58 protein-coding genes, 1 tRNA gene and 1 riboswitch (2 of these 60 running past the window's edge) are annotated in these 57671 nt (G+C 59.4%); of the genes, 40 read left to right on the plus strand and 19 right to left on the minus strand.

All coding sequences use genetic code 11. The features are described from left to right. Positions 1-163 carry the start of a DEAD/DEAH box helicase gene (locus tag ACS1BR_RS00295; protein WP_463559401.1) on the minus strand. 3467 nt of this gene lie to the left of the window's left edge, so only the first 163 of its 3630 coding nucleotides appear in the window; the start codon lies at positions 161-163; the stop codon falls past the left edge of the window. 219 nt (positions 164-382) lie between these two features. Next, a riboswitch (SAM riboswitch) is annotated at positions 383-525 on the plus strand. A gap of 30 nt (positions 526-555) precedes the next feature. Here ACS1BR_RS00295 and ACS1BR_RS00300 point away from each other — a divergent pair. Next, positions 556-768 (plus strand): nuclease PIN, encoded by a 213-nt coding sequence (locus tag ACS1BR_RS00300; RefSeq protein WP_463559403.1) that lies wholly within the window; start codon positions 556-558, stop codon positions 766-768. Continuing rightward, positions 765-1199 (plus strand): PIN domain-containing protein, encoded by a 435-nt coding sequence (locus ACS1BR_RS00305; RefSeq protein WP_463559404.1) that lies wholly within the window; start codon positions 765-767, stop codon positions 1197-1199. The genes ACS1BR_RS00300 and ACS1BR_RS00305 overlap by 4 nt, the downstream gene beginning before the upstream one ends. A gap of 2 nt (positions 1200-1201) precedes the next feature. On the opposite strand, the gene ACS1BR_RS00310 is transcribed toward ACS1BR_RS00305, so the two are convergent. Beyond that, positions 1202-1978 carry an SDR family NAD(P)-dependent oxidoreductase gene (locus tag ACS1BR_RS00310; RefSeq protein WP_463559405.1) on the minus strand — a complete coding sequence of 259 codons (777 nt, stop codon included), beginning with the start codon at positions 1976-1978 and terminating at the stop codon, positions 1202-1204. A gap of 112 nt (positions 1979-2090) precedes the next feature. On the opposite strand from ACS1BR_RS00310, the gene ACS1BR_RS00315 reads away from it, so the two are divergent. After that, the gene (locus tag ACS1BR_RS00315; protein ID WP_463559406.1) at positions 2091-3662 is read left to right on the plus strand and encodes a cell division protein PerM; all 1572 of its coding nucleotides are present in this window, start codon (positions 2091-2093) and stop codon (positions 3660-3662) included. Here ACS1BR_RS00315 and ACS1BR_RS00320 read toward each other — a convergent pair whose 3' ends face one another. Beyond that, positions 3663-4085 (minus strand): hypothetical protein, encoded by a 423-nt coding sequence (locus ACS1BR_RS00320; RefSeq protein ID WP_463559407.1) that lies wholly within the window; start codon positions 4083-4085, stop codon positions 3663-3665. 97 nt (positions 4086-4182) lie between these two features. Between ACS1BR_RS00320 and purN the strand changes: the two genes are divergently transcribed. Together purN and purH are read left to right on the plus strand one after the other, a co-directional pair. Next, positions 4183-4779, plus strand: coding sequence for a phosphoribosylglycinamide formyltransferase (purN, locus tag ACS1BR_RS00325; protein ID WP_463559408.1), 597 nt, complete (start codon positions 4183-4185; stop codon positions 4777-4779). 80 nt (positions 4780-4859) lie between these two features. Beyond that, entirely contained in the window at positions 4860-6467 is a 1608-nt protein-coding gene (gene purH / locus ACS1BR_RS00330) for a bifunctional phosphoribosylaminoimidazolecarboxamide formyltransferase/IMP cyclohydrolase (protein ID WP_463559409.1), read from the plus strand. Here purH and ACS1BR_RS00335 read toward each other — a convergent pair. Then, positions 6464-7519 carry a substrate-binding domain-containing protein gene (locus tag ACS1BR_RS00335; protein ID WP_463559410.1) on the minus strand — a complete coding sequence of 352 codons (1056 nt, stop codon included), beginning with the start codon at positions 7517-7519 and terminating at the stop codon, positions 6464-6466. The two genes, purH and ACS1BR_RS00335, sit on opposite strands and share 4 nt — an antisense overlap. Positions 7520-8009: 490 nt before the next feature. Here ACS1BR_RS00335 and glyA point away from each other — a divergent pair, with 490 nt between their 5' ends. Together glyA and ACS1BR_RS00345 are read left to right on the plus strand one after the other, a co-directional pair. Then, on the plus strand, positions 8010-9290 hold the full coding sequence (glyA, locus tag ACS1BR_RS00340; RefSeq protein WP_463559411.1) for a serine hydroxymethyltransferase: 1281 nt from the start codon (positions 8010-8012) through the stop codon (positions 9288-9290). Positions 9291-9292: 2 nt separating this feature from the next. After that, the gene (locus tag ACS1BR_RS00345; protein ID WP_463559412.1) at positions 9293-10186 is read left to right on the plus strand and encodes a bifunctional methylenetetrahydrofolate dehydrogenase/methenyltetrahydrofolate cyclohydrolase; all 894 of its coding nucleotides are present in this window, start codon (positions 9293-9295) and stop codon (positions 10184-10186) included. 95 nt (positions 10187-10281) lie between these two features. On the opposite strand, the gene ACS1BR_RS00350 is transcribed toward ACS1BR_RS00345, so the two are convergent. Next, the gene (locus ACS1BR_RS00350) at positions 10282-10863 is read right to left on the minus strand and encodes a hypothetical protein (RefSeq protein ID WP_463559414.1); all 582 of its coding nucleotides are present in this window, start codon (positions 10861-10863) and stop codon (positions 10282-10284) included. A gap of 106 nt (positions 10864-10969) precedes the next feature. Continuing rightward, the gene (locus tag ACS1BR_RS00355) at positions 10970-11713 is read right to left on the minus strand and encodes a GntR family transcriptional regulator (protein ID WP_463559415.1); all 744 of its coding nucleotides are present in this window, start codon (positions 11711-11713) and stop codon (positions 10970-10972) included. A gap of 124 nt (positions 11714-11837) precedes the next feature. Here ACS1BR_RS00355 and ACS1BR_RS00360 point away from each other — a divergent pair, with 124 nt between their 5' ends. The 3 genes from ACS1BR_RS00360 to ACS1BR_RS00370 are packed head-to-tail and all read left to right on the plus strand — an operon-like array spanning position 11838 to position 13933. Further along, complete coding sequence (locus ACS1BR_RS00360; protein ID WP_463559416.1) at positions 11838-12287, plus strand: hypothetical protein; 450 nt, start codon at positions 11838-11840, stop codon at positions 12285-12287. Between the two features lie 9 nt (positions 12288-12296). Further along, positions 12297-13355 (plus strand): tryptophan--tRNA ligase, encoded by a 1059-nt coding sequence (gene trpS, locus ACS1BR_RS00365; RefSeq protein ID WP_463559418.1) that lies wholly within the window; start codon positions 12297-12299, stop codon positions 13353-13355. A gap of 17 nt (positions 13356-13372) precedes the next feature. Continuing rightward, on the plus strand, positions 13373-13933 hold the full coding sequence (locus tag ACS1BR_RS00370) for a 2'-5' RNA ligase family protein (protein WP_463559419.1): 561 nt from the start codon (positions 13373-13375) through the stop codon (positions 13931-13933). A gap of 31 nt (positions 13934-13964) precedes the next feature. Here the strand turns inward: ACS1BR_RS00370 and ACS1BR_RS00375 are convergent, their stop codons facing one another. After that, positions 13965-15296, minus strand: coding sequence for a hypothetical protein (locus ACS1BR_RS00375; protein ID WP_463559420.1), 1332 nt, complete (start codon positions 15294-15296; stop codon positions 13965-13967). Between the two features lie 82 nt (positions 15297-15378). After that, positions 15379-16488, minus strand: coding sequence for a mannose-1-phosphate guanylyltransferase (locus ACS1BR_RS00380; RefSeq protein ID WP_463559733.1), 1110 nt, complete (start codon positions 16486-16488; stop codon positions 15379-15381). A 310-nt stretch (positions 16489-16798) separates the two neighbouring features. Between ACS1BR_RS00380 and sdhC the strand changes: the two genes are divergently transcribed. The 16 genes from sdhC (at position 16799) to ACS1BR_RS00460 (ending at position 34129) form a co-directional block, all read left to right on the plus strand. Next, complete coding sequence (gene sdhC, locus ACS1BR_RS00385; protein ID WP_463559421.1) at positions 16799-17176, plus strand: succinate dehydrogenase, cytochrome b556 subunit; 378 nt, start codon at positions 16799-16801, stop codon at positions 17174-17176. A gap of 4 nt (positions 17177-17180) precedes the next feature. Next, entirely contained in the window at positions 17181-17666 is a 486-nt protein-coding gene (locus ACS1BR_RS00390; protein WP_463559422.1) for a succinate dehydrogenase hydrophobic membrane anchor subunit, read from the plus strand. A 36-nt stretch (positions 17667-17702) separates the two neighbouring features. Further along, entirely contained in the window at positions 17703-19466 is a 1764-nt protein-coding gene (gene sdhA / locus ACS1BR_RS00395; protein ID WP_463559423.1) for a succinate dehydrogenase flavoprotein subunit, read from the plus strand. A gap of 1 nt (position 19467) precedes the next feature. Then, positions 19468-20253, plus strand: coding sequence for a succinate dehydrogenase iron-sulfur subunit (locus ACS1BR_RS00400; RefSeq protein WP_463559424.1), 786 nt, complete (start codon positions 19468-19470; stop codon positions 20251-20253). A gap of 724 nt (positions 20254-20977) precedes the next feature. Then, positions 20978-22234, plus strand: coding sequence for an amidohydrolase (locus tag ACS1BR_RS00405; RefSeq protein WP_463559425.1), 1257 nt, complete (start codon positions 20978-20980; stop codon positions 22232-22234). Positions 22235-23010: 776 nt separating this feature from the next. Continuing rightward, complete coding sequence (locus ACS1BR_RS00410; RefSeq protein WP_463559426.1) at positions 23011-24558, plus strand: hypothetical protein; 1548 nt, start codon at positions 23011-23013, stop codon at positions 24556-24558. Between the two features lie 3 nt (positions 24559-24561). After that, positions 24562-25779, plus strand: a complete 1218-nt coding sequence (locus ACS1BR_RS00415; protein ID WP_463559428.1) for an adenosine deaminase — start codon at positions 24562-24564, stop codon at positions 25777-25779. Between the two features lie 9 nt (positions 25780-25788). After that, complete coding sequence (locus ACS1BR_RS00420; protein WP_463559430.1) at positions 25789-26448, plus strand: MazG family protein; 660 nt, start codon at positions 25789-25791, stop codon at positions 26446-26448. A gap of 227 nt (positions 26449-26675) precedes the next feature. Then, positions 26676-27956 (plus strand): phosphopyruvate hydratase, encoded by a 1281-nt coding sequence (gene eno / locus ACS1BR_RS00425; RefSeq protein WP_463559431.1) that lies wholly within the window; start codon positions 26676-26678, stop codon positions 27954-27956. A 164-nt stretch (positions 27957-28120) separates the two neighbouring features. After that, positions 28121-28825, plus strand: coding sequence for an FtsB family cell division protein (locus ACS1BR_RS00430; protein ID WP_463559432.1), 705 nt, complete (start codon positions 28121-28123; stop codon positions 28823-28825). Between the two features lie 67 nt (positions 28826-28892). Beyond that, on the plus strand, positions 28893-29498 hold the full coding sequence (locus ACS1BR_RS00435) for a DUF501 domain-containing protein (protein WP_463559433.1): 606 nt from the start codon (positions 28893-28895) through the stop codon (positions 29496-29498). Between the two features lie 8 nt (positions 29499-29506). Further along, positions 29507-30448, plus strand: coding sequence for a Ppx/GppA phosphatase family protein (locus ACS1BR_RS00440; protein ID WP_463559434.1), 942 nt, complete (start codon positions 29507-29509; stop codon positions 30446-30448). Positions 30449-30483: 35 nt separating this feature from the next. Continuing rightward, positions 30484-31863 carry a S8 family peptidase gene (locus ACS1BR_RS00445; protein ID WP_463559436.1) on the plus strand — a complete coding sequence of 460 codons (1380 nt, stop codon included), beginning with the start codon at positions 30484-30486 and terminating at the stop codon, positions 31861-31863. Between the two features lie 233 nt (positions 31864-32096). Further along, the gene (locus tag ACS1BR_RS00450) at positions 32097-33482 is read left to right on the plus strand and encodes an NAD(P)/FAD-dependent oxidoreductase (RefSeq protein WP_463559438.1); all 1386 of its coding nucleotides are present in this window, start codon (positions 32097-32099) and stop codon (positions 33480-33482) included. Between the two features lie 77 nt (positions 33483-33559). Continuing rightward, a tRNA-Leu gene (locus ACS1BR_RS00455) sits at positions 33560-33633 on the plus strand. 49 nt (positions 33634-33682) lie between these two features. Then, on the plus strand, positions 33683-34129 hold the full coding sequence (locus ACS1BR_RS00460) for a nuclear transport factor 2 family protein (RefSeq protein WP_463559440.1): 447 nt from the start codon (positions 33683-33685) through the stop codon (positions 34127-34129). A 73-nt stretch (positions 34130-34202) separates the two neighbouring features. On the opposite strand, the gene ACS1BR_RS00465 is transcribed toward ACS1BR_RS00460, so the two are convergent. After that, positions 34203-34685, minus strand: a complete 483-nt coding sequence (locus ACS1BR_RS00465; RefSeq protein ID WP_463559734.1) for an SDR family NAD(P)-dependent oxidoreductase — start codon at positions 34683-34685, stop codon at positions 34203-34205. On the opposite strand from ACS1BR_RS00465, the gene ACS1BR_RS00470 reads away from it, so the two are divergent. From ACS1BR_RS00470 to ilvA, 5 genes are all read left to right on the plus strand, one after another. Continuing rightward, the gene (locus ACS1BR_RS00470; protein ID WP_463559441.1) at positions 34620-35144 is read left to right on the plus strand and encodes a GCN5 family acetyltransferase; all 525 of its coding nucleotides are present in this window, start codon (positions 34620-34622) and stop codon (positions 35142-35144) included. The genes ACS1BR_RS00465 and ACS1BR_RS00470 overlap by 66 nt on opposite strands. A 392-nt stretch (positions 35145-35536) precedes the next feature. Continuing rightward, a complete protein-coding gene (locus tag ACS1BR_RS00475) occupies positions 35537-36433 on the plus strand; it encodes a Cof-type HAD-IIB family hydrolase (RefSeq protein ID WP_463559442.1) in 897 nt (298 codons plus the stop codon). 95 nt (positions 36434-36528) lie between these two features. Continuing rightward, the gene (locus ACS1BR_RS00480) at positions 36529-37392 is read left to right on the plus strand and encodes a Bax inhibitor-1/YccA family protein (RefSeq protein ID WP_463559443.1); all 864 of its coding nucleotides are present in this window, start codon (positions 36529-36531) and stop codon (positions 37390-37392) included. Between the two features lie 135 nt (positions 37393-37527). Beyond that, on the plus strand, positions 37528-38781 hold the full coding sequence (locus ACS1BR_RS00485) for an AI-2E family transporter (protein WP_463559444.1): 1254 nt from the start codon (positions 37528-37530) through the stop codon (positions 38779-38781). Positions 38782-38808: 27 nt separating this feature from the next. Continuing rightward, positions 38809-40062: a threonine ammonia-lyase gene (ilvA, locus tag ACS1BR_RS00490; RefSeq protein WP_463559445.1), complete on the plus strand. Its 1254-nt coding sequence runs from the start codon at positions 38809-38811 to the stop codon at positions 40060-40062. Between the two features lie 153 nt (positions 40063-40215). Here the strand turns inward: ilvA and greA are convergent, their stop codons facing one another. Beyond that, complete coding sequence (gene greA / locus ACS1BR_RS00495; protein ID WP_463559447.1) at positions 40216-40716, minus strand: transcription elongation factor GreA; 501 nt, start codon at positions 40714-40716, stop codon at positions 40216-40218. Between the two features lie 152 nt (positions 40717-40868). Continuing rightward, positions 40869-41285 (minus strand): DUF4307 domain-containing protein, encoded by a 417-nt coding sequence (locus ACS1BR_RS00500; protein ID WP_463559448.1) that lies wholly within the window; start codon positions 41283-41285, stop codon positions 40869-40871. A gap of 140 nt (positions 41286-41425) precedes the next feature. On the opposite strand from ACS1BR_RS00500, the gene mca reads away from it, so the two are divergent. Then, on the plus strand, positions 41426-42403 hold the full coding sequence (gene mca / locus ACS1BR_RS00505) for a mycothiol conjugate amidase Mca (RefSeq protein ID WP_463559449.1): 978 nt from the start codon (positions 41426-41428) through the stop codon (positions 42401-42403). Positions 42404-42518: 115 nt separating this feature from the next. Then, the gene (locus tag ACS1BR_RS00510; RefSeq protein WP_463559450.1) at positions 42519-42821 is read left to right on the plus strand and encodes a hypothetical protein; all 303 of its coding nucleotides are present in this window, start codon (positions 42519-42521) and stop codon (positions 42819-42821) included. Between the two features lie 7 nt (positions 42822-42828). Here ACS1BR_RS00510 and trhA read toward each other — a convergent pair whose 3' ends face one another. Beyond that, positions 42829-43566 carry a PAQR family membrane homeostasis protein TrhA gene (trhA, locus tag ACS1BR_RS00515; protein ID WP_463559451.1) on the minus strand — a complete coding sequence of 246 codons (738 nt, stop codon included), beginning with the start codon at positions 43564-43566 and terminating at the stop codon, positions 42829-42831. Positions 43567-43809: 243 nt separating this feature from the next. On the opposite strand from trhA, the gene ACS1BR_RS00520 reads away from it, so the two are divergent. From ACS1BR_RS00520 to ACS1BR_RS00535, 4 genes are all read left to right on the plus strand, one after another. Then, the gene (locus tag ACS1BR_RS00520) at positions 43810-44571 is read left to right on the plus strand and encodes an isoprenyl transferase (protein ID WP_463559452.1); all 762 of its coding nucleotides are present in this window, start codon (positions 43810-43812) and stop codon (positions 44569-44571) included. A gap of 2 nt (positions 44572-44573) precedes the next feature. Continuing rightward, positions 44574-45101, plus strand: a complete 528-nt coding sequence (locus ACS1BR_RS00525) for a prepilin peptidase (RefSeq protein ID WP_463559453.1) — start codon at positions 44574-44576, stop codon at positions 45099-45101. A gap of 30 nt (positions 45102-45131) precedes the next feature. Further along, positions 45132-45617, plus strand: a complete 486-nt coding sequence (locus tag ACS1BR_RS00530; RefSeq protein ID WP_463559454.1) for an NUDIX hydrolase — start codon at positions 45132-45134, stop codon at positions 45615-45617. A 122-nt stretch (positions 45618-45739) separates the two neighbouring features. Continuing rightward, positions 45740-47491 (plus strand): pyruvate dehydrogenase, encoded by a 1752-nt coding sequence (locus tag ACS1BR_RS00535; RefSeq protein ID WP_463559455.1) that lies wholly within the window; start codon positions 45740-45742, stop codon positions 47489-47491. Between the two features lie 101 nt (positions 47492-47592). Here the strand turns inward: ACS1BR_RS00535 and ACS1BR_RS00540 are convergent, their stop codons facing one another. From ACS1BR_RS00540 to ACS1BR_RS00550, 3 genes are all read right to left on the minus strand, one after another. Next, positions 47593-49002 carry a class II fumarate hydratase gene (locus ACS1BR_RS00540; protein ID WP_463559456.1) on the minus strand — a complete coding sequence of 470 codons (1410 nt, stop codon included), beginning with the start codon at positions 49000-49002 and terminating at the stop codon, positions 47593-47595. Positions 49003-49072: 70 nt separating this feature from the next. Beyond that, positions 49073-49684 (minus strand): carbonic anhydrase, encoded by a 612-nt coding sequence (locus ACS1BR_RS00545; RefSeq protein ID WP_463559457.1) that lies wholly within the window; start codon positions 49682-49684, stop codon positions 49073-49075. A 60-nt stretch (positions 49685-49744) separates the two neighbouring features. After that, positions 49745-50437: a DUF4245 domain-containing protein gene (locus ACS1BR_RS00550; RefSeq protein WP_463559458.1), complete on the minus strand. Its 693-nt coding sequence runs from the start codon at positions 50435-50437 to the stop codon at positions 49745-49747. 209 nt (positions 50438-50646) lie between these two features. Between ACS1BR_RS00550 and glpX the strand changes: the two genes are divergently transcribed. After that, a complete protein-coding gene (gene glpX, locus ACS1BR_RS00555) occupies positions 50647-51675 on the plus strand; it encodes a class II fructose-bisphosphatase (RefSeq protein WP_463559459.1) in 1029 nt (342 codons plus the stop codon). A 73-nt stretch (positions 51676-51748) separates the two neighbouring features. Here glpX and ACS1BR_RS00560 read toward each other — a convergent pair whose 3' ends face one another. The 4 genes from ACS1BR_RS00560 to ACS1BR_RS00575 form a co-directional block, all read right to left on the minus strand. Further along, positions 51749-52765 (minus strand): lipid II:glycine glycyltransferase FemX, encoded by a 1017-nt coding sequence (locus ACS1BR_RS00560; RefSeq protein WP_463559460.1) that lies wholly within the window; start codon positions 52763-52765, stop codon positions 51749-51751. A gap of 86 nt (positions 52766-52851) precedes the next feature. Continuing rightward, on the minus strand, positions 52852-54399 hold the full coding sequence (locus tag ACS1BR_RS00565) for an LCP family protein (protein WP_463559461.1): 1548 nt from the start codon (positions 54397-54399) through the stop codon (positions 52852-52854). Between the two features lie 148 nt (positions 54400-54547). Then, entirely contained in the window at positions 54548-55171 is a 624-nt protein-coding gene (gene purE / locus ACS1BR_RS00570; RefSeq protein WP_463559462.1) for a 5-(carboxyamino)imidazole ribonucleotide mutase, read from the minus strand. Positions 55172-55246: 75 nt separating this feature from the next. After that, a complete protein-coding gene (locus tag ACS1BR_RS00575) occupies positions 55247-56425 on the minus strand; it encodes a 5-(carboxyamino)imidazole ribonucleotide synthase (protein WP_463559463.1) in 1179 nt (392 codons plus the stop codon). Between the two features lie 133 nt (positions 56426-56558). On the opposite strand from ACS1BR_RS00575, the gene ACS1BR_RS00580 reads away from it, so the two are divergent. Together ACS1BR_RS00580 and ACS1BR_RS00585 are read left to right on the plus strand one after the other, a co-directional pair. Further along, the gene (locus ACS1BR_RS00580; RefSeq protein WP_463559464.1) at positions 56559-57314 is read left to right on the plus strand and encodes a TIGR03089 family protein; all 756 of its coding nucleotides are present in this window, start codon (positions 56559-56561) and stop codon (positions 57312-57314) included. Positions 57315-57650: 336 nt separating this feature from the next. Further along, positions 57651-57671, plus strand: partial view of a WhiB family transcriptional regulator gene (locus ACS1BR_RS00585; RefSeq protein WP_463559465.1) — the 5' end (the start) only. 495 nt of this gene lie beyond the right edge of the window; only the first 21 of its 516 coding nucleotides appear in the window; it begins with the start codon at positions 57651-57653; its stop codon lies beyond the right edge, outside the window.

A 57671-nucleotide genomic window follows, 5' to 3' on the forward strand; every position in this document is an offset into this window, starting at 1 on the left:
TCACCGTGCCCTCGAGGGTGAGGGTCTCGCGGGTGAAGCTGTAGCGGGCTACCCGGCCGGCGCGCATGTACTGTTGGCCGCGAGAATAGGCCCCGTGCCCGACCTGCCGGATAATTTCGGAGGCGGTGACGGGAATGACCGGGAAGGCTGAAGATTCTGCCACAATAACCCTTACTGTGCGGGCACCAGAAGACCAACCCCACCAGCCTAGCAGGGGGAGGGGCACAGAGCCCGCGGCGATTCGCTGGAAGCCAACGGGGCCTGAGCCGGTGGACCCGCCGCCACGGTGGGGCCCGTCGTCGCTCACGCTGGAGTCCACTATATGAAGAAATGTGAAAAAACTGTTTGTAAATCTGGCCGGGTGCGTTATTGTTGTTATCAGCTTCAAGAGTTTCAACTGACAAGCTCCGACTTTGGTTGAACGCCAACCCCATGTTCACGGGTGGCTCGGATGACGAAGCGGTCTGTATTCGCGTTGATAGCGCGTTTGTTACCAACGCAGGCTGGTACAGGCAAGAGCACATCGAAAGGAATGCGCGAAAGCGCGGTGTGGATATGACAACCACTGCTCGCCCCAACGAAACCATCCAAAAAAGCCTGCAAGCGGCAGCTGTTCCTGCCCGCGGGGGGTATTCGGCTATCAGCATCCAGGACTACACCCGTATATCCAACCAGCGTTCTGAATTCCTGAACTTTCTTCTCATGCCCAACCCCACCGGGATACCGGCGGTAGAAACGGCCACCGTGGGTCTATTGAAAGCCGCATGAATCCCAGCAAGGGCCTGCTGCTCGACTCCGATATTCTCGCCGAAATCCGCCGAGCAGACCCGGACCCGCGGGTACTTGCCTTTTTGCGCCGCCGATCTTTCCGCACCTTCTATATCTCGGTGCTCAGCCTCGGCGAACTTAAAAACCTCTACCCCTACCCCGAAACCGACCGTTGGCTCACAGAACTGTTGGACCGCTTTGGCAACCATGTGCTTGAGATAGACAGCAGCGTAACGCTTGAATGGGCGGGAAGGCAGGCCGGTAGCGGTGCTCGTGCACCGGGGGCCGGGAGTAGGGCGCTACCCACCGCCGCGCTTGAGGGGCTGATGGGTGCAACGGCCGCCGTGCACAAACTTGAAATCATCTCGTCTAAAGCAGAAATCTACCGGCAGTGGGGGGTGCAGGCCAGCAACCCCTTCGTCGATGACTGATCCTAGTAGTCGCGGGTACGCGAAATAATCCTGCCCACCAGCCTGCTCGGCAGCAGACGGGAGGCAGCCACCAAAACCTTATAGGGAAGCGACGGCACCACCAGGGCCTTTCCCGCACCATTGGCCGCGATGGCCTCCCGCACTACCCGGCGGGGTTCAAGAAACAAAAATCCCGGTAGGCGGGGCTCCTCCACCCCCATATTTTGGTGAAAATCAGAGCGGGTAAGGCCGGGGCAGAGGGCCGTTACCGCTATGCCTCTGGCACCGTATTGAAAATTGGCGGACTCACTGATCGACACCACAAACCGCTTTACCGCCGAGTACGTGCCACCGGGCGTGAACGCGGCAACCGAAGCCACATTCACGATCTTTCCCCCGCCGCGGGCTAGCATGGCAACGATAGCTGTGTGCATGAGAGCAAGCGGGGCCCTGGCAAGCACATCCACCTGGGCCAGGTGCCGCTCAAGAGGCGCCCGATCAAAAGACTGCCCCAACCCAAACCCGGCATTGTTGACCAGTATCTCCACCGGCAGTTCACTCTGTTTGAGCCTCTCCTGTACCGTGGACAGGTCATCCGGGTCGAGAAGGTCAGCCACTAGCACCTCAGCCTCCACACCGAACCTGTGTCTGAGCTGTCCGGCCAAGGCTTCCAGCTTCTGCCGGTTGCGGGCAGAAAGAACCACGGAGTAACCGGCCGCAGCATACTGGCGGGCAAACTCCGCACCGATACCGGACGAGGCTCCGGTAACAAGCACAAAAGAAGAAGCGAAAGAAACCATGCTCACAAGTTTAGGCGCACATACCGGGGCCGAGACAATATCACCCATATTTTTGCGAGTATAGGGCCCCGGTCGGTTTAGTGAGCGCCCCGTTCATGACAAGATAAAGACGATGAAAACCAGCACCAATCCCTCAGACCCCCGCACCGTTCGTCGCCCGGCGCCCATGCCGCTCTGGTTACAGGGCGCACTCGAACTGTTCCTGACAGCCACCTACGCTTTCCTCGCCGTATTTGTGCTGCTCATGGCTGTCTGGTTTGCCGGCGGGTTCGATGACCAAAACCCGGCCAGTCTGGTGAGCCTTTCTGCACAGATCTGGCAGCTGATCCACGGGGTACCCCTGGCCCTGCGTATCCCGGCGTCCGGGGGGTTCGCCGCGGTCTCGGGCACTATCAGTTTGACCCCGCTGGGGCTCACCCTCATTCCGCTGGCCCTGTGTTTCAGGTCGGGCCGCCGCCTGGCGCGGGCATCGTACGAAGGAGAGTTTTGGGTACCCACGGTGGCCGGCACCCTCACCTATGCGCTGGTTTCGGCGGCGCTCAGTCTGGCCACCTCAACAGCAACCGTCTCAACCAGCCCACTCCTGGCAGCCCTCATACCCTGCGGTATCGTGTGTGCCGGTCTGATAGCGGGAGGCTGGTACGAGTCGCGGTCTCTGCCGCGTATGATCGGTGTCAACGCCGCCCAGTGGGTCTCGCAGTTTAGCCAGTATTCGCGATGGGCCGGATCCTACCTCTGGGCCCTGGTGAGATCATCACTTGTTGCATTTCTCTGCCTGGTAGCCGGGGGCGCCCTACTTTTTACCGCAACCGTGTTCTATAACTGGAACGATATTCTTGCCCTCTACCAGAGCCTGCACGCCGGCGGTATCGGCGATACGGCAATCACCCTGCTCCAGCTGGGCTTTGTGCCCAACCTGGTGGTGTGGGCAATGGCGTGGAGCACCGGAGCCGGGTTCTCCTTTGGCCGGGGTACCGTAGCCAACCTCCACATCAGTGACCTGGGCGCCTTACCCAACCTCCCCGTTCTGGGTGCCATGCCCTACCCGGTGCAGCCCTTCTCCTACCTGGCTCTGTTGGTTCCCATCTGCTCCGGTGCGCTCGCCGGCTGGTGGTTTTTCCGTGCCGGAGAAAACCACCTCGACGAGTGGGTTTCGCTCAAGATTCGGCTGCGCTGGATCTCCTGGCCGATATCTACCCTCTGCCTGGCAGTGTCAATCGGGGCGCTCAGCGGGGCGTGGTGTGCCATGCTGGGCTGGTTTTCCCGCGGCTCGCTGGGGGTGGGCAGATTTACCGAGATAGGGGCAGACCCGCTCATCTTTGCCCTCTTCTCTGCCCTGTGGGTGGCCCTGGGAGTGGTTGCGGGGTCGGCGGTGGCTCCGCTGATTGAGCGGGACACCGGGGAAGAACCGGACCGGTTTACAGACCGCGACACCGCACGGGTACACAAGAACGAGAAAGAACCCAAGACCAAACAGCCCGAGACCGCACCGAAACGCGAGACCCCCGTTATCGCTCTTGCCGAGTCCGGCACGGACTCCGAACCGCGACGGGAAAACGGCGAAGCCCTACAGCAGACCGGTGAAGAGGAACAGGACCCGAGCAAGCCCAAGCTCAGCCGGGGCCGGGTGATCAGGCGTCCCCGGTCGAAAAAAGGACCGGGGCGAAACACCGCGGCACGGTAGCTACTGGCCGGGGAGGAAACCGCCCAGAAAATCGTCTTGGAACTGCTGGCGGCACTGCTGCTGACGGCTCACCGTGAGGGCACTGTTCAGACAGTCAGAGTAGGCGTTGACCTGGTTGATAAAGATAAGCTGCACCCCGGCGTTGAGAGACATCAGCAGCACAGCCAGAAGCAGGCAACTTATGAGCACATAGTCGAAGGGGCCGCTGCCGGCACGGGGCATAGTGGCAAGAGCAGCGATCCCGCAGCCAAGACCCAGCAGCAGAAAAAGCAGGGAAAAAGCAATAAACCAGCCGGGGTACATGAGCAGTACAAACCCAATCACCGACGCGCCGATCAGCAGCCGGGTCAAGATACGGACTTTTTCCTGCGCGTGAAGCGCTGACCGGTCGGTGCCCTGGGCTTCGGTGAGTTGAGAAGACATAGACATTAGGATACCCGTTTTATCAGGTTTGTCCCGCCCAGCGCACGGTACGGTGGGGTGATGGGCGGAAAGAGAACGAAACGGTAGACTTCTCTCTATGCGCATACTTGTGATGGTCTCTGGGTCTGGAACAAACCTGCAAGCGATCCTTGACGCGGCCGATGCCGGTGCGCTGGAGGCTGAGGTGGTGGCGGTGGGAGCGGATAAGCCCTGCACCGGTATCGAGCGGGCGCAGGCCGCCGGTATCGTTACCTTTCTGGTGGAGCCCCGGGGTTTTCGCACCCGCGGTGACTGGAATCGAGCCCTCGAAGAAAAAATTGCCTCATACAACCCCGACTACATTATTTTTGCCGGGTTTATGCGTATTGTGGATGCGGAGCTGGTGGCCAGGTTTGAACACCGGATTATCAACACCCACCCCGCGCTGCTACCGTCTTTTCCCGGTGCCCACGGTGTACGGGACGCCCTGTCCTACGGCGTAAAAATTACCGGTGCAACCGTGCACTGTGTTGACTCGGGGGTTGATACCGGCCCTATTCTCGCTCAGGCGGCGGTAGATGTTGCCGCCGACGACACCGAAGAGAGCCTGCACCAGCGTATAAAAATCAAAGAACGTCACCTGCTGGTTGACACCATAGCGCGGCTGGGGAAAGCTAGTAGCATTTCTCGCCGGGGGCAGATAAACACGAGCTGACCCGGTACCGCCGGTGCTGACCGGCCCAGCACAACACCGTCTATCATCGCCCCCAGGGGCACAAAAGAATTGGAGTACCCGTGAGTTCCACCGAACACGACCGTGTGCCTGTCAAACGCGCACTGATCTCTGTCTACGATAAAACTGGACTACAAGAACTGGCGCGCGGCCTTCACCGGGCCGGGGTGAGTATTGTTTCCACCGGGTCAACCGCTCAGGTGATTGCCGATGCCGGGATCCCGGTTACGGAAGTATCAGACCTCACCGGCTTTCCCGAATGTCTTGAGGGCCGCGTGAAAACCCTGCACCCGCACGTTCACGCCGGTATCCTTGCCGACCGCCGTAAACCCAAGCACCTTGACACCCTCAAAGAGCTGGAGATTGAGCCTTTCGACCTGGTGGTGGTCAACCTCTACCCCTTCTCACAGACCGTTGCCTCGGGCGCGGGGCAAGACGCGGTGATCGAAAAAATTGATATTGGCGGGCCTTCAATGGTTCGGGCCGCCGCTAAAAACCACGATACGGTGGCGGTGGTGGTTGACCCTCGCCACTACGATCAGACGGTGGCCGCCGCCGCAGACGGTGGTTTCAGTCTCGACGCGCGTCGCCGCCTGGCCGCAGAAGCCTTTGCCCACACTGCCGCCTACGACACAGCCGTGGCCACCTGGACTGCGGCCCAGTTCAATCGTGACGAGCAGGCAAACTACTGGCCGCCTTTTGCCGGTCTCACCTTTGAGCGCTCTGAGACGTTGCGCTACGGCGAAAACCCGCATCAGCGGGCAGCACTCTACGCTGATACGGGCGCTCAACCCGGCATTGCCCAGGCCGAGCAGCTCTCCGGAAAAGCGATGAGCTATAACAACTATGTCGATGCAGACTCCGCGCTACGGGCCGCCTACGATTTTGAGCAGCCAACTGTTGCCATCGTCAAGCACAACAACCCCTGCGGTATTGCGGTGGCAGCCGAGGGAGCCCCGGACAAGATCGCCGATGCCTACACCAGGGCACATGCCTGCGACCCCCTGTCAGCCTACGGTGGGGTGATCGCGGCTAACCGCGAAGTCACCGCGGGTATGGCTGAAGCTGTGAGGGATGTTTTCACCGAGGTGATAGTGGCCCCGGCCTACTCGGCAGAAGCTCTCACCCTGCTGGAGGGTAAGAAAAATCTGCGTATTCTCCTTCTGCCCCCGGATTTTGCCCTGGAGCCGCTAGAGTACCGTGCGGTTTCAGGCGGTGCGCTCTTTCAAGAGGCAGACCGGCTCACAGCCGACGGTGACAGTGCCACCAACTGGACGCTGGTCGCAGGCGCACCCGCAGACCGGCAGACCCTCGCCGATCTTGAATTCGCCTGGCGGGCGCTGCGGGCAACAAAATCTAACGGTATTGTGCTGGCTCACGAGGGAGCATCCGTGGGGATCGGGATGGGGCAGGTCAACCGGGTTGACTCGTGTAAGCTCGCAGTCCAGCGGGCGAACACCCTAGCTAACGGTGTGCAGCGGGCGCGCGGTGCGGTGGCTGCCTCAGACGCTTTCTTCCCCTTCGCGGACGGCCTGCAGGTGCTGCTTGATGCCGGGGTCCGTGCCGTGGTGCAGCCGGGCGGGTCGATTCGAGATGAGGAAGTAATCGCGGCAGCTGCCGCGGCAGGGGTGACCATGTATACCACCGGTGCCCGCCACTTCTCCCACTAGCTGTTCTGCCCGTCCTGTCTCAGATAGAAACCCCACACGGTGGTGAGCAGTTCGGGGTCTCGGGTATGAAGCGGGGTGAAGTCGCCGATAGAGTGTTCGGGTGTCCGGGCCCCATCGGGGGTGCGCAGCCCGGCATCGGTGAGTGCCTGCTGGCCTGTCTCTGATGCCAGGTAGGTGCTAATTTTTTCGGCGGCTAACTCCACCGTTCTGTTAGCCTGACTGGTTGAGGTGGGCTGGTACATGGGGTAGTTGAGCACCCCGGTTCCCGATGCGGGCACGTAGGCCCTGATTTTTTCGCCGCTGTGGTCGGCCAGGTAGCGGGAGTAGTTTGCCTCGGTCACCAGTGCGGCCTCTACGGTGCCGGTGGCGACCCCCTCAATCATCTGCTCGGTGGTTTTTGCGGGGGAGGCCGTGGCGAGTTCTTCGGCTCTGGCAGCGGTGGTGGCGCTGAGGGTTTGGGCGTCTGCCTGGCCAGTGTCCACCTCGGCGGTGGCGTTGATCAGGGCGATGAAGGAACCGGAGTCTGTGAGGGGGTCACCCGTATCAATATTTTCGGTGTCGTTCAGGGCAAGGTTCCAGGTTTCGGCCTCGGCGGCGTCGTGCTTGCTGACTATGATTCCGGGGGTTTGGGCCAGTGATTCCGCCCTGGTGATCACGTTTGCTTCGCCGGACAGCGCTAGTTCTGCGCGAATGGAGGAATCCGGGATCCACAGGTTGGGGGCGGACCTGCCGCTGATGATATTGTTGGCGGTTCTGTGCGCCCTCTCTTCCGTGGAGATGGATAACACAATACAGTCGGAAGAATCGACGGGAATGTCGTCGAGTACCTCGGCCATAATTTTGGTGGTTTCCACGGTGACACGGCGGGTGGTGTCGCAGGAGCTTGGAATGGCTTGGGCCGTGTTGTCGGCAGGTGCCTGCCAGGTCAGAATATAGACCAGCACACTCCCGATGAGGAGGATGGTGCTGGCGCCGCCGATAGCGATTCGCCTGCGGATAGTTTTCTTCCGGTGGGCTTCCCTCGCTTCACGGCGCGATTGAGCAGTCCCCATGTTGTGCCCTTTCGCGCTTATAAGGTTAAAGGTGTGTGATTACGTGCGTGGTCGAAAAACTCAGATCTCCTGCGACTAGGTCTGTTCTTTCTGTGCATAAATGTAGGGTTAAGTTTACCAATGTTTGGTGGCCAATAGCTGGCTGAAGGGTGGTCTTATGGGTACGGGCGGGACTGCAGTTATGGCTACATTGGACACGCGGTAAAGGGCTGTTTGCTGCATAACGATGGATAGTTGACCCTATCTTCGGTGATGTCTCTGCTTGCCCCGCAGAGGTTGCGACCTGTATATCTTTGGGTGGGAAGACCGCCCGGTTGTATCTTTGCCCGGTGGCGTCGGCGATTTGTAGGTGTGGCGTGAGCAAATAGTGCCACTATAGATAATGGTCACATAAAATTGAGCCTAGCAGTGCCTGGATCTTGCCACGATCATCTAGCCACGACTGCCGCGTGCCCGATGCCGCGCCACCGATACCCCGGAAGGAGTTTGCATGACATCGACAGAGTCCGTCATGAATTTACCCCTGGCAGACGTTGACCCCGAGGTCGCCGAAGCCATTGAACTGGAGCAGAAGCGCCAGCAAAATACCCTGGAGATGATTGCCTCCGAGAACTTTGTTCCGCGGGCGGTGCTGGAGGCCCAGGGGTCGGTACTCACCAATAAATATGCTGAGGGTTACCCAGGCCGCCGCTATTACGGTGGCTGTGAGTACGTGGATATTGTTGAGTCCCTGGCTATCGAGCGTGCTAAAAAACTTTTTGGGGCCGAGCACGCCAACGTGCAGTCGCATTCGGGTGCGCAGGCCAACACCGCGGTGATGCAGGCCCTGATGGAGCCCGGCGATACCCTGATGGGTCTCTCACTGGCCCACGGGGGGCACCTGACCCACGGTATGAAGCTCAATGTCTCGGGTAAGCTGTACACGATTGTCGCCTACGGTGTCGATGAGAGTACCGGGCATGTGGATATGGACCGGGTGCGGCAACTGGCCCTGCGGGAGAAGCCCCGGGTGATTGTCGCCGGCTGGTCGGCCTACACCCGCCAGCTGGATTTTGCGCGTTTCCGCGATATTGCCGACGAGGTGGGCGCCTATCTCTGGGTTGATATGGCGCACTTTGCCGGGCTGGTGGCCGCCGGCCTTCACCCCAGTCCGGTGCCGCACGCGCACGTTGTTTCTTCCACCGTGCACAAGACGATCGGTGGCCCCCGCTCGGGCTTTATACTGTGCACGGAGGAGCTCAAGAAAAAGATTGACTCCGCGGTTTTTCCCGGCCAGCAGGGTGGACCTCTCATGCACGTGATCGCCGCCAAGGCTACCGCGTTCAAGATTGCTTCCGGTGCGGGGTTTGTCGATCGGCAGAGGCGCACGCTTGAGGGGGCAAAAATCCTGGCTGAGCGTCTGCTACGTGACGATGTTGCCGAGTCCGGTGTGCGTCTTATCTCGGGGGGCACCGATGTGCACCTGGTGCTGGTTGATCTGCGTGACTCCCACCTTAACGGAAAACAGGCTGAGGATCTGCTTCACGAGGTGGGGATTACCGTCAACCGCAACGCGGTGCCCAACGATCCCCGGCCCCCGATGGTCACTTCGGGGCTGCGGATTGGAACCCCGGCGCTGGCCACCCGCGGTTTTGATGCGGAAGCTTTTGTCGAGGTGGCAGACATTATTGCTGAGACCCTTAAACCCGGAGCCGACCTTGAGGCTCTTCGCGCTCGCACCTCTGCCCTGTGCGAGCGCTTCCCTCTCTATAGTGGAATCGAGGAGTGGTAATTATGTCCAAAATTCTAGACGGTAAGGCTACTGCCGCCACCATTAAGGCTGAGCTGGCCGAACGTGTTGCTGCTCTGGCGGCCCGCGGGGTAACGCCTGGCTTGGGTACGGTGCTGGTGGGGGACGACCCCGCCTCGCACTCCTACGTTGCCGGTAAGCACCGGGACTGTGCCCAGGTGGGGATAGCCTCTATTCGCAGGGATTTGCCCGCCACCATTTCGCAGCGGGAATTGGAGGCGGTGATCGATGAGCTGAACGCCGATCCTTCCTGCACCGGCTATATTGTGCAGTTGCCGCTACCCGGTCATCTTGATACCAACCGGATTTTGGAGAGGATCGACCCGGCCAAAGATGCCGACGGTTTGCACCCCACTAACCTGGGCAGACTGGTGCTGAATACGGGGGGAGACCTGGATTCCCCCCTGCCGTGTACCCCCAACGGCATTATTGAGCTGGTGGAGCGCCACGGTATTGACTGGTCGGGTAAAACCGTGGCGGTTTTTGGTCGCGGTGTTACCGTGGGGCGGCCGCTGGGGCTGCTTTTGACCCGTAAGAATGTTAACGCAACTCCCACCCTGGTGCATACGGGAACCGCTGATATTGACTCCGCTCTGAGGCAGGCCGATATTGTGGTGGCCGCGGTGGGTCAGCCCTATATTGTGCGGGAAGATTGGGTGAAAGAGGGCGCAATTTTGCTCGATGTGGGGGTCTCTCGGGTTGAGGATCCCGAGACCGGCCAGAAGAAACTGACCGGCGATATTAGCCCCGAGGCTGCTCGGAAGGCTAGCTGGGTTTCCCCTAACCCGGGCGGTGTGGGGCCCATGACCCGGGCGATGCTTCTGGTGAACGTGGTGGAAGCTGCTGAGCGGGCCCTGGAGCCTCTACCCGGGGTGTAGCCGCGAGAGGGTAGCCCCGGCCAAAGCCGGATAAAATTTTTGCCGCGAAAAAATATTTTTTCGCGGCAAAAATTTTAGATGTGCAGTGGCAGCGGTTAGAGGCGAATCTGCCTGCTGATATTGTAGTCGCGGCCGTTGATGGTGACGCGCCTGAGCGAGTAGGCGTTAAAGTTGGGTGCCTGGGTGCATCGGCCGTCGCCGTAGGCGGAGGAGGAGAAGAAATACGGTGAACTGTTCGATAGCATGACAGAGTTTTGGCTGTCAAAAGTCCAGGTACCCGTGTACCTCGTGGTGTAGGCTATGGTGGCAGGTTGCGGGGGAGCACCGGTATCCACGGTGGGTACGGTCCAGGCGCCGGACCCGCCTCCGTCGGTCCAGGTGACCGTACCGAAAGACGAGGGGAGGTAGATGGTCAGTGCGGCGTTGGTAATCACGGTGTCTGCGCTGGCGTTTTCAACCCACAGTCCGCGGGTGGGGTAGGTGCCCCTGCCGTCGAGCCGGATATAGTCGTAGGTGCCGTTAAAACCGCAGACTTTCCCGATGCCCACCCAGCCGTTGAGTCCGGTAAAGGGCGTGGATGCGGCGTAGGCGGGTACCGTGGCTGCGGCGAGAGTAATCGGGGCAGCCCAAGCGGCACCTTTTGCGATGTTTCTGCGGGATATTTTCTCTGGGGCCATGTGTATCTCCAAAAAAGCGGGTATCGGGGGAAGCTTGAGGGATGATACATTCAATCATCGTGCAGGCAAGATAATATCATATATCTTTAATAAAACCGGTTATATATTATCGGTTTAATTCCACTAAAAAGTCGTAGCGGTCAGCCCGGTAGAGGGCAGACGTGCTCTCCACGGCCTGCCCGCGTGCGGTGTAGCCGACACGCTCGACTACCAGGGCGGCAGATGCCTGCGGAACCGCCAAATATTTCGCCTCGGTTGAGGTGAGATTGGTTGCCGCTATCCGCTGCACAGATTTTTCAATACGGTAGCCGCTGCGGGTCAGCTGTGCGTCGAGAGAGGTGCTGGTCTCCGGCTCCATGTGCGCAAAAGCGGCCGGTAGAAAATGCGCTGTCTCGTAGGCGATGGGTGCCCCGTCTGCCCGGCGTAGGCGAACAATCTCAATTACGTGCGCGCCCTCCTTGAGTCCCAGGTCTCGTGCCACCCGCACGTTTGCCGCAACCAGCTGGCAGGTGAGTGTGGAGGTTCCCGGACGCATTCCGCGGGCTTGCATATCCCGGGTAAAAGAAATCAGCTGAGGTTCTTTAGCATTGGTTAAGCGGTCGGCAATATATGTTCCCGACCCCTGCACGTTATAGACCAGACCGCGCTGCTGAAGTACCCCGATGGCTCGCCGGACGGTATCGCGACTGACCCCGAAATACTCCTGGAGACTGCGCTCGGTGGGTAGCACATCGTGGGGTTTCCCCGAGCGTACAAAGTGTGTATCGAGGTGTGTGGCCAGCCGAATATATTTGGGGAGTTTGTCGGGCGGCGGGGCCAACCCTGCTGCGGGGGGTACGGTGTGGGTCATAACACCTATCCTAGTACCTCTTTACGGTTGCCGCTCACCGTACCGGGTGCTAGCGGTAGGGTGGGTTGGCAGGTTGAGGAAAGACCTGCGTCAATTGGTACCAGACTTTGGCATAATGGGAGCTATGCAATCATCCGGTCCTCAGGCCTCGACCCCGTCCATATCCAGAGCGGTTGCGGGGTCAGTCCTCGGTAGCCTCGTTTTTATCGCTCTCTTTATTTTTGCTGTTTTTCAGGCACGGCACGAGGAGTCGATGCTGGGCTGGATCATGGCCGGTATTATTCTTGGCTGGCTGGGTGTAGCCAGCTATACCGCGGCCATCGTAATCAGACAGATCTCAGCTTCGCAGAAAAACCTCCGGGCGGCAGCTGATGGCGGTCGCGAGAACAGTATGCTTGACGACAAGCTGGCGCACAGTTTTCAGATCATTGTGGTGCAGTCTCGGGTGATAGCCCAGCAGCGGCAGAATCCAGGAGAGGACTCCGAGGGGATGATAGATCGCGCCCTCGACACCATCAACACCACTGCCCGTAACGGGATGGGCATGTTGAAAGATATCAGGGATGAGGACTAAGGAGAAACGGTGGTAGAAGAAAAAGATGGTATTCACAGCTTGATCCCCAACGCCTCTCGGGGGAGGCCGCGGGCCTTCTCGGGGGCGCAGCCCTCCTCGGACTCCCTGCACCTGGGCAACTATATTGGTGCGGTGGGTAACTGGGTTACCATGCAGGAGGACAACGACTGTTTCTTCTTTATCCCGGACATGCACGCCATTACCGTGCCCCAGGACCCGGACCAGCTGCGCACCCGCACCCGCACCATGATCGCCCAGTATATTGCGGCCGGTATCGACCCCGAAAAAACTCCGCTCTTTGTGCAGTCGCACGTACCCGAGCACGCCCAGCTAGCCTGGGTGCTCAACTGTATCACCGGCTACGGTGAAGCCGCCCGCATGACCCAGTTCAAAGACAAATCCGCTAAACAGGGCAGCGACAACACCACCGTTGGTCTCTTCACCTACCCGGTGCTGATGGCGGCGGACATCCTCCTCTACCAGGCAGACCGCGTGCCGGTGGGCGAAGACCAGCGCCAGCACCTGGAACTGACCCGCACCCTAGCCCAACGATTCAACTCCCGCTACGGCACCACCTTTATCGAGCCCGAACCCCTGCAGTTTCGCGAAACCGCAAAAATCTACGACCTCCAAGACCCGCGATCCAAAATGAGCAAGTCGGCGCAGTCCGACAGGGGAATTATCTGGCTGCTTGAGGACCCCAAGAGAACCGCCAAAAAAATTAGGTCCGCGGTGACCGACGACGGCAGCGAGATCCGTTTTGATCGCGAACATAAAGCCGGGATCTCCAACCTGCTGACGATCTACGCCGCGGTGACCGGTGACCGGATAAGCGATATCGAGAAAAACTACGAGGGCAAGATGTACGGCCATCTCAAGGTTGACCTGGCGGAGATCGTTACCGACACCCTGGCCCCGATCCGTGCCCGCGCCCTTGAACTGCTCGACGACCCGGCAGAGCTGGACCGTCTGCTTGCCGTGGGCGCGGCAAAAGCCCGAGACATTGCCTCGGTGACCGTGCACAACGTTTACGACCGTATCGGTTTTATGCGCCCGGCCGGGGTCTAGAGGAAGAGCTGGGTGCTGTGAGCGTGGTAGAGAAGGGGTCCCCCACCCTGCGTGGGGGGCAGCGGTATCTCAGTATTACAGCCCCTATCCCGGTGGCGTTGAGCGACAGGATTCGTGCCTTTCAGCGCCGGTGGGGGGTGGAGGATAGCGGGATCCACAGCCACATTACGCTACTGATCTGCCGGGACCCTCAGCGGTCCGAGACGCTGGGTGTGCTTGACAGCCTGCTGCGTACCCAGCCCTCATTTCAGCTGGAGCTGGGGGAGCCGGCAAGTTTTTCTCCCCTCTCGCAGGTTACCTACCTGGGTATTGCCACCGGTGCCGAAGAGCTGGAGAAACTCCACATGCTGTGCCGTCAACAGGTGGGGGAAAGTGTCTCCCCCTTCCCCTACATCCCTCACCTCACCCTGGCTATGCGGCTGCCGGAAGAGGCGCTGAGACAGTCGCTAGAAGAGTTTCGGTCTGCCGGGAAAGAGACCGGCAGTTTTACGGTTGACCGGCTAGAGGTTTTCAGTTTTGACGGACGGCAGTGGGCCCACCTGCGTCATATGCAGCTGGGCCCACTCTCACGCGCCTAAGGTTGTACAGCGCTGACTCGGGGATTTTTACCTAATGCGAGTCGGCCTCCCTGGCTCCGCTGACAGCTTTGCCGGTGACACCGCTGATCTCGTTGGGTGTTTCGGGTAGCTGTAGCTCGGCAAATTTCTCCGCGCTTCCGCTACCGATATTTTTCAGCGACACCGCCATGAGCTTTTTGGAGGCCGGATCGGTGACATAGGCTACGTCGCCGTCGACCCACAGGGCCGGTCGGGGATCCTGCCAGGTCTCGGATTCTTCCCAAGCATCCATGAGGTCAATATTCCCCAGCTCCTCGCCGCTGTTCTGATCGTAAAACCGTAGTTTTCCGTCCGTGGTGAGAAGAAGGGCCTCACCACCGGGTCCGCGCGCCAGTGAACGGAAGGTGTAGGAGACTCCCTCGGGTAGCTGTACTTTCTGCCGCTCATTGGTGGACGTGTGAATCAGTGAAAACTGTTCGGGACGTTCAAGAGTGGCGTCCCGATCGGTTTTATAGTCTGCCAGCACCACATCGGAGTCCGCAGAACCGGCCTGATTGCCCGAGCGGGAGTAGGGATCCTCGGGATTGGATACCTTGGTGAAAGCACCGTCGCGGTAGATCAGCGCACCGTCTTGGCAGCCCACGGTAAAGACACCGTTTGCCGCAATAGCTTCGCCGTGGACTCCCGGACACTCGGTGTTCTGCTCAATAATATTTCCCTGCGCATCAACGACAGCGGCGCCGGTCCGTTCTTCCTCTGTCCCCAGGGACACCAGGTAGCGGTTGTTGTCAAGAGGTATAGCAAAGCCGTGGTGAGGGCTGGCCAGGGTGACAGTCTCGGTGGGGATACTGGTGGCGGTGTAGTTGTTATCGCCGGTGAGCTGGGTGGGGTCATAGACCTCAAAGGTCCCGGTGCCATCGGCAAACATGGCGGTACGGCCGTTGTCGGTGATGACGTGACCGGTGTGGTCAGCTCCAAAAGATAGGGAGGTCAGGCTCGGCTTGGTGGTGTAGACGTGACTGTGATCGCCGTGCGGCTGTTCCCACACCCCCATATCCATGACCGTGTAACTGCTGCCGTCAGAGACGGTCATGTGCCGGTTATCTCCCGAGGGGTTGAGCCTGAGAAAGCCATCTTTTTCAACGGTGTCGATCACTTCCATGGTGCGGGCATCGACCACCATAATGCCGCCGTCATAGGTGAGCGCTATACGGGAACTCAGCGTTGAGCCCTCCGTGATGGGTGCCCCGGTTGTGGTTTCTGAGGCGGTGGCGGAGGCGCTACCGCCGGTGTTGTCGGCGGTGTTGGCCCCGCAGGCCACCAGGGTGAGGGAGGCAACCGCCATGAGGGCGGCGAAAGATGAAATACGGTGTTGAATGTGCATAACCACCAATATAACGCAAATGAGAATCATTTGCATAATGGTGCGGGGCTGTGTCCCCACCGGACCGAATAGTATCGGCGGGCTAAAGCAGGTCGGTGAGGCCCAGCTCTTTGAGCTCACCCACGGTGTCTTTAACCTTCTGGGCCTGTGCCCGGGAGGTCACCAGCAGGGCATCGTCAGTATCAACCACCACCACATCTTCAAGCCCAATCACCGAGACACGCCGCTGAGAATTAGCCACAATAATCCCCGAGCAATTGTGCTCAGAAATCTTCTCTCTATGCCCTAAAAGAGTGAGCTTATCCCCGGTTTTTTCCTGATTGAGGCGGGCAACGGCATCGAAATCACCCACATCGTCCCAGCTGAAGGAACCGGGTACCATGGCCACATCCCCGGCGGCTGCGGCCGGTTCGGCTACGGCATAGTCGATAGCGGTCTTGGGCAGGGTGGGCCACACCGACTGCATGACCTCCTCGCGTGCGGGAGTATCCCAGGCCGCGGCAATTTGCTCAATACCGGCATAAAGCTGCGGCTCATTGGCGGCAAGGTGAGCCAGCATCAGCTCGGCAGGAGCCACAAACATACCGGCATTCCAGGTGTAGTCGCCGGAAGCCAGATACCGGGCGGCGGTCTCAGCATCGGGCTTCTCCACAAAAGATTCGACGGCGAGGGCCGACGGCGCGGACGCTATACCCAGCGGGGAGGTCGCCCGAATGTAGCCGAAAGCGGTGGAGGGCTCGGTGGGGGTGATGCCGATGGTGACAATCTTGCCGGTGGCGGCGGTCTCCACGGCCTCACGCACAATCTTCTGAAACTCCTCAACGGGGTCGATCACGTGGTCGGCGGCAAAAGACCCAATGATAGCCTCGCTGTCGCGGGTGTGCAGAATGGCGCAGGCTAGCCCGATAGCTGCGGCAGAATCTCGCGGTGATGGCTCCAGTACAAGGTCGGCACCGCGTAGCTCGGAAATCTGCTGGGTGACGGCGTTGGCGTGCGCCTCGCCGGTCACCACCATGACCGAATCTGTGGAGAGGTCCTTGAGCCTGTCGTAGGTCTGCCGGAGAAGCGAGGACCCCTGATCGGTGAGATCGAGCAGAAATTTGGGGGCGTGGGCCCGTGAAAGAGGCCAGAGTCGAGAGCCTACTCCGCCGGCGGGAATAAGCGGATAAAACCGTTCTAGTGGAGTTTTCATCATCTAATACAATACAGTTTTTTGCTTCATAAATTGGAAAATGTGTCCTGCGCTCGCGCGGGAGCGTGTCCCCGGCGGTCGCTGGAGGGGGAAAAGTTCCGCTTCCCGGCAGGCTGGAGGCAATATGGCTACAAAAATATTTCCTAATTGCGGGGTATTAGGGGTCATTTTCTGCGCTCACGATAGCAGTAAAGGTGCATGTAACCTGGTACTCTTTTTCATAGTTGAACACTCAATTTCATGCCGTTACGGGGCGCCCGAGGCGCTGTGATACACCGGCTCGCCCCGGACGGGACCAGGAGGTTATTCAGTGCCGAACAACTCAAAGGGCACCCTCTACCGCGGCCGTGAAGGCATGTGGTCCTGGGTGGCTCATCGCATCACGGGTATTGCCATCTTTTTCTTTCTTCTCGTGCACGTGCTCGATACCGCAATGGTGCGGGTGTCGCCCGAAGCCTACAACGCGGTGATGGAGGTGTACAAGAACCCCATCATGGGGCTGGGGGAGGCGGTGCTGGTCGCTGCAATCGTTTACCACGCCTTCAACGGTATCCGCATCATTCTTGTTGATTTCTGGAAAGACGGAGCTAAGACCCAAAAAGCCATGCTCTGGGGCGTGCTGATCCTCTGGGGCCTGGTGATGGTTCCCTTCCTTATCCGCCACCTGATAAATGTCTTTGGAGGCTAAGAATATGGCTACCCCTCTTAAAACAAAAATTGCGGTACCGCGCAGCAAAGACACCACCGTCGACGGGGTCAAATACAACAGGTCCTCGTCACAACGCACCAACTTTGAAATGTACGCCTGGCTCTTTATGCGGGTGTCCGGTGTGCTTCTGGTGGTTCTCATCTTCGGTCATCTCTGGGTGAACCTCATGCAACCGGGTGGTGTGCACGCCATTGATTTTGGTTTTGTGGGCGGTAAACTCGCCAATCCCTTTTGGCAGGTGTGGGACATGCTGCTGCTGTGGCTGGCCATGCTGCACGGGACCAACGGTATCCGCACCATCATTATGGATTACGCGGAGAAGGACCGCACGCGAGTCGCGCTCAAAGGCATCCTTTACATTGCCGCCGCCTTTGTCATACTGGTGGGCACCCTGGTGATTTTCACCTTTGACCCCTGCCCCGCCAACGCCCCCGATGAGCTGCTGGCTTCCATCTGCAAGGCCTCCTAAGCGGCACAGTCCACACGATTGAGAAAAGAGCTTTCCATGCAGGTACACAAGTACGATGTAGTGATTGTTGGTGCCGGTGGTGCCGGTATGCGCGCGGCCATCGAATCGGGCCGTCGGGTGCGCACCGCCGTCCTCACCAAACTTTATCCCACCCGCTCCCACACTGGGGCGGCCCAGGGAGGTATGTGCGCGGCCCTGGCCAATGTTGAAGAAGACAACTGGGAATGGCACACCTTCGACACCGTTAAAGGCGGTGACTACCTGGTGGACCAGGATGCCGCCGAGGTGATGGCCAAGGAGGCAATTGATGCGGTGCTTGATCTTGAAAAGATGGGGCTTCCCTTCAACCGCACACCCCAGGGCCGGATAGACCAGCGCCGTTTTGGGGGCCACACCCGGGACCACGGTAAGTCGCCGGTCCGTCGGGCCTGCTATGCGGCTGACCGCACCGGACACATGATTTTGCAGACCCTCTACCAGAATTGCGTAAAGCACAGTGTGGAGTTTTTCAACGAATACTATGTGCTTGATCTGGTGATGGTTGACGATGGAAACGGTAGGCGCCGCCCCGCCGGGGTGGTCACCTACGATCTAGCCAGCGGCGACGTGCACGTCTTTCAGGCGAAGTCGGTGGTTTTTGCCACCGGCGGCTGCGGCAAGATTTTCAAGACCACCTCTAACGCCCACACCCTGACCGGTGACGGCATGGCGATCGCGCTGCGCCGCGGTATTCCGCTTGAGGATATGGAGTTTGTGCAGTTTCACCCCACCGGTCTGGCCGGGCTGGGGATTCTGGTGTCCGAGGCTGCCCGCGGTGAGGGCGGTATTCTGCGTAACTCCGAGGGTGAGCGGTTTATGGAGCGCTATGCTCCCACCATTAAAGACCTTGCCCCGCGAGATATTGTGGCTCGGTCTATGGCCGAGGAGGTGCGCCAGGGGCGCGGTTGCGGACCCAATAAGGACTATGTGCTGCTGGACCTCACCCACCTGGAGCCGGCGCATATTGATGCTAAGCTTCCCGATATTACCGAGTTCGCCCGCACCTACCTGGGTGTGGAGCCCTATACCGAGCCGGTTCCGGTTTTCCCCACGGCCCACTACGCCATGGGTGGTATCCCCACCAATATTGAGGCTGAGGTTTTTGAGAACTCGGAAGAGACCATTCCCGGCCTCTACGCCGCCGGTGAGGTGGCCTGTGTCTCTGTGCACGGTTCTAACCGCCTGGGCACCAACTCCCTGCTTGATATTAACGTTTTTGGTAAACGTGCCGGTATCAACGCCGCCCGGTATGCCGCCGAGGCAGATTTTCTGCCGGTGCCGGATAACGCGGCAGAGGACACGGTGGCTGCACTGGCTAGGCTGCGTGAGGGTAGCGGTCCTGAAAAGGTGGGTGTGCTCCGCAAAGAGCTACAGGACGTGATGGACGCCGACATGCAGGTTTTCCGCACTGAAGAATCTATTCACCGGGCTGTTGCCAAGATTGAGGAGCTTGAGGCCCGCTATCAGAACATCTCGATTCAGGATAAGGGCAAACGGTTCAACCTGGATCTGCTTGAGGCCGTGGAGCTGGGTTTTCTGCTTGAGTTGGCCAAGGTGATGTCGGTGGCCGCCCTGCACCGGCAGGAGTCCCGCGGCGGTCATTTTCGTGAAGACTACCCCAAGCGTGATGATGTTAACTTTATGAAGCACTCGATGGTTTATATGGATCCGGATTCAGAGTTTGAGGGTATCTCGGGGTTGCGTTTTGATACTAAACCCGTGATCTTCACCCGCTATGAGCCGAAGGAGCGTAAGTACTAAAATGACTGATTTTGAAGCACGCGAACCGGAATCAAAGGTTGAGATAGCTTCTGAGCGGGGCGGTGCCGGCGGTATTAAAACCTATGATGTGACCGTGCGGGTGCGCCGCTATAACCCCGAACTTTCGAGTGAGGCCCACTGGGACGAGTACCGGCTGAGCATGTACGGTACCGACCGTGTGCTTGACGCCCTGCACAAGATCAAGTGGGAAATTGACGGTTCGCTGTCCTTCCGCCGGTCTTGCGCCCACGGTATCTGCGGTTCAGACGCTATGCGTATTAACGGTAGAAACCGCCTGGCCTGTAAAACCCTGCTCAAGGATCTTGACCTGGGTAAACCGATTACCGTGGAGCCTATCAAAGGGCTGCCCTGCGAGAAGGATCTTATCGTGGATATGGAGCCTTTCTTCCAGGCATACCGCGAGATCATGCCCTTTTTGGTCAACGACGGTCACGAGCCGGAGCGGGAGCGCTACCAGTCTCAGGAAGACCGCGAGCGTTTTGATGACACCACCAAGTGTATTCTGTGTGCCGCCTGCACCTCTTCCTGCCCGGTCTTCTGGACCGATGGGCAGTATTTTGGGCCTGCCGCCATTGTCAATGCGCACCGTTTTATTTTTGATTCTCGCGATGACGCCGGGGATATGCGTCTGGAGATTCTCAATGACAGGGAGGGCGTGTGGCGTTGCCGTACCACCTTCAACTGCACCGAGGCGTGCCCGCGGGGTATTGAGATTACCCGGGCGATAGCGGAGGTCAAGCAGGCTATTATCGCCCGCGCTTTCTAGGGAGCCCGGTCTGGGAGACCCGCCCTTTTATTTATCCTCTTGTGGTCGGTGTGACCGGCCTATCCCCTGGGTAGATACCAGAGGGCGGGTGTGCAGACGGTCTGATTTTTGGTAGACCTTGTGAGTACCACTATACGGACTTGATCAGGGTGCCGAGAAGATCGAGCAACTGCCTTTTGTTATCGTGTCTCACGATAAATATCATGTAGTCAATATATGTTATATCCTGACATGTATTGGGAGGAATCATGAAGCGAGTAATTCTTTTGTCAACGTCGGGAATAATCCTTGGAATAGTACTTGGAGTAATATATTTTTCTTCGGGTCGCATAGGTTCAATCCTTCTTGCCATGAGTGCTTTCTTTATATGCGGTTCGGCTGTATTTCTTCCTCTTGCCATTTACTTTGCAAAGGAGGGTAATCGTGGAAACCGCCACCGAAACTACTAGGAAAGAATGGGCTGTTGTTGCAGTGGCGATTTTATGCTAGGAGCTCTGGGGCTATATATTGCTTCTTCGCGAGCAAACTGGTCTTCGCTGGGAGCCCTTTCTAACAAATTTCTGATTTTGACCGGAGAGAATCTCTATTCTCCAGCCTCATGTAGTCTTATCCAATACTTTAGAATTATTAAGGAATTATTCTAGTCGGTACGATAGATACAAGTATTGTTCTCCACGGCGGGAGCCCGCTTTGGCCGCCGTGCCGGGGAGGGTAGGTTAAAGGTATGGCTTATCGTTCTGTTGCGGCCCTGCTCGATTCGCCGGGCCCAATTATTGGTCCGCGTATTGAGTCGCTCGTTCCTGAGCTGGTTGATTTTCGCCGGAGCGTACACGCGCACCCCGAGCTATCTTTTCAGGAGCACAAGACCACGGAGAGCATTGTTCGTCGGCTTGAACGGGCGGGAATGAAACCGGTCCGCTTGGAGGGAACCGGCTGCTACGTCGATGTGGGGCAGGGGTCCTGCGCAGTTGCCCTGCGCGCCGATATTGACGCGCTCCCCATTGTGGAGCAGACAGGCCTGGCCTATGCCTCACAGAATCCGGGTGTGATGCACGCCTGCGGGCATGATATTCACCTGGCGGTAATGCTGGGTTCTGCTCTGGCCTTACACGAGCTTGACCGGGAGACCCCGCTGGGGCGGCGGGTACGGATTATTTTTCAGCCGGCTGAGGAGCAGCTGCCCGGCGGTGCGGTGCAGGTGATTTCGCAGGGTGTGCTGCGGGACGTGCCGCGTGCCTTTGCCCTGCACTGCTGGCCCAAGATTGATGTGGGTAAGATCGGTAGCCGTATCGGGCCGATAACCTCTGCCTCGGATACGATTCGGATTAGTTTGCGCGGGCGCGGCGGGCATACCTCCCGGCCCCACATGACCGAGGACCTGGTATACGCCATGAGCCAGATTGCGGTCAATGTGCCGGCGGTGCTGTCGCGTCGGCTCGATATTAAGTCCGGTGTGGTGCTTGCCTGGGGGCAGGTGCGGGCCGGTGTGGCGCCGAACGCTATTCCTTCGTCCGGTTTTCTTGCCGGGACCATGCGATGTCTTGACGCCGATGCCTGGTATCGGGCCGGCGAGATTCTCGACGACGTGGTGGAGCAGGTGGCGGCCCCCTACGGTGTTGAGGTGGAGCTGGAGCATATTCGCGGTGTCCCTCCGGTGGTCAACACCGAGGAGGAGACCTCAATGATTGAGAGTGCTGCCCGGCAGGAACTGGGTGAGGATTCGGTGGTGCTGGTCGAGCAGTCGATGGGCGGAGAGGATTTTGCCTGGATGCTACAGGAGGTGCCCGGTGCTATGATCCGCCTGGGTACCCGCACCCCGGGCAGAGAGACCTACGATATTCACCAGGGTGATTTTGTGCCCGATGAGCGGGCTATTGGCTACGGCGTGCAGGTGATGACAACCACCGCTCTACGGGCGGTGCGCTGGGAGCGGGCCAAGCTTTCCGCCGAGCAGTTCCGATCGAGCAGTAGTTACGGGTAGGCTCCAGCACATACGAATCTTTCGGGTTGGAGTCTGTGCCATCCCGGAAGATTCGTATTTTATTTTTTGGATGAGAAAAAATAGGGTATACAGAAGAATAAAGAGAATATAAGTGTAAAAAACAGCTCTCCCGGCCTTATAAATCTTCTCTCTGTTGTAAATATTAATATTTGAAAACCTATGGAGTAAAAAATCCACATGCTTGCTAATAACAGGAAAAATTTTGATTTAATCTTATTTAACATTTTTTATTAAAGTCAATAAAGTACCCAGCACCGGTGGCAGCTGGCGGAACGCAGCGCCCCTGATGCCGAACGAGGTAATTGCGATACCGCCACATACAAGCGATGTTCCCGCAGTATAGGCCATCGTAGCCGCAAAGCCATTAATACACTATATCCGCAACGGTGTGCATTATTTTAGATGGGTCAGGTGCTTCAAGGGTTGAATATTGCGGTGAATGACCGGTGCCGCTCAGCCACGAGGCAATCGGTGTCCCGGCTGTTGGCTGACCGGTGATGCTGCCTTATGGAAGACCGTGCACAGGAGAAGTGTGCACAGTGTGCGGTAGCCCGCTGGCGGTGATCGTCTCCAGCTACCCGCAATATACCGTCTCCGGCGCTAGTATTGAACCTGAATCTTCACGTAGAAGTACTGATACGGTGGGCGAGCTACGCCTCGTACCCACCGTTTCTGGGTAGGGTTGAAGCTGACCGGGCTTTATACACCGCCCGAACCGGCAGATAACCATCAACTCTGTAAGAAGAGGGAGCCCCATGGGAATTTTCAACCGTCGAAAGAATAATGAGGTTCACGAGAGCGCCCCGAGTGCCGCCGAACACCCGGTACACACCGAGGGCGATACCGGAGTCAGCGACGACACCCAGCTACAAACCGGCAGCGGTCTGCACACCCTGGTGGAGCTTATGCGAGCATCGGCTAGCGGCCACCTCACCCTGGAGCTGAAACAGTCCGGCAACGATATGAGCCTGTCCTTTTTCGCAAACGGTAGCGAAAAAGAATCTACGGTGGTGGTACCCGGTGATCGCTGGTTCAGCGGCGTCGCCGAACTCTACACCGACGAGGAAAAAGGACCGCGCGGCCCCTGGAGCCGGGCATTGATCGTGATTGAAGACAGTACCGTTTCCAGCCCCCAGGTGCAGGTCTCATACCTCAATACCGCAACCCAGACCACCAACAACCTCACCTATACCGCTGCAGAATCGGCACCGGTAGAGAAGAACCGGGCAGGCGAGAGCCTACCAGAGCCGGGGAACACCTATGATCTAGAACCCAGGGAAAACGTCGACAAAGACGAAGCAGCCTCACCGCTGGGCAACCGGTTCGACCGTATCGGTGCGCGCCTTAACCGGCCAGAGTCCTCGACCGAAGATACAAAAACCGAGCAGACCTTTGCCGACATCGCCTTTGCCCGCACAGAGAGTACCGCCGCCGTATCCGCAGAGGAAGCTGCCGCAGTTATCGAGGACAGGGAAGAAGAGTTGGCCGAGCACACCGACGTAGATGACCGGGAAGGGCCAGCCGGTGCTGTCGACAGCACAGCAGCAGGTTCTACCCGAGAAACAGTGACAGCAGAACCGCAGCCGGCGGAGGTAGAAGAAATAGAAATGAACGCATTTTCAGTGCCCGAACCGGTGCGGTCGCCCGACGCCATTCCCCAGCATTTGGACGACGACTTTGATACTGTGCCCGAACCCGAGGAGTCCACCGTCGGCACCGCGGCTGCCGGTTCTGCTACTGCCGAGCTCGACGCACCCGAAAGCGCTCTGGCCTACGATGTCTCGCCTTCATACCGGCAGCCGGAAGAATCGTTTGCCAAGCCCTCCACCACCGCCAAGGCCGAGGGTAACCTGGTACTCACCGAGGCCGAGGTGGTCTCCAGACTTTCGGCGGCACAGGAGGCGCTCTTTGGTGCAGACGGTAGTGCCCGCGATGTCTCCACCGTGCTCATTCGTATCCGTGCCTTGGGCTCCTACTACGACGCGCTCACCCACGTGCGCACCGGCGGTTTCTGGGACCAGCGGAAAACCTTTGAGCTGGTGCCCGAGGAGGTGCTCAACGTGCTAGAACTCAAGGCGGATTCCTATCTTGAAGGGCAGGGGTCCCCCCTGGCAATCAGTTTCCGATTCACCCCCGGTATACCGCCGGTAGCCCAGTTCGACTACTCGAACGAGGAGGCCTTTGTGAAATACAGCGACCACCTTCCCGCCCAGCAGTACATGGAGGAACTCAGAATGTTTCCGCGTACCGGTGCAAACATTCCCGAGCACATCAACCGGGCTCTGACCTCCTGGACCTTCTAGATCATGAGCGATGAAGATGCCGATCTGAGCTGGATCCAGCGGCTACCCAAGATCAGCCTGCACGACCACCTGGACGGCGGTCTACAGCCGCAGACCATGCTCGATATTGCTAAAGAGACCGGCTACCGTCTGCCGGTGCAGACCGCCGAACAGCTGCGGGTCTGGTTTGAGGAAAACGCGCATTCGCATTCTCTGCCCAGCTACCTTAAGACCTTTGAGCACACGGTCGCGCTCATGCAGCGTGCCGAGGACCTGCGGCGGGTAGCCAGGGAGCACGTGCTCACCCTGGCTGCCGACGGCGTGATCTACGGCGAGGTGCGCTGGGCCCCCGAACAGCACACGGCCGGTGGTCTCAGCATGGAGCGGGCCCTTGCCGCCGTAGCTGAGGGCTTGAATGAGGGTATGGAGATTATTTCCCGCGGCGGTGGCCGGGTTCTGGTCAACCAGATTGTGTGCGCTATGCGCCACCGGGATTCCTCCTATGAGGTTGCCCGGCTCGCGGTGCGGCACCGCAGGACGGGTGTGGTTGGCTTTGATCTTGCCGGACCCGAGGACGGCTACCCGGCTTCTACCCACCGCAGGGCCCTGGACTACGCGGCTGAACACTTTTTTCCGGTGACCCTGCACGCGGGCGAAGCGGCCGGTCTTGAGTCTATCCGTTCCGCCCTGCTCGACGGCAGGGCACTGCGGCTGGGCCACGGCGTGCGGATCACCGAAGATTTTGCCTACACGAGTGCCGGGGAGGTTGACCCGGAGGGGACCCTCATGCCCGGTGTTGACCCCGCTCAGCCGATTGTGCAGCTGGGAGAGGTGGCAAGCTGGGTGAAAGATCGCCGTATCACGCTTGAGGTGTGCCCCTCATCTAACCTACAAACAAGTGCCGCTACGGCGGTTGTCCGCGGTGAGAGTACTGACCGCCGGGCAGAAAGCTACGCTGAGCACCCGGTCAATATGCTGCGTCAGGCGGGTTTTTTGGTTGCCATTGGCCCCGATAACAGGCTGATGAGTGCTACCAGCATAACCGCCGAGTTTAGCGAACTCGCCCGGAATTTTGGTTACGGTCCGGCAGAATTTTTTGAGCTGACCACCAACGCCATTGAGGGTGCCTTTGTGTCGATGGAAGAGAAACAGCTGCTCTTGCGGTCGGTGCAGGAACCCTATCTGAGGCTCATGCGCGCCGAAAAATCTGAGGGCCCCGGTATAGAGAATGCGGGGGCTTAGGTGGGACAGGTGCGGTTAGATGCGGGAGCTGCGGGGCAGGAGTTTGAGCGTCTGGTGGCGATCATGGACAGGCTGCGGTCACCCGGTGGCTGCCCCTGGGACGCACAGCAGACCCACCGCTCTCTGGTGCGCTACCTTATCGAGGAATCCTATGAGGTGGTTGAGGCCATTGAGGCAGCTGACGGAGTGGACCGGGAGCTTCTCAAAGAGGAGCTGGGCGATGTCCTCTTGCAGGTGGTCTTTCATGCGAGGGTTGCTGCCGAGGTGCCGGCTGCTGAGGGCGGGTTCACGGTTCTTGATGTTTTGCGCCGTCTCAACGACAAGTTGGAGAGCCGGCACCCCCACGTTTTTTCTGATGGGGCCGAGGCGGCCGATGCCGATGCCCGCTGGGAGGAGCTGAAAAAGAGAGAGAAGCCGGAGCGCACGTCTGTCTTTGACGGTATACCACCGCAGCTACCCGCGCTTGCCTACGCCGAGAAGGTCTCGCAGAAAGCGGACCGGGGCGGGGTGGGCCAGCCGGATTCTCTTCCTGACGCGGGGGAGGGAATCGATAGCGAGGAGGAGCTGGGCGCGGTGCTCTACAGCCTGGTGGTATCTGCCCGGCGGCGGGGTCTTGACCCCGAGCGGGCTTTGAGGGCCTATACTCGCGGTATTGTGAGGGGCCGCTAAAATCTTTTTCCGTAGCCGGCCCGGTGTCGTGTGGGTATGGGTGGGAATAAACCGGAGAAAAATGGAGATAATACGCACAGTTCTTTAGTGGGAAATATTGAAAATCTGTGTGCTTGTGTGGGATTTTTGGTAGAGTGGATACCGGAAACAAACTTTGGTTGTGGCCGCATTGGCGGCCCACCTGAGCCTACCAGCAGCCAAACTATTCAAGCTTCAAGGAGCATTTCATGGCTTTGATTACCGCAGTACACGCACGTCAGATTCTTGATTCACGCGGCAACCCCACTGTTGAGGTTGAGGTGCTACTCGAGGACGGCGCCTTTGGCCGTGCGGCAGTTCCCTCGGGCGCCTCCACCGGTGAGTGGGAGGCGGTGGAGCGCCGCGACGGTGATAAAGAAACCTATGTGGGCAAGGGTGTTCTGGGCGCTGTCGGTGCAGTGATTGACGAGATTGCCGAGGAGATTGTGGGTGTTGATGCTATCGACCAGCGTGCGGTTGATGCGGCAATGATTAAGCTCGATGGCACCGCTAACAAGGGCAAGCTGGGTGCTAACGCTATCCTGGGTGTTTCGTTGGCTGTTGCTCAAGCGGCCGCAGAATCGGCAGAGCTTCCCCTCTACAAATACTTGGGCGGACCGAACGCACACGTGCTGCCCGTGCCCATGATGAACATTCTCAACGGCGGCTCACACGCGGATTCCAATGTGGATATTCAGGAGTTCATGATCGCTCCTCTTGGTTTCGAGACTTTTTCACGGGCACTTCAGGCAGGTGTCGAGGTCTACCACGCACTCAAATCTGTGCTGCACGACCGCGGCCTGGCAACCGGCCTGGGCGATGAGGGCGGTTTTGCCCCCAACCTTGAATCAAATGCGGCGGCGCTCGATCTGATCATTGAGGCAATCGAGAAAGCCGGCTACAAGCCCGGTGAAGAGGTCGCCCTAGCACTGGATGTTGCCTCTTCCGAGTTCTTCAACGACGGCTCTTACGATTTTGAGGGCCAGAAAAAGTCGGCTGAAGAAATGTCGAAGTACTATGAAGAGCTGGTGGCCAAGTACCCGCTGGTTTCCATTGAGGACCCGCTCGATGAAAACGACTGGGAGGGCTACAAGACCCTCACCGCGGCCATCGGCGATAAAGTGCAGATCGTGGGTGATGACCTCTTTGTGACCAACCCCGAGCGGCTGGCAAAGGGTATTGAGAACGGTGCCGCCAACGCCCTACTGGTGAAAGTCAATCAGATTGGTTCGTTGACCGAAACTCTGGACGCCATGGAACTGGCCCAGCGCCACGAATACCGTTGCATGGTGTCGCACCGGTCCGGTGAGACCGAGGACGTGACCATTTCCGATCTGGCGGTGGCCACCAATGCCGGCCAGATTAAGACCGGTGCACCTGCCCGCTCAGAGCGCGTCGCTAAGTACAACCAGCTGCTGCGTATCGAGGAAGAGCTGGGGGAGGCCGCGGTTTACGCTGGCAAGTCTTCTTTCCCGCGTTTTACCCGCTAACCTAGCGCTTCCACGCAGCGGAGACATCAAGGTGCCTCGGCAGGTATACCTGCCGAGGCACCACCCGTGAGAGACGCTGAGCTAGACTCCTTTCTCTTCTCTGGCCGGACCCCGACAGACACGATAAGATAAAGCCCAAACCACCCAACCCCGGTGAGGAACCCATGGTACGGAAAAAAGGCAGTAAGAAACCTAACCCCGTAGCGGCTTTCTTCGGCTTCACACACCAGAGAACCGTGCGGTCGACGGCGGCCGTTCGCGCACGAAAATCTCGAGGTAGAAAAACCGCCGACGCGGTCGGGCCGCGCCCGGTAGCAGCCCACATGTTTTCGGGCAGGTTTGTGCTGGGGCTGGCTATCCTTGTGTTTATCGCTTTTGCCGCCTACGCGCCGCTGTCCACCTTTCTGACCCAGCAGGCAGAAATCAACCAGGTTGAGTCAAACATTGCCAGGCTTGAGAGCGAGAACCAGCAGCTTCAAACCCAGCTCAGCTGGTGGCAGGACGACAACTATGTGAGACAGCAGGCGCGGAGCCGTCTTTTCTATGTGACCGAAGGTGAGACACCCTACCTGGTAACCGGTGTCGACGATTCCACAAATTTGGCTGACGACACCTCGGCCGCCGCGCAGACGGCCCCCGAACGGTCATGGACCAACAGCCTCTGGGCCTCTTTCCAGGAATCAGCCCTGGACGGCCAAGAGCCCCGGCCCACCCAGAGTCCCACCACCCAGAGTCCCACCACCCAGAGTCCCACCGCCCAGAGCAGCACAGCACCCAACAGTGATGTGACCCCCGGTTCCTCCGGAGCGGCGGAGAGCCCAACCGCAGAGCACACCCCGTCCACCGGGGCCACCACCGCGGGCGGGTAAAATAAAACCCTGCCCGCGCATGGCCCGCACCGGAAGATATATAGAACCCTCACAGGTAAGGATAGGCTTGAGCACCACCCACACCCCCGGCGGTTTTGGCGTTAGCGAAGAAACCCTGCCCGCCAGCGACCTCGACATTCACGTCCTCTCCCGGCAGTTGGGCCGACCGGTGCGCGATGTTGCCCAAATTCCCGCCCGCTGCGTCTGCGGTAACCCGCTGGTGGCGGCAACCGCCCCCCGGCTCACCAACGGCTCTCCCTTCCCCACGGTCTTCTACCTGGCGCACCCGGTCATCACCGCGGCTGTCAGCCGCCTGGAAGCCGAAGGGAAAATGTACGAAATGACAGACAGGCTCTCCAACGACCGGGACCTGGCCGCCCGCTACCGTGACGCCCACCGCAACTATCTGGCCGAACGCGAGCGTATCCGCCTGCTCACGGGAACCGGCGAGGTAGCCGAAATTGAAGGGATCTCGGCGGGAGGCATGCCGGAGCGGGTCAAGTGCCTGCACGCGCTGGTGGGGCATACCCTGGCGGTGGGGCGCGGTATCAACCCTCTGGGGGATGAAACCCTCGACCTCATTGCCGACTACTGGACACCGCAGGTGTGCGCCTGCGACCCTGCCTGGCGTGAAAATTTTACCCCGGCCGAATCTACTCCCGTGGAAGGGTAGGTGAACCTGTGCGTCTTGGGGCCATTGACTGCGGAACGAACTCTATCCGGCTGCTGATCGCCGATGTGGAGCATACGGTATCCGGTCCACGGCTACGTGAGCTTGAACGGGTGATGAAGATCGTCAGGCTCGGCCAGGGGGTTGACTCCACCGGACGCTTCTCTGCCGAGGCTCTGGAACGCACCTTTGCGGCCACCGACGACTACGCCCGTCTTCTGAGAGCCTACGGTGTCAGCAGAATCCGCTACGGCGCCACCAGCGCCACCCGCGATGCCGCTAACCGCGAGGTTTTTCTGTCCGGAGTCGAAAAAATTCTTGGGGTGCGCCCGCAGGTGATCTCGGGGGAGGAGGAGGCGCAGCTATCTTTTACCGGCGCACTCAGCGCGGTGGACGATAGCCCGGAGCCGACACTGGTGGTTGACCTGGGCGGCGGCTCCACCGAGTTTGTGCTGGGTAACAGTGAGGGGGTTACGCAGTCGGTCTCCACCGATATCGGCTGTGTACGGCTCACCGAGCGCCACTCGGTTTCCGCCCCGGTGAGCGAGCGAGAAAAAGCCGCTCTGCTGGCCGATACCGACCGCGCCCTAGAGGCCGCGCTGGAGCGGGTTGATCTGGCGGCAGCAACCCGACTGGTGGGGGTCGCGGGAACGGTCACTACGGTAGTTGCCCAGTCCCTGGGCCTTGACTCCTATGATCGGCAAAAAATTAACGGCACAGAGCTGGGCCTGGCCGATATTCAGGCTGCGGCAGCAGAACTTGCCGCCATGAACCGCCGGCAGCGGGCAGCCCTGGGCTTTATGCACGAGGGCCGGGTGGACGTGATCGGTGCAGGTGCTCTGATTTGGGCGCGCATCGTTGAAAGGGTCCACGAACTCACCGAGTCGGCGGTATCGGGTGCAACCGCCAGCGAGTTCGATATTCTTGACGGTCTGGCCCTGTCACTGGTGTAGCCCGGCCCCAGGTCAACGGTTTGTGAAAGGTTGCCATGCGTCGAAAACTGTTCTGTATCTCCGCCGGCCTTGCCCTTGCCCTGGGGAGCTTTACCGGGCTTCCGGCGCAGGCGGTAGATCCCACCGCCGGTCCGTCTGCCCCGTCTACCGGTACCCCGACCGGGTTGCCCTCCATCCCAACGATCGACACCCCCGCGGGGGACTCGATCCGTGCCCGGGAATACTGGCTGACCGACTACGGTTTTGAAAACCTCTGGACAGAAGCCACCGGGGAGGGTGTGACGGTAGCGGTCATCGATACCGGTGTTGACGGTACCCACCAAGATCTCACCGGCAATGTGCTCGACGGCTATGACGCCTCAGGTGCCGGCGATCAACGGGGCTGGGAGGGGATCGGTGTCGAGCCCGAGCACGGAACCCTGGTTGCCTCCCTCATTGCCGGTCACGGACACCGGGACGAGAAAACCGAACCCCACCCCGGTTCACCGGGCGAACCCGCCGGTATCATCGGTATCGCCCCGCGGGCTAAAATTTTCCCGATATCCCTGGAGATAGGGACCGGCAATACCGACGGTAAACCGGTGGACGAGCAGATTCCCGAAGCCGTGCGCAAGGCTGTTGATGCCGGGGCTGATATCATCAACCTTTCGGTGGGATCTGACCAGACCGGCTGGCCCGAATCATGGGATTCTGCTTTCGGCTATGCGGAAGAAAAAGGAGTGGTTGTTGTGGCGGCCGCCGGCAACCGGGGCTCGGGGCTGACCCAGGTGGGTGCCCCGGCCACGATTCCGGGGGTGCTGACGGTGGGCGGGGTCGATAAAGACCGCCACGATTCATGGTCTTCGTCATCGCAGGGTATTTCGATCGCGGTGGCGGCACCGTCTGAGAATCTTATAGGGGCGATTCCCGGCAACAGGTACGCCCTGTGGTCGGGCACGTCCGCTTCAGCCCCTATTGTGTCGGGCCTGGCCGCGCTGGTCAAGCAAAAATATCCCCACCTCACCGGCAACCAGGTGATTCAGCGCATTATCGCCTCGGCCGATGACGCCGGGGTAGACGGGCGCGACGCCACCTACGGTTACGGCATTATCAACCCCGGCAAAGCTCTTGACGCCCAGACCCCCGATAACACCGATAGCAACCCGCTGGGGTCTGTGCGCGAGTGGATTCAGGTGCACCGTAAGAGAAGCGCCACAGCGCAGCCCACCCCCGGCGCATCGGAAACACCGGTGCATATTCGCGGGGAGCAGTTGACCGAGGCAGCAGCCCCCACCGCGCACCGTCCCGCCGAGGACTCGGGGATCTTGCCCTTTGTGGTGCTCGTCGGGTTTGCCCTGTGGGTTGTAATTATTACGGTGGGTTCTATCCGGCGGTTGAAGAAGATCGGTGACCGGCGATCAACCCGGCGGGCATAACGGGGGACAGCCCGCCGGTCGTTGGGCTTTTAGCCCGGTTGAGGCTGAGGAAACGGTGGGAAACCCACCACCGGAATGGGCAAACCGGCTTTTAAGTGGCAATATAGCTTGTAAGTAATTCGTTCCCGTAGCGTACACGCATGTGCGCCTGCTGTTGAAAGACTGTACGCGGTGGAACGAACCGTCTTTTACCAATAGATGTACGCACCTTTATATGAGGAAAGTAGCAAAATATGGCATTCACGAAACTGGCTCAGGATCGTCCACGCGTGCTTATTGTGGGTGGCGGCTATGTGGGCTTCACCGTTGCAAAGAAAATTCAGAAGGCTATCAAGGAGTCCGGCGGTGTGGTGACCGTCGTCGACCCCAACCCCTACATGACCTACCAGCCTTTCCTACCCGAGGTCGCCGCCGGTTCTATGGAGGGGCGCAACGCCACGGTGCCGCTGCGTCAGCATCTGCGTGACTCCGAGATCGTTGGAGGTAGGGTGACCAAGATCGACCACGCCGCAAAGGTCGCGACGATCGACCCTATCGACGCGGGGCCCTCGTTCGAGATCCCCTATGACGAGATTGTGATTGGTGCCGGTTCCGTGACCCGCGCTTTCCCCATTCCCGGCCTCGCCGAGGTCTCTATCGGTATGAAGACCATTGAAGAGGCTGTCTCCGTGCGTAACTGGGTGCTTGAGCGGATTGAGGTTGCCTCCCTGCTTGACGACGATGATGCCCGCCGCCGCGCCCTGACCTTTGTGATTGTGGGCGGTGGTTTTGCCGGTATCGAGACCATATCTGAGCTGGAGGATATGGCGCGCGTGGCGGTTGAACGCAACGATCGTCTGCGTGTTTCTGATCTGCGGTTTGTGCTGGTTGAGGCGGCACCGCGGGTGATGCCCGAGGTTCCCGCAGACCGGGCGGAGAAGGTTGTTGCCGAGCTGCGCGCCCGCGGCATTGAGGTGCTGCTCAACACCTCGCTGGCGGACGCCACCGATGGCCACCTGCAGCTGATCAATATGGGAGATAAGTCGCCGGCGGGGGAGTTGGATACCGACACCCTGATTTGGACCGCCGGCGTGGCCGCTTCGCCCATGCTGAAGAACACCGACCTGCCCATTGACGAGCGCGGTAGGGTGCGGGTGGGTGCGGACCTGCGCGTGACCGGGGACCGGGGCGTGGTTGAGGGCGCCTGGGCAGCCGGCGATAACGCCGCTGTGCCCGATTTGAGCGGCGGCGGTGTGGGCGGTTTCTGTGTGCCCAACGCCCAGCATGCTTCGCGGCAGGCGCTTAAACTGGCGGAGAACCTGCTGGCTTCACGTCGCGGTGACGCGCTGACTGACTACTACCACGAGACGATCGGCGTGGTTGCCGGCATGGGCCTGTGGAAGGGCGTGGCTAATTTCAAGGGTAAGACTGTTGGTGGCCCGCTGGCCTGGCTGATGCACCGAGGCTACCACGGTATCGCTATTCCCACGACCGAGCGTACCGTTCGCGTGATGGCCACCTGGGCACTCAACCAGCTCTTTGGGCGGGATACCTCCTCCATTAGACACCAGAGGTCGCCGCGGCTGGCTTTCCAGACTGCCACCGGAACGGCACCGGAGAAAACCAAGGCAAGACTCTAGAGGGTTTTCTGGTATAACTGTTTCAGGTAGAAAGTTCTATCCGTGTCCGGGATTTTCTGGGCACGGATAGGATCCGAGCCTCCATAGCCCAATTGGCAGAGGCAGGGGACTTAAAATCCCTGTGTTCTGGGTTCGAGTCCCAGTGGAGGCACAGCCTAAGGACCTGGTAGTCCGGGTGCTGATATGTAAGGGGAAAATAATTGAGTGAAAATATCGTTCAGGATCTTGAAGATAGGCGTCTGATTCGCGAACTCGTGGATCATTATGCCTACTATGCTGATCAGTGCGAAGTTGATAAACAGGTGAACCTTTTCACGGAGGACACCGTTTATATCGTGGATTATCTGGATAACCCCGAGGCTCAACAGACCATAACTGGCAGGGAGAACCTGAGGCCCCTCTTTCAGGGACTCACGGAATACCACACGAAGACACATTTCAACGGGCAGAGCACGGTGTACTCTATTGAAGATGGCAGGGCAACCGGGGTCGCATACTGCCTCGCCCACCACATCACTCTTGGCGACAACGGCCAGCAAGAAAATATGGTGGCATCAATTAGGTACGATGATCGGTATCGTAAAGAAAACGGTAGGTGGCTATTCGCCAGGCGCTACCTGTCGATCAATTGGGTTGAGAACCGCTAGATAAAAACGGGTGATCCGTGTAGACCTCGGTGGGGTGCCGGTAAAAATTTTTACCGGCACCCCCCTTTTTTTATTACCGGCTGGCTTCTAGCATTGCTTCCGAGACATCCCAGAGTTTTTCTGCCAGGGCTTTATCGGTTGCCCAGGGAGCAACAAGCGACATCTCATCGTAGGGGTTGCCGCTTCGGCGGGTGATAGGTTCGGCCTCGTTACAGTCTGCGAGGTACAGTCCGCCCACACCTTCCATGAGGGGAGAGGCTGCCGCAAGGACTGATGTTGCCGCCCCCTGCTGGGGAGTTTTCCAGTATCGTTCAGGGGATACCAGCTCACCGCTGTGGCGCTGCAGATTGGTTTTAATGGCCCCGGGCATGACTGCGTTGACCAAAATATTATCGTCTGCCCAACGGCGGGACGCCTCCACGGCAAAGAGTGCGTTTGCTGTCTTAGACTGCCCGTAGGCGGTCCAGGGGTCATAGGCGCGAATGTGATAGTGAATATCCTCAAAGACAATCGGGCTGAAATGATGACCGCTTATCGTATTCTTGTGAATGTGGATTGTTTACAATTGAAGGTGCTTCGCCAGGTTAAGGACTACGTGACTCCGTTCCAGGTGGTTGAGGGATTCAATGACCGCTGGTGGCACGAAAGGGCTGGAAGAGTCGGCGACGACACCCTGGGCAGCAAAGAGTACATCCAGTTTCTTGCCGACGGTGTGGAAGTCGGGCGCGCAGAGGTGACAGACTGGCCGCTCTCCGATAGCTACATCGGGATTGACTCGGAAGCGCTGACCAAAGAAATCTGGTTCTTTGAAATCCGCCGTGACTTCCGCCGACAGCGCTATGGGGCCGAGTTTGCAAGGCATCTGATCAGCCACTACGCAGCTTGTCCCTTGATTGCTTTTTCCGAAGGTGCTGACGAGTTCTGGGCAGGGATCGGCTGGCACTACTACCCACGTAAAGACGGGGAGATCCTCCATCACCGCAAGCTCTTCGTTTCCCAGAAGATTGGCAAGTGATTTTCACCCGCTGGAAGTGAACCAGCCAGGCGGCTAAATCGTAGTTCGTGCACATTTGTATCCGTTGTGGCAAGAAAGTTTCATAGAATTTTATCCGGTAGTCGCCGGTCCTGCCCAGCTGTTTTTCGGGATCACAGCTCTTTGAGCTAGCCGAGAACAGGGCGTTTATCTTTCGCCTGACATGCAGAAACTGTGAAGGCAGCTGCTACATGTCCTTAATCTACCGGAATACCCGCTACCCTAGGAGCCTCGCTTAACCATTACCTGCCGAGTGCGCGTAACCATTACCTGCCGAGTGCGCGCCGTCGGCGATAGCCTTACTATACTCGTAAGTACAAAACTTTATCCGCAGCTACCCGCCACCGGCCCACAGGTGGCGGCGGTAGTCGACGATGACAGGACAACACATGCCTCTCAAACTCATCGCCACCGACATGGACGGCACCCTACTCACCGACACCGACAAAAGTTTTGACCGTGAGCTCTTTGACCGGCTCCTTGACCAGATGGCCGAGCTGAACGTCCGATTCGTGATAGCCAGTGGCAACCAGTATCAGATACTACTCCAGTACATGGAGGGTTTCCACGGCCGCGGAATCACCTACATCGCCGAAAACGGCGGTTATATCGCCGACGACAGCGGAGACCTTCTGATCTCGGGTTTTACCCGCCAGACCGTTGAATCCGTGGTGGACGCGCTCGGCCAGCTCCCGGATATCGGCTACCTACTTTCCGCACACGGTGATGCCTATCTGCCCCAAGACCGTATTGAACCCATCAGCAGAATTATCCGCGAGCACCTCGATTTCATGGGGGCAGACTCCAACCAGAGCCTCGACTACGACTCTTTCATCAACCGTTTCTACCCCGACGTGAAAATCATAGACTCCCCGCAGGAGATCGGCGATGACACCGTGGTGAAGGTTGCGGTGCAAACCAGGAGACGGGATCTAGAAGACACCCTCGAGAAACTCGTCGACATACTGCCGCCCAACGTGGTGCCCGTTGCCTCCGGCTTCGGGGCCATTGACCTGATCTCGCGGGGTGTCAACAAGGGCTCCGCCCTCAAATGGCTCGGCGAAAAAGAAGGGATCGCCGCCGAAGACATGATTGCCTTTGGCGACAACTCCAACGACCTAGAAATGCTGCGCTTCGTGGGGGAAGGGGTCGCTATGGAGAACGCAACACCGCAGGTAAAAGCCGCAGCGGATACGGTGATAGGCAACAACAGCGAGGGCGCGGTCCTCACCTATATAGAGAAAAAACTCGCCCAACTCAAAACACACTAAAAAACGATAGAGCTATCAGCGCAAAACTTTCTTAAAAAGCCCGATCTTCGCTAGACTTTGGTGAACGCTAAAAACTATCCAAGGAGTTCGTAGCCGTGGCAGGCAACCCACTCATTCAATCTATCACCAACAACGAAAAGCGTGATTCGCGCTTCGGCCAGTTCGGTGCCGGCGGCGCATACTCGGGGCAGACAACCGGTGCTACCTACAACCAGCAGGCATACGGCCAGTACACCCAGCCCACGGCCGCTGACCTCAACACCATGTACAGCGCCCCCAGCGCTGGGCCGCTGGAAACCGGCCGGCTCACCATCAACGACGTCATCATGAAAACCGGCCTCAACCTCGCGGTTCTTCTGGTCGGTGCCGTGCTCAGCTGGTTCTTCTACCCTCTGGTCTTTGTCGGCCTGGTCGGCGGACTGGTCCTGGGCTTCACCAACGCGCTCAAGAAACAGGTTTCACCGGCCCTGGTGATCGCCTACTCATTCTCCGAGGGCCTGCTCCTGGGCGGAATCTCCCGCATTTTTGAGGCAAGATACCCCGGTATCGTGGTTCAGGCGGTGCTCGGCACACTCATCGTGTTCGCCACCGTTTTAGTGCTCTTCCGCAGCGGTAGGGTACGTGCCTCAGCGAGGGCAACCAAGATTTTCATGATTGCCTCCATCTCATACCTCATCTTCTGCCTGGTTAACCTGGGAAGCGCGCTCTTCTTCGGCACCAACATGAGAAGCTTCGAGGTCATGGGCATCCCCATCGGCCTCATCATCGGTTTGCTCGCTATCGTGATGGCCTCATACTCGCTGGTACTTGACTTCACCAACATCGGTGAGGCCATCAACTACGGTGCCCCCGAGCGGGAATCCTGGCGGCTGGCCTTCGGCCTGATCGTCACCCTGGTCTGGCTCTACATCGAAATCCTCCGGGTGATCGGATACGTGAGAGAACTGGCGGACAGCTAGGTGTACCGTTAACCAACCCAAGGACGCACGGAGTGCAGGCTCCGCGCGTCCTTATTTACGTGCCGGCCACTGCCGTTGAGCCGGTCAGCAAACACATCTAGCCCAGATGTAAAACTCTATGGAAAGATAAAACACATGAGCACAAAACCACACGGCCAGCAGGTCGAAACAGCAGGGCCGACCCCGCACGAAAGCCCATACATCCCTTTCGCGCTCAGAACCGCCGCAGATTGGTCCTGGCGGCTACTGGTGGTAGCCGTTGCGGCCGCCTGCATCTACTGGGCACTGGCCCAGGTTAGCCTTCTTGTGATATCCGTGGCTATCGCTGCCCTGCTTGCCGGGCTGATAGCCCCGGTCGTCTATTTTTTCCGCAAACACGGTTTGAACGCTGGGCTGGCCACCGCCATCGCAGAAATCGGTTTAATAGTGATTGTGGTGGGACTACTGGCCATGGTGGGTCAGCAGCTGGCCTCGGGGTTCTCGTCGCTGTCCAACCAGGTGGTTGAAGGCTACCAGCAGGTGATCGTGTGGCTCAACAACCTGCCCATAGACCTGGGCACAGATCAGCTTGACTCCTATGTCTCAGAAATAACCAACTGGATCAGAGATAATTCCGGGTCCATCCTCTCGGGCGTAGCATCGGTGGGTTCAACCGCGGGCAACGTGGGCACAGGTCTGGTGATTGTGCTCTTCACCCTGATCTTCTTTCTGCTGGAGGGCGAGAAAATCTGGCTCTTTATTGTTCGGCTCTTTCCCCGGCAGGCCCGTCCGGCCGTTAACGGTGCCGGTAGACGCGGCTGGAAATCCCTGGTGAGCTACGTTCACGTGCAGGTTTTTGTCGCCTTTATTGATGCCCTGGGTATCGGTCTTTCTGCTTTCTTCCTGGGGGTCCCGCTAGCATTCCCTCTGGGTGTCCTGGTGTTCTTGGGGTCTTTTATTCCGGTGGTCGGTGCCCTGGTCACCGGTGCTATCGCGGTGCTGCTGGCCCTGGTGGCCAACGGTTTTGTGAACGCCATTATCATGCTGATCATGGTGCTGGTGGTTCAGCAGGTAGAATCCCATATCTTGCAGCCGCTGGTGATGGGCAAGGCGGTCTCGCTTCACCCGCTGGCGGTGATCTTTGCGGTCACCATGGGGTCGATGCTCTACGGTATTGTCGGAGCACTTTTTGCCGTGCCCGTGCTGGCCGTGCTCAATACCGTGATTCGCTACCTTTCCAACCGCGAGTGGGAGCACGATAGCGAGATACGCACAGAACCCTTTCTCTATCCGCACGAGATAGAGAGAAAAAAGCGTAAGGCAGTGGCGGAGAAGGTCAAGGAACGTTTGGAGAGACTCAAAGAGGCCGATACCGAGCCCGCAGAGAAAGCCACGAGCGAACCCCAGTAATACAGTCAACCGTGCAGAGGATAACCGGTGTCAGATTCAGCAGCACAGCTCCCGGTGGGGCTCAAAAATATTGAAGAGGCAGCGCGACTGCTCGAGAGCGTCATTGATAAAACCCCCGTGGACCATTCGCGGGCACTGAGCGAAAAACTGGGTTCTGAGGTGTATCTCAAATGCGAGAACCTGCAACGATCCGGGTCCTTCAAAGTACGCGGTGCCTATGTGCGCATGGCCAAGCTCACCGCAGAGGAGAAAGCCCGCGGCGTGGTTGCGGCCTCGGCGGGCAACCACGCGCAGGGGGTTGCCCTGGCGGCCCAAAAGCTGGGGATTGCGGCGCGTATCTACATGCCGCTGGGTGCTGCCCTACCCAAGGTGACGGCAACCCGCTCGCGCGGAGCAGAGGTGATCCTACACGGTGCCACCGTCGATGAAGCGCTGACCGAGGCTAACCGCTACGCCCAAGAGACCGGCGCAATTTTTGTGCACCCCTTTGACAACCCCGACATTATTGCAGGGCAGGGGACCATCGGGCTTGAGGTTCTTGAGCAGGTGCCCAACGTGGACACCATTATTGTGGGTGTGGGCGGCGGCGGCCTACTCGCGGGTATCTCTGTGGCGGTGCGGGCGGTCGAAAAGAAGCTGGGCAGAACAATTCGGATTATCGGTGTGCAGGCCGAGCACGCTGCGGCCTACCCGCCGTCCTTGGCCGCCGATGCGCTGGTTCCGCTCAAAAAGGTTTCAACTATTGCCGACGGCATTGCGGTGGGCAGGCCCGGGCAGATGCCTTTTTCGATCATTAAAGAGCTGGTGGATGACGTGCACACGGTCTCCGAAGACGATATTGCGCGAGCCCTGATCTTTTTGATGGAGCGGAACAAGCTGGTGGTTGAACCCGCCGGCTCCGTGCCGGTCGCCGCCGTGATGGATACAAAGATCACAGAGAAATACGGTGACCTGGGTACCACCGTGTGCCTCCTATCCGGCGGCAATATAGACCCCATGCTGATGCTCAAGGTGATTCAGCGGGGCTTATCCGCCGCCGGCCGCTACCTGACCGTGCGGATTATGCTCACCGACCGTCCCGGTGAGCTTACCACTATCTCGAAGCTTATTTCGGATACCGCCGCGAACGTGACCGGGGTGAACTACACCGGGGCCTCCGGGGCCCTATCCATGGGCGATGTCTTTATCACCATCGATATGGAGACCAAGGGACACGAGCACTGCGAGGAGGTGCTTGCCGCTCTGAGGCAGGCCGGCTACCAGCCGGTAGTGGTCTACTAGCCCGGCCCCGTGCCCCGGGCGCGGTTCACAGACCGTCGGTGCTTTCCGAAAGGTGTGATGATAGCGCTGACCGGGCCGCGGAAGTGTATCTCGGTGGCCCGGTCATAAAATTTCACTCGGAACGCGCCTTTTTCCGTATCTTCCACCGGAAACTTAGCCGGCGAAAGGATGCGCATCCTTGATTTTTACCCTCATGGTTTTGCCGCTGGGCGCCTCATAGGTGACCTCTTCCCCCACCCGGCGCCCGTTGATGGCCGCGCCCATCGGTGAGTTCTCAGAAAACACCTGAAGGTCCGAATCCCCCACCAGGGAGTCGGCAACCTCACGCGAACCCAGCAGAAACTTCATCTGCTGGCCCACGATCTCGGCCTCAACCACCATACCCGGCTCCACCACGCCGTCATCTTTAAGGGCCTCGCCCACGGTGGCGTTCTCCAGCAGATTCTTCAGCTGGGCAATACGGGCCTCATTCTTTCCCTGCTCCTCGCGGGCGGCATGATAGCCCCCGTTTTCTTTGAGGTCTCCCTCGTCACGGGCAGCAGCAATGCGATCAATAATCTCCTGCCGGTAGCTACCGGAAAGATACTCAAGCTCTCGCGATAGACGATCGTAGGCTTCCTGGGTGAGCCAAGCACCCGATTTGTCGTCAGCCATAACTATTTCTCCTTGATAATACTGTGCTAAGCATCCGTAAGATGCCCGCTCTAAACATAAGACGCGGAGGTAAAAACCTCCGCGGAATCAGCACCAATTCTACGGCTCACAGCGGCCTGACCCAAGATTTTAGCGCCGGAAACGGGCACAATTTAGCTGCCTGTAGACCAGCAACTGTCCACCGTTACCGCGGTGGCCTCCTCAAGAGTGCGGAAGGTCACCGTCTGCTGTCTCACCCGGGCATCTCCCTGCTCGGCGGAGTTGGGGCCCACGGTAATCTCGGTCCAGCCCACCGGCGCCCGGTTACTATTGAGAGCCTTCACCGCGCACACCGCCTGCGCCCGAGGGTCTTTAACCACCTCAAAGGTGAGCGACACCTCATCTGCGCTCACCACCCTGTGGCCCACATCCTTATACTTGGGAGAGGCGGCAGACTCCGAGGTCTGCACCCACCAGCCAAAAGCGAGGGCTACCATCGAGGCAAACACCGCGAGGACAGTCCATGCCCAGCCGGGCAGGTTCCACCCCCGGCGCCGCCTACCGTAGCGTGACTCCTGCAGGGTGCTCACATGCCCTCGATTCATCGGTCTACCGGTGCAATTTTTACACCAAACTTCGATAAGATAGCAGGTACGCACAAACCTACCCAGCGGTGGGAGTATACGACCCAGCCGTATCAACTGTACCGAAAAAACAGTGGAGTACCTACGTGAGCGACGCTAAAAATACGCTGAACACCAACCCACCGACCCCCGATCCTCAGGGCACCGACCTGGTTCCCCTCGCCGACGACTACACCGGTCTGCGCATCCTGGCGGTGCACGCCCACCCCGACGACGAATCCTCAAAAGGGGCCGCCACCATGGCGGCCTATGTGGACCGCGGTGCGCGCGTCATGGTAGCCACCATGACCGGTGGTCAGCGCGGGGACATTCTTAACGAGGAGGTAAAAAACAGCCCGGCAGCCCTCCGCGATTTGCCGGGGGTGCGCCGGCGCGAAATGGCGCAGGCACAGAAAATTCTGGGTATTGAGCACCGGTGGATTGGTTTTGTTGACTCCGGTCTTCCCGAGGGGGACCCGCTACCGCCGCTACCCTGGGGAGGGTTTGCCACCCTTCCCTTGCACCGGGCCGCGGCACCGCTGGTGCGTCTGGTGCGTGAGCTGAGGCCGCACGTGATACTCAGCTACGACGAAATCGGCGGCTACCCCCATCCCGATCACATTATGAGCCACCGGGTGGCCGTGGAAGCCTACGAGAAAGCCGGCGACCCGGATGCCTACCCGGGAGAGGGGCAGCCCTGGTCTCCGCTGAAGCTCTACTACGATCGCGCCTTCAACCCCGAGCGCATGAGAGCTTTTCACAACTATCTCACCGATGCCGGGCTAGAGAGCCCCTTTGCCCGCTATCTGGCCATGGAGCTGGAGTCGGATAAGGGCAAAACTGCCCCGGTCTCCCGTCATCAGACCACCACCCGCATTCCCTGCGCCGACTATTTTCCGGTGCGTGATCGTGCCCTGCTGGCCCACCGCTCACAGGTGGGGGCCGGGGACCTTTTCTTTGCTATCACCCCTGAGCAGCAGAAAAAAATATGGCCCTGGGAGGACTACGTGCTCATCCAGTCAAGAGTGGCAACCGAGCTTCCCGAATTCTCGTTTGCCGAGGGGATCGATTTTACCGATGGCTAGCAGCTGACACCCGCGGGCGCAGCCGCAAACCGGCAGAATCCGGTGCCGGCAAAAGATCCCGGGCGCACAGTACAATGGGTGAGGAAAAAGATGCCCCGCCCGGATTGAGAGAAGCATGGTTGACAGCACGATGGTATCGGCAGTGGTTCTTGCCGATTCTACGGTACCTACCGAATACGCCGAAGATGGTACCCCCATCGGGTCACCGGGTTTCCTCGGGTTCGTGGTCATGATGATCCTGGGAACCTGCATCATTTTTTTGATGCTGGATATGAGCCGTCGTGCCCGCCGAATGCGCTACCGCAACGAGTACGCCATGGCCAGAGAACAAGAGCTGCGCGAGATGCAGCGGGAACAGAAAAAACCTGCCTGTGAAGGCGGCACCAGGGAAGACACACCCGACACAGAAAAATCCTAGGCCGCACCTAGGCGGCAAAAACAGCGAACATCACCGCTATATAGTGCATCACAAAGCCGACCACCGTGCACGCGTGGAAAAGCTCGTGGAAACCAAAAACCTTGGGAAAGAGGCGGGGACGCTTGGTGCCGTAGAAGACCGCACCCAGGATATAAAAACCACCGCCGACGGCAATGAGGACGGTGGCAACCGGTGACACGGCCCAGAAGTCACCCAGATAGAAGACAGCCATGAGCCCCATGGCCACATAGATAGGGGTGTAGAGCCAGCGCGGTGCGTGAGTCCACAGCACCCGGAAAAGTACCACCGCCAGGGCACAGCCCCAGATGGACCAGAGCAGCAGGGTGCGCCTGTGGCCCTCCAAAAGGCTCAGTGCAAGGGGCGTGTAGGTGCCGGCAATCACCAGCGCAATATTGGCGTGGTCCAGCCGCTTAAAGAAAAGCCGTAGACCCTCGGGCCAGTAGGCCCGGTGGTACATTCCCGAGACCCCAAACAGCAGCACGCCGGTGAGGGCGAACACCGCGCAGGCAAAGCGCTGCCAGCCGCTTTCGGAAACAGTGATGAGCACGAGTCCGGCTATAAAAACGACCGGGGCAAATACGGCGTGAATCCAACCGCGTAAAAGCGGTTTTTTCTCGTATCCACCTACCTGGAGGGGCTCCCGGTGCTCGGTCTGGTGGGCCGCCGGGGTGGGCCGGGTGAGATCGCCCTGAGGGCCCGGCTGTGGCAGTGTGTGCGCTGGCATAGGGGCACCCTCTCTTACTCGTCAACATACACGGGTGTATAGGGTATCGTGCAATACACCAATTATGGACCGTTCACCCTCCTTTTGGAAAGAGGTTTGTAGCCCACCCCGGCCGGGTCCGGGGGCACAGCTGTCTAGGAATCAGATCCGCGGCAGGTACGATAAGAAGTGTTACACCAGACCGGCATACCGTCCATATCTCGGCACACCCGTCCAGAGTTACTAGAGGAGGAGCCCGAGACCGTGAAATTTTCACAGCCTCTTTACACCGTGTACGAAAAATCTTTAGTGAACTCCATCGCCGATAACAAACTTCCCCAGCACATTGGTGTGCTCATGGACGGTAACCGCCGCTGGGCGGCACAGCTGGGTGAGACCAGTAGGCACGGGCACCAGGCGGGGGCAGACCGGGTTCTAGAATTTTTGGGCTGGTGCCGGGAGCTTAAGATTCCCATGGTGACCCTCTATATGCTGTCCACCGAAAACCTCAAACGCAGTAGCGACGAACTCACCGACCTGCTCGAAGTCATTGAGAAGCTCGTCTATTCTCTGGCGCAGAGCGGGGTGGCAAAGATCCAGCCGGTGGGTAAACTCGATATGCTGCCGGAGAGCCTCAACCGCACCTTTGACCGGGCGGTGAGCCTCACCGCCGGGGTCACCGGCACACAGGTCAATATTGCGGTGGGGTACGGCGGCCGGCAAGAAATTGTTGACGCGGTGAGGGAACTTTTACTCGAAGCCCTCGACGATAAGGTAGATATGGGGCAGCTGGCGCAGCAGCTGAGCGTCGCCGACATAGACCGTCACCTGTACACGCGGGGGATGCCCGACCCTGACCTGCTGATCCGTACCTCGGGAGAACAGCGACTCTCGGGCTTTCTCACCTGGCAGTCAGCCTACTCCGAGTTCTATTTTTGTGAAGCCCTGTGGCCGGACTTCCGCAGGGTAGATTTTCTGCGTGCCCTCCGCGACTACGCTAACCGTCAGCGCAGGTTCGGCTCCTAGCCATGCACCGCGACATATCACGCTATCTGGACGCTGCGCAGGCTGGCAGTGGTATCGCGTGGGTGCAGGCGCTTATCCTATTGCTGGTCACCGCCTATTTTGTGGTGTGCTCGCTACTTCTGTGGCGCATCGACACCGCAACGCACCGACTGCCCGATAAAATAGTGCTCCCCATGTACGCGGTGATCGGCCTGGGTCTGCTCACGGTCCTCTGGATCGACCACGATATTGCCCGGATACGGCAGGTGGCCTATTCGGCAGTGTTCCTGGGCGGTGTCTACCTGCTTATCCGGTCGGTCTCTCGGCGGGCGATAGGGCTAGGCGACGTCAAGTTCGCCGGGGTTATCGGTATGGTATGCGGTTTCTTTTCACCGCTGAATATTCTTTGGGCCACCCTGGTCACCTTCACACTGGGGGGCCTGGTATCGCTGGTCCTGCTCGCCACCGGACGGGCACAGGCCGGTACCCATATCGCCTTCGGACCCTTTATGATGGTGGGGGCCGTAGTGGCGCTCTTCTTCCCGGTCTAGACCGGGGCCGAGAAACCTCAGGAGAAAGATATGCCAACCCCAGAATTTATTAGCGAACTTCGCGCCAAGATTGGCCACGACATGCTCTGGCTCTCCGGCGCCACCGCCGTTATCCAGCGCCCTCAAGACCAAAAAATTCTGTTGGTCCGCAGGGCAGACAACGGGGCCTGGACACCGGTGACCGGAATCGTTGACCCCGGCGAGAACCCCGCGCTTACCGTGCTCCGTGAAGCGGAAGAAGAAGCCAATGTTACCGTTGAGGTTGTGGCTCTAGCCCAGGTGAAAGCGGACCCGCCCCAGCGGTTTACCAACGGTGACCGCTGCCAGTTTCTCGACCACACGTTCTACTGCCGCTACCTCTCGGGGCAGGCGCGGGTCAACGACGAAGAATCTTCGGCGGTACTCTGGGCCGACCCGGACAGCATATCTCGGCTCTGCAACGACCGTATGCGGGACCGTATTGAGGCTGCACTGGACTGGGAGTCGGGGACAAGGTTCGGTTTTGAACGGGTCTAAACCCGGCAGGCCAAGCCGGCGAGAGACCTACCACAGTAGCCCGGAAAACGAAATATACCCGGGTACAAACAGCTTGTATATAACGGCGTTTATTGGCACAAGATAAAGATAAGGAAACCTCAGTGAAACTGGCAGAACAGATGATCAAACAGCTCACCGACGCGGGTGTTAAACGTATTTACGGTGTGGTTGGTGACTCTCTCAACCCCATCGTTGATGCGGTGCGGGCCTCGGGTGGGGCGGCACAGGGCGGAATCGACTGGGTGCATGTGCGCCATGAAGAGGCCGCTGCCTTTGCCGCCGGCGCTGAGGCTCAGCTCACCGGCGAATTAGCGGTCTGTGCCGGGTCCTGCGGGCCGGGCAACACCCACCTCATCAACGGCCTCTACGACGCTAACAGGTCCCATGCCCCGGTGCTGGCTATCGCCTCACAGATACCGTCGGATCAGATCGGCAGCAGCTACTTTCAGGAAACCCATCCCGAGCGTATTTTTGAGGAGTGCTCGGTCTATAACGAGATGGCGGTCACTCCGCACCAGACCCTGAGGATCGTGAACTCTGCGATGCGCCACGCCATTGCCCGGCGCGGGGTGGCCGTGGTCTCTATTCCCGGCGATATAGCCTCAGAAGACGCGGTGGACAGGGTGCCGGAGTGGGGTAGCCTGCACCGCGGCCGGCTGGTGCCCGACGCCGCAACTATCCAGGAAATAGCGGACCGTATCAACGGGGCCGACAAGGTTGCTATCTTTGCCGGTGCCGGTGTTGAGGGAGCCCATGACGAGGTGGTGACCCTGGCTGATGCGGCAGCCGCACCGGTGGGGCACACCATGCGCGGTAAAGAATGGATTCAGTACGATAATCCCTTTGATGTGGGTATGACCGGTCTGCTGGGGTACGGTCAGGCGGCTGAGGGGCTGAAAGATGCCGATCTTATGCTCCTGCTGGGTACCGACTTTCCCTACGACCAGTTCCTTCCCAATGTTTCCACCATTCAGATTGACCGCGCCGCCGAGGTCATGGGCCGCCGCACCAATGTTGACCTGCTGGTGGAGGGCGACGTGGCGGAGACCCTGCGGGCTGTCATCCCCCTGGTTGTCACAAAAGAAAACCGGCGTTGGCTCAGGGGCCTGCTGAAGAAAAACGAAACCATCATGACCAAGGTGGTGGGCGCCTACACCAAGAAACCGTCTAAGACAGGCCCGATTCACCCCGAGTTTGCTGCCGCAACCCTCGACGAGGTCGCATCCGACGACGCCATTTTTACCGCTGACACCGGCATGTGCAACGTGTGGACCGCCCGCTATATCACCCCCAACGGTAAACGTCGCCTGCTGGGTTCTTTCCTCCACGGCTCCATGGCTAACGCGCTACCCCAGGCTATCGGTGCCCAGGTTGCCCACCCCGACCGGCAGGTTATCTCTGTCTCGGGAGACGGTGGTCTTGCCATGCTGCTGGGTGACCTGCTGACCGCCACCATGTATGACCTGCCGCTGACCGTGGTGGTTTTCAACAACTCCACCCTGGGCATGGTCAAACTGGAGCAGCTGGTGCAGGGATTTGAGGACTACGGGGTTGATGTGCCCGACACCAACTATGCGGATATTGCTACCGCCATGGGGTTCCAGGCCCAGCGGGTGCAGTCGGCCGGCGACCTCAAGAAGGCGCTGGAGACCGCGCTGAACCACCGCGGCCCCTCCCTGGTAGAAGTGATGACCGACCCCAATGCGCTGTCCATGCCACCGGAGGTTGAGGCCGGCCAAATCGTCGGTTTCGCCACCTCGCTGTCAAAGATAGCCCTCAACCGCGGGGCGGGGGAGGCTGTAGCCATGGCACGATCCAACTGGCGCAATGCCAGCATCTGGCGGCAGCTCTAAACAGTAAAAGGACACCGGTCGGGGCGATGAACCGCTCGTGTTCAGCGGTTCATCGCCCCGACCGGTCGCCCTCCAACGCTTTGCGGGCAGTAGCGAGCAGGCTAGGAGTTGTTACCGAGCATCTTGGTCACGTCCAGTGCCTCATCAAGCTGGGACTCCGTAACCTCGCCGCGCTCCACGTAACCCAGCGCAAGCACGGCCTGGCGGACAGTCACCTTGTGCGCTACCGCGTATTTGGCGATCTGTGCCGCGGCCTCATAGCCGATCAGCTTGTTCATGGGGGTCACCGTGGAGGGGGAAGCCTCGGCCAGGAAACGGGCACGCTCCACGTTGGCCTCCAGCCCATCGATCATCTTGTCCGCCATAACGGTGGAAGCATTGGCCAGTAAACGAATCGACTGAAGCAGGTTTGCCGCCATCACCGGGATACCCACATTGAGCTCAAAGGCGCCGTTGGTTGAGGACAGCGCAATGGTGGTGTCGTTGCCAATCACCTGAGCCGCCACCTGGATCACAGCCTCACAGATCACCGGGTTCACCTTGCCGGGCATAATGGAGGACCCGGGCTGAAGATCGGGAATATGCAGCTCGCCCAGACCGGTATTGGGGCCCGAACCCATCCAGCGAATATCGTTACAGATCTTCATGAGCGAGTAGGCGATAGTCCGCAACTGCCCCGATGCCTCAATGAGGCCGTCACGGTTAGCCTGCGCCTCAAAATGGTTACGGGCCTCGGTCAGCGGTAGCCCGGTCTCCTGCGCCAGAAGCTCAATCACCCTGGCCGAGAAACCGGCGGGCGTATTGATACCCGTACCAACGGCCGTACCCCCCAGAGGAACCTCGGCAACCCTGGGCAGAGAAGAATCAATACGCTCTATCGCGTAGCGCACCTGAGCCGCATAGCCGGAAAACTCCTGGCCCAGAGTGACCGGGGTAGCATCCATGAGATGGGTGCGCCCCGACTTCACCGTATCTTTAAACTCCTCAGACTTTTTCTCCAGCGACTCAGCCAGGTGGGCGAGCGCGGGCTTGAGGTCATTGATGAGTGCAGCGGTTGCGGCCACATGCACGGAGGTGGGAAAAACATCGTTGGAGGACTGGGAGGCGTTCACGTGGTCGTTGGGGTGCACCTCAACACCGCGGTCCTCTAGTGAACGACTTGCCAGGGTTGCCAGCACCTCGTTGGTGTTCATGTTCGATGAGGTCCCCGAGCCGGTCTGGAAAACGTCGATGGGGAAATGCTCTTCGTAGCCGCCGGCAGCAACCAGATCGGCTGCCTCGCGGATTGCCGTAGCGCGCTCGCTGTCGAGTACTCCAAGTTCCTCGTTAGCGGTTGCCGCGGCTTTCTTGATGAGCGCGAGCGCTTTGATGTGGTCAGCCTCCAGTGTCTGCCCCGAGATGGGAAAGTTCTCTACGGCGCGCTGGGTTTGTGCGCGGTAGAGGGCGTCGACGGGGACCCGGACCTCGCCCATGGTGTCGTGTTCAATGCGGTATTCAGTGTTATCAGCCATACCACCAGCTTAGTCCTTTGCGGTGAGGCCTGTCTCATGACGGCGGCGGGGCAGGGAATTTTATGAGAGATTAGTCAAAAATTCCACCGCTATCGAGGATCTCAACGCCACCGCTACTGAAACTGTAGTGGGCGCCCACCAGGGCGGTGGTGCCGGCGGCGGTGGCCGCAGCGATGGTGGGGGAGAGGTCAAGGATTTTTGTCAGGGTGGCCCGGGTATGTTCGCGGGCGATACCATCTACCTCGGTGGTGCCGGTGAGGGCGGCTGATGCGGCGGCGGGAATAATCTGCTCCACAAATCTTCCCTGAAAACCGGTGGGAAAAGTGCCGGTTTCCAGGGCGTTTTTGGCCGCGAGTACGGCCCCGCAACTCTGGTGGCCCACCACCAGTAGGAGCGGGGTACCCAGCCCCGCTACCCCAAATTCCAGGGAGCCGAGCACGGTGGAGTCGAGGGTGTGCCCGGCGGTGCGGGTCACAAAAAGATCGCCAAGCCCGCGGTCGAAGAGGGTTTCGGGGCAGACCCGGGAGTCACCGCAGGCAAGAACCGTGGCAAAGGGGGACTGCTTGGTGAGCAGGTCGAGCCGGCGGCTACCGGTACGCCCGGAGTGTTCGGCGCGGTCCTGACGGAAGCGGCGGTTGCCTTCAAGGAGTTTTTCTAGGGCCTGTGCGGGGGTGAATGTCACGCGAGCTCCCGGATAGTCAATCAACAAACTCTATGTATTATAGGTGCACCCGCTGTGCCGCTATTGGATTCCGCTTGTTCCTCCCGGTGTCGGTTCCACCGTGTGCTCGGGGTTGGCGGCGTAGCTGACCGCGTAGCCGGCAAACTCTTCAAGGGTGGCGGTGTCGGTGGCGTCGTCGGCAAAGATCACGATGGTGGTTCTATCGACATCGCCCACATAGTAGGTGGTGGTCCTGCCGTCTTGGTCGGTGTACACGCGAATCTGCCAGGTAACCCCGGCTACCTGGGTTTGGCCGGTGACGGGGGAGTTGTTGGTTTTGCTGGCGACCCAGGTGGGGTTGGTGTCGGCGGCCTGAAGTAGCTCAACATACTGCCGGTTGGGGGATACAACCCCGGTATTCCAGTAGCTGATACCATCTGCCTGCTGGGAGTTCCAGCGGGCAAAGTTATAGGTCCAGCCTTCGGGGGCGGGGGAGGAGACTCCGTAGCCGGCTTCCTGCCCCGCCAGGTAGGCGATACTGGCAATATCGACCTGGGGGCTGTACTGATTTTTGGTGCTGGTCAGCCGAGGTGCCAGCAGAAGAATGGGGATCAGCAGCGCAACCAGCACCAGCATGGAAACAACCATGTTGCGGGCCGGGGCATTAATACGCCGCGCCTGCTGTGCGGTGATCTGGGGAAGAACCCCCTCCGGAGTAGCTGCGGTCTCGGCCGAGTCTTTTGCTTTCTTGGGGGGTTGTACGGAATTGCTCACCCGTATATTCTCCACGAGCCGGCACAGAATACCTACCGCACCGCAAAAATTTTCCCAAATGTGATTTTAAGAGAGAGAAATACGGCGGCAGCGGGGTGCTGAAGGCCTCTAGAGCGACTACCCTGGTAGGCAGGGGCTGACACCGGTAGGTGCTTGCCCCGCAATCTGGAATAACGCTCTGCGCAGCGAATACTCGAAGGTGAGGACAGATGTCAGAGAACCTGACAGACAACACGAACGTGCACGGCGACCGCAACCTGGCATTGGAGCTGGTGCGCGCCACCGAGGCGGCAGCTATCGCCGCCGGGCCCTGGGTTGGTGCCGGAGACAAGAACGGGGCTGACGGCGCGGCTGTTGACGCCATGCGCTACCGGCTTTCTACCGTGTGCTTTAACGGGACGGTCGTGATCGGTGAAGGTGAAAAAGATGAGGCCCCCATGCTTTTCAACGGAGAAAAGGTGGGCGACGGGGCGGGTCCGGCACTCGATGTGGCGGTAGATCCCATCGACGGCACCCGGCTGACCGCGCTGGGTATGGATAACGCACTATCGGTTCTTGCCGTGGCCGAGGGCGGCTCCATGTTTGACCCGTCGGCGGTTTTCTACATGGAAAAGCTGGTGGTTGGGCCCGACGCGGCGGACCTGGTTGATCTGCGTCTGCCGGTCAAGCAGAATCTGCATCTCACGGCTAAGGCGCTGGGCAAACCCATTAACCAGCTCACCGTTTGCGTGCTCGATCGCCCGCGTCATGCCGGGCTGATCGAAGAGATTAGGGAAACCGGTGCCCGCACCCGCATGATCCTGGATGGTGACGTGGCGGGCGCTATCGCCGCCGTGCGTTCGGGGACGGGGGTGGATATTATGATGGGCACCGGTGGCACCCCCGAAGGTATTGTTGCCGCCTGCGCTATCAAGGCAACCGGCGGTCTTATTCAGGGCAGACTGGCGCCCACCGATGAGGCCGAGCGCGAGAAGGCACTGGCGGCCGGGCACGACCTGGAGAAGATTCTGACCACCGATGACCTGGTGACTTCCCAAGACTGTTTCTTTGCCGCCACCGGTATCACCGACGGCAAGCTGCTGCGCGGGGTCCGCTACGGCAGAAACACCAACCGGGTAACCACCCAGTCTCTGGTGATGCGCTCCAAGTCTGGAACCGTGCGCACTATCGAGGCCGAACACGATCTTCACCGCTGGGAGAACATTCTCAACCGCACCGCTAAGGCCCGCATGAGCTAGGCCGCGGACGGCTCGTGTCCCCACGCTGGGTCCCGTTCGTGCGGCCGGCGAGAATCTGCCGCACGAACGGGGCCTACCGGTGAGCGCCCAATTTTTCGCGGGCCTTTTTCAGCAGGCTATGACCGGCAGGCAAGACTCTCTCTCGGCTATTTTCTGCCGCCTCCCGGGCAGCCCGTATACCCCTGTAGAGGCGGTAACCGAAGCGAGAAACCGGTAGATCCCAGGTGCCGGGGTAGGCCACTGACCTACCGCCAAAAGACTTTTTGAAGGCGGTGAAACCCGCCCACTCGTGGTCGGGGTCGTCGGTGGGGGCGATCCCGAAGAGGTCAACGTGGGCAAGGCCCTTCTCTTTGGCATCCATGATCATTCGGGAGACCAGGGGCTTGTTGACGCGCAGTTTCCGGTGCTCCCAGGAGGTTCCGGTGTGCGCGTAGGTGCGGGTGTCATTGGAATCGTAGACAAAGGTCGCGCCGATAGCCTGCCCCGACCCATCGCGCACGATGATCAGCCTGGCGGCATCAACGGGCATGAGTATCCGGGCCACCTGCTTCAGGTAGTTGTCCTGCTGCCTGTTGAAGTGATTGCGCTGGGCGGTTTCTTCAAGATAGCGGGTCAGAATATCAATATCGTCGGGGTTGTGTGAGACCTCAAAGGTCACGCCCTTTTTATGAATGTTTCGGTGCAGGTTACGGTTGGTCGACTGCATATCCTGGAGCAGTTCCTCTTCAGACCGGTCAAGGTCGATGATCTGGGTGTGGCCGGGTTGAATCTGCCGCGGAGACAGTATCAGACCGCGGGCTGCCAAAAAAGCCTCGCCCGACTGTTGCCCCCAGATCTCCGGCCGGGTGGGCTCAACCCGAATAAACCAGCACCCGTTCTTGCGGGCTACCTTTCCCATATGGGCTAGCGCAGCATCAAAGGACTCGGCAGAATCAGCCTCGGGACCGTAGGGAGAATAGAGGTAGCGGCCGGTCTTACCCCCCTCCAGGGTGGCAATATAGCTCCAGCCATCACCGGAACCGCGAAAAACCTGGTGACCGTTTGACTCTTGAAACTGTGCCCAAATATCAGACTGAAGAATATTACTCATGGTCTCCAGCTTACCGAAAGATCAACGGGGCTCAGACCGCCACCGGCCCGCGACCACAGATGTGTCCACAGGAACAGGGCCTCACCCTAGGGTACGGAGCAGGTGCCATTGGTGCTGAGCTCGGCCACGGTCTCAATGGTCACATTGCTGGTCAGCTGTATCCCGGCCCCGGCCGATGTGCCGCTGAAACCGGCCGCCTCAGCGACCGGGGTGGGGGTAACACCCTCGGCAGAGTCCCGAAGGACCCGAGCCACATCGGCGTGCAGCTGATCAAAATCGGGGTAGGTGGGGAACATATCGGAATAGTAGGGCGGGCCGGAGGCATACTGAATGAGGTCGTAGTTCTTAGATTTTAGAGCCGTATCGGCAAGCGCACTCAGCGAGTCCTGAGGGATATTGGTCTCCACCACCTGCTCACCGGCGGCGGTGATATCACCAAATTTGGTGAGCACGGTGTAGGGGTCAAGCTGCTTGAGCATAGCGGCCTGCACGCAGCGCTGGCGGGCCTCACGATCATAGTCGGAGGCACCCTCGCGGGAGCGCGCATACCAGAGAGCATGGTAGCCGTCGAGTTTTTGCACACCGGGCTCAATATAGCCCTCGATCGGGTTTTGAGCACCGGTGACGGGATCGGTACCGCCGCCGATAGGTACCCTGCCCCCCACATCGATCGTGATCCCGCCCAGGGCGTCGATCAGGGCCTCAAAACCGGACATATCAACCAGCACATAGTTGCTGATCTCTATGCCCAGAACACCCGAAACCGCGTCCATAGTCGCCTCGGCACCGGGGTCGTTAGAATCCGGGTACAGGTTGGCATGGTTTTGGGTGACATCGGTGTACAGCGCATTGATAATGCACTCGTCGCCGCAGTTGAAGCCTTCTGGATACACCTGCCAGAGCGGCGAATCCTGGGAGAAGATGGCGTTTTGGGTGTTGCGGGGCACAGAGATGGTGACCGCCTGCCCGGTGCGAGCATCAATAGACACCACGGTCATCGAGTCGGGGCGGCGCCCCACCCTGTCCGCACCGGCATCGCCGCCCATGAGCAGAATATTGTAGCGGCCATCGTGCTCGGTGAGGTTCGTGCCACCGGCAAAAATCTTATCGAGGGCACTGCGGCCGGTGTTCGCCATATAGGCGCTGTAGCCCAGGCCCCCGCCCACGACCAGCATCATAGCGGCCACACCGAGCACCAGCGGGGTTTTAGCTTTTTGCGGTAGAAGACGCAGCCGGATAACCCGCAGAGTGTCAATAAACAGGTAGAGCCAGCCCAGGGCAAGAACAGGTAAAAGAAGGGCCAGAGCAATCAGCACAAAATCGTTGGTCAAAAACCACAGCACCAGGGAGCGCCGTAGAAACCAGAGGACAACCAGAAGGATCAGTAAAACCCATACCGAAAAGGTCACCGTAAGCGCCCGTCTACCCAGGACCTTACGGTCAGAGATGAGCTGCACCGAACCCGGCAATACAAGGGTGAGGACAGTGAAAAGCCAGGCCCGCCTGACCCGTGACGCATCGCCGACGTGCTCGGGGTGGTTAATCGGGTCCGTCAGGGAGGATACCCCCAGCCGCTGGCCTTTAACGCGCATGGCGCTAATCTCTCGATAGTCCTCAAAGCCTTGACGGGCCACCGTGCCTCCTGGCAGTTTGGTTGAAATATTAGGAACAAAAGACGGCGACTACCTGCCTTCGCCACAGCAGGATCACACGCGATGACCGCCTGTCTGAGCCCCTATCCTATCCGGTAAATCTGGGGAGCGGGTGAAAGACCGGGCCACTCTAGGGCGCGTAGGGGCGGGTTTTAGCGGATTCGGGCAGGCTCTCGCGATGATCTTCAGCAGGAGCGGGTTCCTGGAGAGTACCGCCTTTCTGTCGCTCGCTCACCCTGGCGCGCAGGGCCGCACCCTTATCCAGGGCAGACTGGCGCAGGCCCGCCGAGAACTGTTCCAAATCGGAGCGCACCTGGGCGGCAAGATCATCGCTTCCGGCCCCCAGAATACGCAGGGCAAGCAGGCCAGCGTTACGGGCCCCGTTAATCGACACGGTTGCTACGGGTACACCGGCGGGCATTTGCACAATAGAAAGCAGCGAATCTACGCCCTCAAGGTTCTTGAGTCTCACCGGGACCCCCACCACCGGTAGGGGGGTGAGAGAGGCCAGCATACCCGGAAGGTGCGCGGCCCCTCCCGCGCCGGCAATAATAACCCGGATACCGCGCTCCTGCGCCCGTTTGCCGTAGCTCACCATGTCTTCGGGCATACGGTGGGCAGAGACCACGTCCGCCTCGTAGGGGACCCCAAATTCTTCGAGGACCTCGGCAGCGGCCTCCATGGTTGGCCAGTCGGAATCCGACCCCATGACCAGGCCAACAAGCGGTAACGGGGAATCATAGGCTGAGCTCATAGCGCTCTCCAATCCTGATAGGGCGGTGGGTGCCGGTGCTGGGTGTGCGGGGCCGGGGCACGCGGGTGCGGGAGGTTATTCGTAACTGCCGGTAAGCAGCCGGCTCACCCGGTGCGCTTGAGCACGCAGCGCGTCGGTCTCACCCGAGGCTCCCACAACATTGACATGACCAATTTTACGGCCGGGCCGCACCTGTTTACCGTAAAAATGGATCTTTGCGCGGGGTTCCGCCGCGGTTGCAGCGGGGTAGGCGGCAAAAATATCGGTGGTGTCGCCGCCCAAGAGGTTCTTCATCACGGTCACCTCGCCGACCGGGCCCGTATCACCCAGCGGAAGGTCGAGCACGGCCCGCAGGTGCTGCTCAAACTGGCTGGTCACCGAACCATCCTGGGTCCAGTGCCCAGAGTTGTGGGGGCGCATGGCCAGCTCATTAATTAAAAACCCCTGCTCGGACCCGGGAACCTCAAAAAGCTCGGCAGCCATGACACCGGTGACACCCAGCTCGGTGGCAAGGCGCAAGGCTGCGGCCACCGCCGCCCCAGCTACGTCTGTATCAAGGCCGGGGGCGGGTGCAATCACCTCGTCACACACGGAGTTAACCTGCACCGACTCGACCACCGGCCAGGCGCGCACCTGCCCCGAAACACTGCGAGCGACCAGGGCAGAGAGTTCGCGCCTAAAAGGTACCTTCTGCTCGGCCAGCAGGGAGGAAGAACCGCCCCGCTCGCCCGGGCGCGCAAACCAGGAACCCGCTGTCTCACTCCGCGCATGATCCGGGCTGTTGACCACCAGCACCCCTCTGCCGTCATAGCCACCCCGCGGGGTCTTGAGCACCACCGGCCAGCCGGCACGATCCCCAAATTCTAGAAGCTCATCGACGGTGTCCACCTTTGCCCAGAGGGGGTTGGGCAGGCCGAGCCTCTGTACCGCCTCCCGCATCCGGAGCTTATCCTGGGCATACACCAGGGCTTCGGGGGAGGGATGCACATTGACCCCCTCGCGGGCAAGGGTCCGCAAAAAATCGGTGGGCACGTGTTCATGGTCAAAAGTGAGTACATCGAGGTCTTGGGCAAACCGCCGTAAACACTCTATATCCCTGTAGTCGCCGACGGGAGCACACGTCACCACCCGGGTGGCACAGGCGGAAGAATCCTCGGCAAGAACCCGTAAATCTATACCGAGCTCGTGAGCTTCAGAGGCCATCATGCGGGCCAGCTGCCCACCGCCAACAACACCGATTTTTGGTCCGGTCACAGGGTAAGTCACCTTACCTAGGCTACCGTCTGCTCCGGTGTAATCAAAGGGGGCTACCCGTCTACCGTGCGGGGAATACCGAAAACATTCCGGTGCGGGGCCCTCTACGGTAGCAGCCTGCTACCGTAGAGGCATGGCAGCCAGAACACTCGAGCATTTTTTTAGCGTCCTCTCCTCGTTTCAAACACCGGCCCTCACCTGGTATTCAGAAGGTGGCGAGCGCGTGGAACTTTCGGGCAGGGTCCTGGAAAACTGGGTGAGCAAGACAGCCAATTTTCTGGTGGACGAGTGCGAGATAGCCGCAGCAGATACCGTGACCATTGCTATGGAAACCCACTGGCGGACCCTGGTGCTGGTGCTCGCTTCCCTGCGCGTGGGGGCGCGGATTGAGCTGGCCGAAGAGGGGCCGGGCCTCTCCGGGAAAAGGCTCGGCGACCGGTCGCAGGTGGTATGTGCCTTTGACCGGCACCGGGTGGAGGGCCTTGCGGTTGACTATCCGGTGCTTGTTGACCGCGGCCCGCTGAGCACCCGTTTTACGGGTCAGCTACCCGACGGGGCACTGGACTACTGTGCGCTGGTGCCTTCCTGCGACGACATGTATTCACAGCTGGCGATCCCCGGTGATACGGACCCGGTTTTTGTCGGTAGCCGGATCAGCTACGCGCGGCTGCTGGAGCTGGCACAGCGGGCGGCCGACTCCTATACCGCAGAGGGTGCCCGTTCTTTCTATTGTCCAGCGCCCGAGTACCTTACCGCCGACTACCTTGTGGAATTGTTGGGGCTGTGGTCACGGCAACGGGGTCTGCTTCTGCTTGATCCGGCCTACGGCTGGGACAGTAAGACACTGGATCGGGTGGTGACCAGCGAAAAGGCACACACACTGCTTTAGGAGCTACGCGGGTTTTTGGCAAGCGATTTGGGGTCAATACCACAAAAAGTTCTAAAACGATGACGATGAAGCGGCCAAAATACGAAAAAATTACTCTCAGCTTGACGAAACGGGGTGTACGCGCGTGTAATTAGGTTTCAGGGTTTATTGCTCTGTCCATCAAAGTGTGGCGTTATCAGAGGTGTATTTGTGCCCTGATTATGCTACACGCCGTAGCCATCGCGGGAGATCCCGCCCGGCACAACAGAGGAACCGGCAGCGTGTTTTCTCACCGTGAAAACCCGCCGTTGATAAGCTAGAACACCCTCTAACATCAGGTACACAGAAGGGACGAAGATGGGTTTTTACGCTCACCGT

It is taken from the genome of Rothia sp. 18CD1-1, from assembly GCF_055285355.1.

Coding starts and splice junctions, on each gene's coding strand:
- ACS1BR_RS00300 (WP_463559403.1), top strand. CDS start 556: ATGACAACCACTGCTCGCCCCAACGAAACCATCCAAAAAAGCCTGCAA.
- ACS1BR_RS00305 (WP_463559404.1), top strand. CDS start 765: ATGAATCCCAGCAAGGGCCTGCTGCTCGACTCCGATATTCTCGCCGAA.
- ACS1BR_RS00310 (WP_463559405.1), bottom strand. CDS start 1,978: ATGGTTTCTTTCGCTTCTTCTTTTGTGCTTGTTACCGGAGCCTCGTCC.
- ACS1BR_RS00315 (WP_463559406.1), top strand. CDS start 2,091: ATGAAAACCAGCACCAATCCCTCAGACCCCCGCACCGTTCGTCGCCCG.
- ACS1BR_RS00320 (WP_463559407.1), bottom strand. CDS start 4,085: ATGTCTTCTCAACTCACCGAAGCCCAGGGCACCGACCGGTCAGCGCTT.
- purN (WP_463559408.1), top strand. CDS start 4,183: ATGCGCATACTTGTGATGGTCTCTGGGTCTGGAACAAACCTGCAAGCG.
- ACS1BR_RS00335 (WP_463559410.1), bottom strand. CDS start 7,519: ATGGGGACTGCTCAATCGCGCCGTGAAGCGAGGGAAGCCCACCGGAAG.
- glyA (WP_463559411.1), top strand. CDS start 8,010: ATGACATCGACAGAGTCCGTCATGAATTTACCCCTGGCAGACGTTGAC.
- ACS1BR_RS00345 (WP_463559412.1), top strand. CDS start 9,293: ATGTCCAAAATTCTAGACGGTAAGGCTACTGCCGCCACCATTAAGGCT.
- ACS1BR_RS00350 (WP_463559414.1), bottom strand. CDS start 10,863: ATGGCCCCAGAGAAAATATCCCGCAGAAACATCGCAAAAGGTGCCGCT.
- ACS1BR_RS00355 (WP_463559415.1), bottom strand. CDS start 11,713: ATGACCCACACCGTACCCCCCGCAGCAGGGTTGGCCCCGCCGCCCGAC.
- ACS1BR_RS00360 (WP_463559416.1), top strand. CDS start 11,838: ATGCAATCATCCGGTCCTCAGGCCTCGACCCCGTCCATATCCAGAGCG.
- ACS1BR_RS00375 (WP_463559420.1), bottom strand. CDS start 15,296: ATGCACATTCAACACCGTATTTCATCTTTCGCCGCCCTCATGGCGGTT.
- ACS1BR_RS00380 (WP_463559733.1), bottom strand. CDS start 16,488: ATGAAAACTCCACTAGAACGGTTTTATCCGCTTATTCCCGCCGGCGGA.
- ACS1BR_RS00390 (WP_463559422.1), top strand. CDS start 17,181: ATGGCTACCCCTCTTAAAACAAAAATTGCGGTACCGCGCAGCAAAGAC.
- sdhA (WP_463559423.1), top strand. CDS start 17,703: ATGCAGGTACACAAGTACGATGTAGTGATTGTTGGTGCCGGTGGTGCC.
- ACS1BR_RS00400 (WP_463559424.1), top strand. CDS start 19,468: ATGACTGATTTTGAAGCACGCGAACCGGAATCAAAGGTTGAGATAGCT.
- ACS1BR_RS00405 (WP_463559425.1), top strand. CDS start 20,978: ATGGCTTATCGTTCTGTTGCGGCCCTGCTCGATTCGCCGGGCCCAATT.
- ACS1BR_RS00410 (WP_463559426.1), top strand. CDS start 23,011: ATGGGAATTTTCAACCGTCGAAAGAATAATGAGGTTCACGAGAGCGCC.
- ACS1BR_RS00415 (WP_463559428.1), top strand. CDS start 24,562: ATGAGCGATGAAGATGCCGATCTGAGCTGGATCCAGCGGCTACCCAAG.
- eno (WP_463559431.1), top strand. CDS start 26,676: ATGGCTTTGATTACCGCAGTACACGCACGTCAGATTCTTGATTCACGC.
- ACS1BR_RS00430 (WP_463559432.1), top strand. CDS start 28,121: ATGGTACGGAAAAAAGGCAGTAAGAAACCTAACCCCGTAGCGGCTTTC.
- ACS1BR_RS00445 (WP_463559436.1), top strand. CDS start 30,484: ATGCGTCGAAAACTGTTCTGTATCTCCGCCGGCCTTGCCCTTGCCCTG.
- ACS1BR_RS00450 (WP_463559438.1), top strand. CDS start 32,097: ATGGCATTCACGAAACTGGCTCAGGATCGTCCACGCGTGCTTATTGTG.
- ACS1BR_RS00475 (WP_463559442.1), top strand. CDS start 35,537: ATGACAGGACAACACATGCCTCTCAAACTCATCGCCACCGACATGGAC.
- ACS1BR_RS00485 (WP_463559444.1), top strand. CDS start 37,528: ATGAGCACAAAACCACACGGCCAGCAGGTCGAAACAGCAGGGCCGACC.
- greA (WP_463559447.1), bottom strand. CDS start 40,716: ATGGCTGACGACAAATCGGGTGCTTGGCTCACCCAGGAAGCCTACGAT.
- ACS1BR_RS00510 (WP_463559450.1), top strand. CDS start 42,519: ATGGTTGACAGCACGATGGTATCGGCAGTGGTTCTTGCCGATTCTACG.
- trhA (WP_463559451.1), bottom strand. CDS start 43,566: ATGCCAGCGCACACACTGCCACAGCCGGGCCCTCAGGGCGATCTCACC.
- ACS1BR_RS00525 (WP_463559453.1), top strand. CDS start 44,574: ATGCACCGCGACATATCACGCTATCTGGACGCTGCGCAGGCTGGCAGT.
- ACS1BR_RS00530 (WP_463559454.1), top strand. CDS start 45,132: ATGCCAACCCCAGAATTTATTAGCGAACTTCGCGCCAAGATTGGCCAC.
- ACS1BR_RS00540 (WP_463559456.1), bottom strand. CDS start 49,002: ATGGCTGATAACACTGAATACCGCATTGAACACGACACCATGGGCGAG.
- glpX (WP_463559459.1), top strand. CDS start 50,647: ATGTCAGAGAACCTGACAGACAACACGAACGTGCACGGCGACCGCAAC.
- ACS1BR_RS00560 (WP_463559460.1), bottom strand. CDS start 52,765: ATGAGTAATATTCTTCAGTCTGATATTTGGGCACAGTTTCAAGAGTCA.
- purE (WP_463559462.1), bottom strand. CDS start 55,171: ATGAGCTCAGCCTATGATTCCCCGTTACCGCTTGTTGGCCTGGTCATG.
- ACS1BR_RS00580 (WP_463559464.1), top strand. CDS start 56,559: ATGGCAGCCAGAACACTCGAGCATTTTTTTAGCGTCCTCTCCTCGTTT.